Annotated in this window: 63 protein-coding genes (2 of these 63 cut by a window edge); 21 read left to right on the top strand and 42 right to left on the bottom strand. The window is 36.4% G+C overall.

What is annotated here, in order from left to right:
- Positions 1-611, top strand: the 3' portion of a protein-coding gene (locus MHB53_RS07840) for a DUF2642 domain-containing protein (RefSeq protein ID WP_445661409.1). 58 nt of this gene lie to the left of the window's left edge; only the last 611 of its 669 coding nucleotides appear in the window; the start codon falls outside the window, past its left edge; its stop codon occupies positions 609-611.
- A 168-nt stretch (positions 612-779) separates the two neighbouring features.
- Here the strand turns inward: MHB53_RS07840 and MHB53_RS07845 are convergent, their stop codons facing one another.
- From MHB53_RS07845 to MHB53_RS07880, 8 genes are all read right to left on the bottom strand, one after another.
- The gene (locus MHB53_RS07845; protein ID WP_340916911.1) at positions 780-971 is read right to left on the bottom strand and encodes a hypothetical protein; all 192 of its coding nucleotides are present in this window, start codon (positions 969-971) and stop codon (positions 780-782) included.
- A 285-nt stretch (positions 972-1,256) separates the two neighbouring features.
- Positions 1,257-1,406, bottom strand: coding sequence for a hypothetical protein (locus MHB53_RS07850; protein WP_340916913.1), 150 nt, complete (start codon positions 1,404-1,406; stop codon positions 1,257-1,259).
- A 145-nt stretch (positions 1,407-1,551) separates the two neighbouring features.
- On the bottom strand, positions 1,552-3,045 hold the full coding sequence (locus MHB53_RS07855; protein WP_340916917.1) for a tagaturonate epimerase family protein: 1,494 nt from the start codon (positions 3,043-3,045) through the stop codon (positions 1,552-1,554).
- Positions 3,046-3,342: 297 nt separating this feature from the next.
- Positions 3,343-4,716, bottom strand: coding sequence for a hypothetical protein (locus MHB53_RS07860; RefSeq protein WP_340916919.1), 1,374 nt, complete (start codon positions 4,714-4,716; stop codon positions 3,343-3,345).
- A 210-nt stretch (positions 4,717-4,926) separates the two neighbouring features.
- Complete coding sequence (gene kduD, locus MHB53_RS07865) at positions 4,927-5,709, bottom strand: 2-dehydro-3-deoxy-D-gluconate 5-dehydrogenase KduD (protein ID WP_340916924.1); 783 nt, start codon at positions 5,707-5,709, stop codon at positions 4,927-4,929.
- Positions 5,710-5,746: 37 nt separating this feature from the next.
- Entirely contained in the window at positions 5,747-6,577 is an 831-nt protein-coding gene (kduI, locus tag MHB53_RS07870) for a 5-dehydro-4-deoxy-D-glucuronate isomerase (protein WP_340916925.1), read from the bottom strand.
- Positions 6,578-6,615: 38 nt separating this feature from the next.
- Positions 6,616-7,629 (bottom strand): sugar kinase, encoded by a 1,014-nt coding sequence (locus MHB53_RS07875; RefSeq protein ID WP_340916927.1) that lies wholly within the window; start codon positions 7,627-7,629, stop codon positions 6,616-6,618.
- Positions 7,630-7,631: 2 nt separating this feature from the next.
- Entirely contained in the window at positions 7,632-8,279 is a 648-nt protein-coding gene (locus MHB53_RS07880) for a bifunctional 4-hydroxy-2-oxoglutarate aldolase/2-dehydro-3-deoxy-phosphogluconate aldolase (protein WP_340916929.1), read from the bottom strand.
- 174 nt (positions 8,280-8,453) lie between these two features.
- Here MHB53_RS07880 and MHB53_RS07885 point away from each other — a divergent pair, with 174 nt between their 5' ends.
- Positions 8,454-9,212 (top strand): IclR family transcriptional regulator, encoded by a 759-nt coding sequence (locus MHB53_RS07885; RefSeq protein ID WP_340916931.1) that lies wholly within the window; start codon positions 8,454-8,456, stop codon positions 9,210-9,212.
- Positions 9,213-9,324: 112 nt separating this feature from the next.
- On the opposite strand, the gene uxaC is transcribed toward MHB53_RS07885, so the two are convergent.
- The 7 genes from uxaC to MHB53_RS07920 form a co-directional block, all read right to left on the bottom strand.
- Positions 9,325-10,722 carry a glucuronate isomerase gene (gene uxaC, locus MHB53_RS07890; protein ID WP_340916934.1) on the bottom strand — a complete coding sequence of 466 codons (1,398 nt, stop codon included), beginning with the start codon at positions 10,720-10,722 and terminating at the stop codon, positions 9,325-9,327.
- Between the two features lie 308 nt (positions 10,723-11,030).
- Positions 11,031-11,171 carry a YjcZ family sporulation protein gene (locus tag MHB53_RS07895; protein WP_340916937.1) on the bottom strand — a complete coding sequence of 47 codons (141 nt, stop codon included), beginning with the start codon at positions 11,169-11,171 and terminating at the stop codon, positions 11,031-11,033.
- Between the two features lie 91 nt (positions 11,172-11,262).
- Positions 11,263-11,619, bottom strand: coding sequence for a stage V sporulation protein AE (spoVAE, locus tag MHB53_RS07900; protein WP_340916938.1), 357 nt, complete (start codon positions 11,617-11,619; stop codon positions 11,263-11,265).
- Positions 11,620-11,630: 11 nt separating this feature from the next.
- Entirely contained in the window at positions 11,631-12,650 is a 1,020-nt protein-coding gene (gene spoVAD / locus MHB53_RS07905; protein WP_340916940.1) for a stage V sporulation protein AD, read from the bottom strand.
- The gene (gene spoVAC, locus MHB53_RS07910) at positions 12,650-13,126 is read right to left on the bottom strand and encodes a stage V sporulation protein AC (RefSeq protein WP_340916943.1); all 477 of its coding nucleotides are present in this window, start codon (positions 13,124-13,126) and stop codon (positions 12,650-12,652) included. Before spoVAC ends, spoVAD begins: the two co-directional genes overlap by 1 nt.
- Position 13,127: 1 nt before the next feature.
- Positions 13,128-13,607 carry a sporulation protein gene (locus tag MHB53_RS07915; RefSeq protein ID WP_340916945.1) on the bottom strand — a complete coding sequence of 160 codons (480 nt, stop codon included), beginning with the start codon at positions 13,605-13,607 and terminating at the stop codon, positions 13,128-13,130.
- Between the two features lie 381 nt (positions 13,608-13,988).
- Positions 13,989-14,345 (bottom strand): DUF1360 domain-containing protein, encoded by a 357-nt coding sequence (locus MHB53_RS07920; RefSeq protein ID WP_340916947.1) that lies wholly within the window; start codon positions 14,343-14,345, stop codon positions 13,989-13,991.
- A 121-nt stretch (positions 14,346-14,466) separates the two neighbouring features.
- Between MHB53_RS07920 and MHB53_RS07925 the strand changes: the two genes are divergently transcribed.
- Complete coding sequence (locus MHB53_RS07925; RefSeq protein WP_340916949.1) at positions 14,467-15,015, top strand: CotY/CotZ family spore coat protein; 549 nt, start codon at positions 14,467-14,469, stop codon at positions 15,013-15,015.
- Between the two features lie 71 nt (positions 15,016-15,086).
- Here the strand turns inward: MHB53_RS07925 and MHB53_RS07930 are convergent, their stop codons facing one another.
- The 4 genes from MHB53_RS07930 to mgtE form a co-directional block, all read right to left on the bottom strand.
- Positions 15,087-15,656 (bottom strand): CotO family spore coat protein, encoded by a 570-nt coding sequence (locus MHB53_RS07930; protein WP_340916951.1) that lies wholly within the window; start codon positions 15,654-15,656, stop codon positions 15,087-15,089.
- Between the two features lie 121 nt (positions 15,657-15,777).
- Positions 15,778-16,560, bottom strand: coding sequence for an enoyl-ACP reductase FabI (fabI, locus tag MHB53_RS07935; protein WP_340916953.1), 783 nt, complete (start codon positions 16,558-16,560; stop codon positions 15,778-15,780).
- Between the two features lie 377 nt (positions 16,561-16,937).
- Complete coding sequence (locus MHB53_RS07940) at positions 16,938-18,791, bottom strand: monovalent cation:proton antiporter family protein (RefSeq protein ID WP_340916955.1); 1,854 nt, start codon at positions 18,789-18,791, stop codon at positions 16,938-16,940.
- Positions 18,792-18,813: 22 nt separating this feature from the next.
- Positions 18,814-20,187: a magnesium transporter gene (gene mgtE, locus MHB53_RS07945; protein ID WP_340916957.1), complete on the bottom strand. Its 1,374-nt coding sequence runs from the start codon at positions 20,185-20,187 to the stop codon at positions 18,814-18,816.
- Positions 20,188-20,430: 243 nt separating this feature from the next.
- Between mgtE and prpE the strand changes: the two genes are divergently transcribed.
- Entirely contained in the window at positions 20,431-21,162 is a 732-nt protein-coding gene (prpE, locus tag MHB53_RS07950; protein ID WP_340916961.1) for a bis(5'-nucleosyl)-tetraphosphatase PrpE, read from the top strand.
- A gap of 83 nt (positions 21,163-21,245) precedes the next feature.
- On the opposite strand, the gene MHB53_RS07955 is transcribed toward prpE, so the two are convergent.
- Genes MHB53_RS07955 through MHB53_RS07965 form a run of 3 tightly spaced genes read right to left on the bottom strand, consistent with a single transcriptional unit; the run spans position 21,246 to position 23,627 of the window.
- On the bottom strand, positions 21,246-22,136 hold the full coding sequence (locus MHB53_RS07955; protein ID WP_340916963.1) for an RluA family pseudouridine synthase: 891 nt from the start codon (positions 22,134-22,136) through the stop codon (positions 21,246-21,248).
- Positions 22,137-22,937, bottom strand: coding sequence for an NAD kinase (locus tag MHB53_RS07960; RefSeq protein ID WP_340916966.1), 801 nt, complete (start codon positions 22,935-22,937; stop codon positions 22,137-22,139).
- Positions 22,938-22,973: 36 nt separating this feature from the next.
- Positions 22,974-23,627 (bottom strand): GTP pyrophosphokinase, encoded by a 654-nt coding sequence (locus MHB53_RS07965; protein WP_340924551.1) that lies wholly within the window; start codon positions 23,625-23,627, stop codon positions 22,974-22,976.
- 173 nt (positions 23,628-23,800) lie between these two features.
- On the opposite strand from MHB53_RS07965, the gene MHB53_RS07970 reads away from it, so the two are divergent.
- The 4 genes from MHB53_RS07970 to MHB53_RS07985 all read left to right on the top strand — a co-directional run bounded on the left by MHB53_RS07970 (position 23,801) and on the right by MHB53_RS07985 (position 26,667).
- Complete coding sequence (locus MHB53_RS07970; RefSeq protein ID WP_340916968.1) at positions 23,801-24,394, top strand: CYTH domain-containing protein; 594 nt, start codon at positions 23,801-23,803, stop codon at positions 24,392-24,394.
- A 36-nt stretch (positions 24,395-24,430) separates the two neighbouring features.
- Positions 24,431-25,114: a lytic transglycosylase domain-containing protein gene (locus MHB53_RS07975; RefSeq protein WP_340916971.1), complete on the top strand. Its 684-nt coding sequence runs from the start codon at positions 24,431-24,433 to the stop codon at positions 25,112-25,114.
- A 285-nt stretch (positions 25,115-25,399) separates the two neighbouring features.
- Positions 25,400-25,801 carry a globin domain-containing protein gene (locus MHB53_RS07980; protein WP_340916974.1) on the top strand — a complete coding sequence of 134 codons (402 nt, stop codon included), beginning with the start codon at positions 25,400-25,402 and terminating at the stop codon, positions 25,799-25,801.
- Complete coding sequence (locus MHB53_RS07985; RefSeq protein ID WP_340916977.1) at positions 25,801-26,667, top strand: ClpXP adapter SpxH family protein; 867 nt, start codon at positions 25,801-25,803, stop codon at positions 26,665-26,667. The genes MHB53_RS07980 and MHB53_RS07985 overlap by 1 nt, the downstream gene beginning before the upstream one ends.
- A 536-nt stretch (positions 26,668-27,203) precedes the next feature.
- Here the strand turns inward: MHB53_RS07985 and pepF are convergent.
- From pepF to MHB53_RS08010, 5 genes are all read right to left on the bottom strand, one after another.
- Positions 27,204-29,024 carry an oligoendopeptidase F gene (gene pepF / locus MHB53_RS07990; RefSeq protein WP_340916979.1) on the bottom strand — a complete coding sequence of 607 codons (1,821 nt, stop codon included), beginning with the start codon at positions 29,022-29,024 and terminating at the stop codon, positions 27,204-27,206.
- A gap of 298 nt (positions 29,025-29,322) precedes the next feature.
- Positions 29,323-30,519, bottom strand: coding sequence for a competence protein CoiA (locus MHB53_RS07995; RefSeq protein ID WP_340916981.1), 1,197 nt, complete (start codon positions 30,517-30,519; stop codon positions 29,323-29,325).
- A gap of 92 nt (positions 30,520-30,611) precedes the next feature.
- Positions 30,612-31,268 (bottom strand): adaptor protein MecA, encoded by a 657-nt coding sequence (gene mecA / locus MHB53_RS08000; RefSeq protein ID WP_340916984.1) that lies wholly within the window; start codon positions 31,266-31,268, stop codon positions 30,612-30,614.
- A 669-nt stretch (positions 31,269-31,937) separates the two neighbouring features.
- Positions 31,938-32,333, bottom strand: a complete 396-nt coding sequence (gene spxA / locus MHB53_RS08005; protein ID WP_066140516.1) for a transcriptional regulator SpxA — start codon at positions 32,331-32,333, stop codon at positions 31,938-31,940.
- Positions 32,334-32,787: 454 nt separating this feature from the next.
- Entirely contained in the window at positions 32,788-33,999 is a 1,212-nt protein-coding gene (locus MHB53_RS08010) for a putative glycoside hydrolase (RefSeq protein WP_340916991.1), read from the bottom strand.
- 382 nt (positions 34,000-34,381) lie between these two features.
- Here MHB53_RS08010 and trpS point away from each other — a divergent pair, with 382 nt between their 5' ends.
- Entirely contained in the window at positions 34,382-35,371 is a 990-nt protein-coding gene (trpS, locus tag MHB53_RS08015) for a tryptophan--tRNA ligase (protein WP_340916995.1), read from the top strand.
- 177 nt (positions 35,372-35,548) lie between these two features.
- On the opposite strand, the gene MHB53_RS08020 is transcribed toward trpS, so the two are convergent.
- From MHB53_RS08020 to MHB53_RS08045, 6 genes are all read right to left on the bottom strand, one after another.
- Entirely contained in the window at positions 35,549-36,298 is a 750-nt protein-coding gene (locus MHB53_RS08020; RefSeq protein WP_340916998.1) for a YjbA family protein, read from the bottom strand.
- 79 nt (positions 36,299-36,377) lie between these two features.
- Positions 36,378-36,587 (bottom strand): hypothetical protein, encoded by a 210-nt coding sequence (locus MHB53_RS08025; protein ID WP_340917000.1) that lies wholly within the window; start codon positions 36,585-36,587, stop codon positions 36,378-36,380.
- Between the two features lie 225 nt (positions 36,588-36,812).
- Positions 36,813-37,589, bottom strand: a complete 777-nt coding sequence (locus MHB53_RS08030) for a DUF2268 domain-containing protein (protein ID WP_340917002.1) — start codon at positions 37,587-37,589, stop codon at positions 36,813-36,815.
- Between the two features lie 198 nt (positions 37,590-37,787).
- Positions 37,788-39,023: a beta-ketoacyl-ACP synthase II gene (gene fabF, locus MHB53_RS08035; protein ID WP_340917004.1), complete on the bottom strand. Its 1,236-nt coding sequence runs from the start codon at positions 39,021-39,023 to the stop codon at positions 37,788-37,790.
- 171 nt (positions 39,024-39,194) lie between these two features.
- Positions 39,195-40,127 carry a beta-ketoacyl-ACP synthase III gene (locus tag MHB53_RS08040; RefSeq protein ID WP_340917006.1) on the bottom strand — a complete coding sequence of 311 codons (933 nt, stop codon included), beginning with the start codon at positions 40,125-40,127 and terminating at the stop codon, positions 39,195-39,197.
- A gap of 116 nt (positions 40,128-40,243) precedes the next feature.
- Positions 40,244-40,870, bottom strand: coding sequence for a hypothetical protein (locus tag MHB53_RS08045; RefSeq protein WP_340917009.1), 627 nt, complete (start codon positions 40,868-40,870; stop codon positions 40,244-40,246).
- 208 nt (positions 40,871-41,078) lie between these two features.
- Here MHB53_RS08045 and MHB53_RS08050 point away from each other — a divergent pair, with 208 nt between their 5' ends.
- Positions 41,079-41,264, top strand: a complete 186-nt coding sequence (locus tag MHB53_RS08050) for a YjzD family protein (protein WP_340917012.1) — start codon at positions 41,079-41,081, stop codon at positions 41,262-41,264.
- Positions 41,265-41,288: 24 nt separating this feature from the next.
- Here the strand turns inward: MHB53_RS08050 and clpB are convergent, their stop codons facing one another.
- The 3 genes from clpB to yjfP form a co-directional block, all read right to left on the bottom strand.
- Positions 41,289-43,895 (bottom strand): ATP-dependent chaperone ClpB, encoded by a 2,607-nt coding sequence (gene clpB / locus MHB53_RS08055; protein ID WP_340917014.1) that lies wholly within the window; start codon positions 43,893-43,895, stop codon positions 41,289-41,291.
- A gap of 197 nt (positions 43,896-44,092) precedes the next feature.
- Positions 44,093-44,401, bottom strand: coding sequence for a metal-sulfur cluster assembly factor (locus MHB53_RS08060; protein WP_340917016.1), 309 nt, complete (start codon positions 44,399-44,401; stop codon positions 44,093-44,095).
- 89 nt (positions 44,402-44,490) lie between these two features.
- Positions 44,491-45,273, bottom strand: a complete 783-nt coding sequence (yjfP, locus tag MHB53_RS08065; protein ID WP_340917018.1) for an esterase — start codon at positions 45,271-45,273, stop codon at positions 44,491-44,493.
- 191 nt (positions 45,274-45,464) lie between these two features.
- Here yjfP and MHB53_RS08070 point away from each other — a divergent pair, with 191 nt between their 5' ends.
- Together MHB53_RS08070 and MHB53_RS08075 are read left to right on the top strand one after the other, a co-directional pair.
- A complete protein-coding gene (locus MHB53_RS08070; protein ID WP_340917021.1) occupies positions 45,465-45,623 on the top strand; it encodes a competence protein in 159 nt (52 codons plus the stop codon).
- The gene (locus MHB53_RS08075) at positions 45,620-45,820 is read left to right on the top strand and encodes a DUF3813 domain-containing protein (RefSeq protein ID WP_340917023.1); all 201 of its coding nucleotides are present in this window, start codon (positions 45,620-45,622) and stop codon (positions 45,818-45,820) included. The genes MHB53_RS08070 and MHB53_RS08075 overlap by 4 nt, the downstream gene beginning before the upstream one ends.
- 139 nt (positions 45,821-45,959) lie before the next feature.
- On the opposite strand, the gene MHB53_RS08080 is transcribed toward MHB53_RS08075, so the two are convergent.
- Entirely contained in the window at positions 45,960-46,820 is an 861-nt protein-coding gene (locus MHB53_RS08080; RefSeq protein ID WP_340917025.1) for a YitT family protein, read from the bottom strand.
- 205 nt (positions 46,821-47,025) lie between these two features.
- On the opposite strand from MHB53_RS08080, the gene MHB53_RS08085 reads away from it, so the two are divergent.
- The 3 genes from MHB53_RS08085 (at position 47,026) to MHB53_RS08095 (ending at position 49,080) form a co-directional block, all read left to right on the top strand.
- The gene (locus MHB53_RS08085) at positions 47,026-47,883 is read left to right on the top strand and encodes a DegV family protein (protein ID WP_340917027.1); all 858 of its coding nucleotides are present in this window, start codon (positions 47,026-47,028) and stop codon (positions 47,881-47,883) included.
- Between the two features lie 55 nt (positions 47,884-47,938).
- Positions 47,939-48,073 (top strand): hypothetical protein, encoded by a 135-nt coding sequence (locus tag MHB53_RS08090; protein ID WP_340917030.1) that lies wholly within the window; start codon positions 47,939-47,941, stop codon positions 48,071-48,073.
- A gap of 143 nt (positions 48,074-48,216) precedes the next feature.
- The gene (locus MHB53_RS08095; RefSeq protein ID WP_340917032.1) at positions 48,217-49,080 is read left to right on the top strand and encodes an SDR family oxidoreductase; all 864 of its coding nucleotides are present in this window, start codon (positions 48,217-48,219) and stop codon (positions 49,078-49,080) included.
- A 93-nt stretch (positions 49,081-49,173) separates the two neighbouring features.
- On the opposite strand, the gene MHB53_RS08100 is transcribed toward MHB53_RS08095, so the two are convergent.
- From MHB53_RS08100 to MHB53_RS08115, 4 genes are all read right to left on the bottom strand, one after another.
- Positions 49,174-50,664, bottom strand: coding sequence for an alpha-amylase family glycosyl hydrolase (locus tag MHB53_RS08100; protein WP_340917034.1), 1,491 nt, complete (start codon positions 50,662-50,664; stop codon positions 49,174-49,176).
- Between the two features lie 111 nt (positions 50,665-50,775).
- Positions 50,776-51,147 (bottom strand): YisL family protein, encoded by a 372-nt coding sequence (locus MHB53_RS08105; protein ID WP_340917036.1) that lies wholly within the window; start codon positions 51,145-51,147, stop codon positions 50,776-50,778.
- Between the two features lie 92 nt (positions 51,148-51,239).
- Entirely contained in the window at positions 51,240-52,127 is an 888-nt protein-coding gene (locus MHB53_RS08110) for a fumarylacetoacetate hydrolase family protein (protein ID WP_340924553.1), read from the bottom strand.
- 25 nt (positions 52,128-52,152) lie between these two features.
- Complete coding sequence (locus MHB53_RS08115; RefSeq protein ID WP_340917039.1) at positions 52,153-53,322, bottom strand: DUF418 domain-containing protein; 1,170 nt, start codon at positions 53,320-53,322, stop codon at positions 52,153-52,155.
- A 149-nt stretch (positions 53,323-53,471) separates the two neighbouring features.
- On the opposite strand from MHB53_RS08115, the gene MHB53_RS08120 reads away from it, so the two are divergent.
- From MHB53_RS08120 to MHB53_RS08145, 6 genes are all read left to right on the top strand, one after another.
- Positions 53,472-53,693 carry a spore germination protein gene (locus tag MHB53_RS08120; RefSeq protein WP_340917042.1) on the top strand — a complete coding sequence of 74 codons (222 nt, stop codon included), beginning with the start codon at positions 53,472-53,474 and terminating at the stop codon, positions 53,691-53,693.
- Positions 53,694-53,727: 34 nt separating this feature from the next.
- Complete coding sequence (locus MHB53_RS08125) at positions 53,728-53,943, top strand: spore germination protein GerPB (RefSeq protein ID WP_340917045.1); 216 nt, start codon at positions 53,728-53,730, stop codon at positions 53,941-53,943.
- A 130-nt stretch (positions 53,944-54,073) separates the two neighbouring features.
- Positions 54,074-54,685: a spore germination protein GerPC gene (gene gerPC / locus MHB53_RS08130; RefSeq protein ID WP_340917047.1), complete on the top strand. Its 612-nt coding sequence runs from the start codon at positions 54,074-54,076 to the stop codon at positions 54,683-54,685.
- Entirely contained in the window at positions 54,675-54,851 is a 177-nt protein-coding gene (locus tag MHB53_RS08135) for a spore gernimation protein GerPD (RefSeq protein ID WP_340924555.1), read from the top strand. The genes gerPC and MHB53_RS08135 overlap by 11 nt, the downstream gene beginning before the upstream one ends.
- Before the next feature lie 4 nt (positions 54,852-54,855).
- Positions 54,856-55,254, top strand: a complete 399-nt coding sequence (locus tag MHB53_RS08140; RefSeq protein ID WP_340917049.1) for a spore germination protein GerPE — start codon at positions 54,856-54,858, stop codon at positions 55,252-55,254.
- 6 nt (positions 55,255-55,260) lie between these two features.
- Complete coding sequence (locus MHB53_RS08145) at positions 55,261-55,479, top strand: spore germination protein (RefSeq protein WP_340917052.1); 219 nt, start codon at positions 55,261-55,263, stop codon at positions 55,477-55,479.
- 56 nt (positions 55,480-55,535) lie between these two features.
- On the opposite strand, the gene addA is transcribed toward MHB53_RS08145, so the two are convergent.
- Positions 55,536-57,671 carry the 3' portion of a helicase-exonuclease AddAB subunit AddA gene (gene addA, locus MHB53_RS08150; protein ID WP_340917055.1) on the bottom strand. The gene runs 1,629 nt beyond the window's last position, so 2,136 of the gene's 3,765 nt are visible here — the last part of the coding sequence; the start codon falls outside the window, past its right edge; it ends in the stop codon at positions 55,536-55,538.

A 57,671-nucleotide genomic window follows, 5' to 3' on the forward strand; every position in this document is an offset into this window, starting at 1 on the left:
AAAGTTACTTTCAAGGAGTGTTAACTGATTTTGGCCAAGACGTTCTTGTGTTGTTTAACGGCCAACAATATATATATATTCCATTGTTGCATGTTCATAGAATCAACCTTAATACTGACATGAAAAACTATGTTGATAATCCTAGTGAATATTCTTTAGCTGAAGAGACAGAATCACTTTCATATCGTAAAATTTTAACAAATGCTAAGGGGATTTTTACTGAAATATATGTAACAAGGAACCTCACTTTTCATGGATATGTTACAAATGTCTTAAGTAATTATCTCGCTTTTTATTCACCAGTGTATAAGTTGATATTTATTCCTTTAGAACATCTAAAATGGCTAACTCCGTACAATCAAAGCACCACTCCTTATACCCTTAGTAACGAGAAATTACCTGTAAATTCGTCGAACGTACCTTTACTACGTTCCTTTGAAGAGCAACTAAAAAAAGCAGAGGGAAAACTTGTCGTATTCGATGCGGGATTAGATCCATCAAAAATTGGATTGTTAAAAATGGTGGAAAATAACTTTGCAGAATTAGCAAATGCAAGTGGGGAAACTGTATATTTAAAACTTAATCACATCAAATCAGTACAATTACCATAATGAGGAGCCTTTCGTTTTGGGCCGAAAGACTCCTAGGCGTAAGTAATTACTATATATAAGATGATACAATTACAGTTTATGTCCATATCATATTGAACCAAACAAGATATGGTGAATTCTAAGTTAATATAAATAGGTTGTTATTTGTAATATTGCCACACTTTGTAGCTAGTTTTTATTCATCTTAAGTGTGCGTTCAATAAGCAGTATAAAAGGATCTTCTAAGTGGAGATCCTTTTTTATTTGCCGAATTTTTTTCCACCAAGACTTTTCTTTATCATCTTGCTCTACAGCAATTTCTAAGCGCCTTTCTTCCAGTAATTGTTGCAGCTGCTGCGGATCAATCGATCTCAACATCATTCATTTTATGTTCAAAAGCTTCGAACATAGCTTCCCGTCCTTTCTCTATGGTTTCTTTCACTGCTGCTTGACAATTTCCTGTAATTCTCGCTTTGATAAACGAATTTTATTGGTATAAACGCTAGGTGTTTTTACTGCGTTTATATTCTCTATATCCGCTGCTATTACTGCTTTTATAGCGTCTACAAAAGATACGGAATGAGCAAGTTACTTTTTTAATTCTCTAAACACCTTAAAATCGCGTTCATAATAAATACGTTGTTCCTATTCATTCCGTTCAAATGATTATCCTGCTGCTTTTGCTAACTCAATCGACCATCTTCTTAGCGTGAACGTGGTGACTTCCAATTCAGAAGCTACATCCATCGCAAAATAACCAAAGTGGTTCGTGTTTTCCATCGCGTTCATCACATCTCTATTTTCATTCAAGGACAATTAAATATATCCTGCTTTACAACCTACGCTTCGCTTAGAGGTGGGGGTCTTAATCCCGAAAGAAAGATAAGTATAAAACAACCTCAGTTCAGTGGAATTCAGAACTAAGGCAGCATAAATATGTTTTATTCCTTTACTTCTATAATTACAATCCTAAAAGCTCTACGTGTTTTCCGATATGTTTCACAAGCGCTGCTCGGTACTCTTCTTCTTGCTCATCGAGTGTACGGAAGAACTCATCCTTAAACAAAGCATTTCCATTTTCGTCTATGGCTGTTAATATAAGACCGTATGTAACATGAAATAGCTGACGCGCTGCATCGTTGTTCATATAGCTTTCTAGTTCACTATCTGGAACACTTTCAAGTGAAGCAATACCAGCTAAATCCGGTGTAACATGATAGTATGCTAGTGCCTCTTCAAAATGCTCTAAAGCAAAAACATGCATGCGTCTGTATAGATTTGGATTGGTTTGAGCGATTACCCGTATTGCTTCAAGCCAGTTTGTACCAGCAGTTTTTACATGTAAAACGCCTTTTGTATACTTTGCAATGATCGGGAAAACTTTAAATTTATCACTTCCCGAATGGATACTTAATTTATATCCAAAATGCTCGGCAATTAATGCATGTTCACTTAGTTCATGTTCAAATTGTTCAATATCACCAATATAGTCAATACCCTTTTGGAACTCCCCACAGAATCTAGGAGCAAGACTCGTTACTTCCACATCTTTCAATGTTAATTCATTTGCAACAAAGAAATGTGCGGTTGGAGACGTGATTGTTTCCGTTTCATCTATGGAAATTTCAAAATCGATTTCTCGTTTTCCCGTACTAATATATTCATTATATACATGGACCATATAATTTAGTGCTTCATTATATTGGAGCACGTTTTCCATTAATAATTTTTCATCAAATGAAAGTGACAGACCATTCACATCAAATGTTTTGTTTAAATATTGTTCATTGTAACGATCTTTTATTGCTTGTGGCAACTTCTCATACTCTACACTTAATTCTTCTGCTGATTTTCTTTCAATTCCCTTTGGTATCTGATCGGAACAGTCCAATGTTAACATGGAAATACCTAATGACAGCGCATGTTGAATGTCTTTTTCTTCTTTTATATGATCACCGTCTGCGCCAAATCCGTCCTTATATCCTTCTTGGAAGACGGCAAAACAAGCAGCGTCTAGCATATCATCCATCGTTCTATTTGTAAGTGTTAATTCACGGATGCTTTGTTGAGCTAGAATGGGTTTTACACTTTTTCCTTTTATCGTCTCTATATGTCCAGGTGAAGCTAAACCTAAGCGATCCCCTAGGCCCATTGTAGCTATTTTAGTACCGAAAGCTCGAGGTACAGTGTAATCGAAGTAACGATTCAATACTAGACGGTTGGCATGTGTTAATGGACAAAGCTTCCCTTTCCCTTCAATATCTGTTCCTTCCAAATCATCAAAAAGTGGACCATTTCCAACAGCCAGTATCCCTTTAGTTGCTTTATCTTTTATCATCATTAAATGTACATTATCATGATATGTATAAGATTTTTTATATACTTTGACATTAGTAATATCAAAATCTATCTTATTTTGTTCAAGTAACTCAATAGCCGCTAGTAAATGTTTCATTATTGCATTCCACCTCAACTTTTTATTTTTCAACTAAGTGAATCCGTCAATTCGTTCTAAATAATAACCCAATAATATTAGGCTTTTTAATTTACAGATTAGAAATATCTAGCGCCATTACTTTGTTTCCCATACAAAATAATTGAATAAAACCTAGTATAATTGTAAGCGCTATATAAATCAAGTGGTTTGTTACCGAATTCGGAATTTTCAAATCGATCTATTATTATTAAAATAAATATCTTCCTGGCATATGCTTTCAAATATAACATTCATGATAAAGACCTTCTCTTCATTTTATACAAGAAAATAAGCAATAATCGATCCAATGCCCCCAAAAATGAGAGAGAAAAGCAAATTATCTAATGTGATTCGATACGGGTTTTGCCCAGTATTTACTGCTGTCAACGTAACAACCAATCCATACGTACCCACCGTTAATGTAGCCACAGAACTGGTTATTAACACAATTGCAAGACTTAGCGGGTTAAGCACATCTAATAACGTTGTAATTAAACCTCCTAATATACCGATTGTTGCAATTGGATGAATACCAAACATACTCATAAAAATGAAGATGATTTGTATCACGAAAAAAATAATTAACGGATATTCGGAAACATATAAAATTGGTTTCTGAATAAATTCTAAAAACGTTGCATTACTTAAGCTATTGGAAAAAAACGACAGCGATATAAATAATACAATAAAATTCTGCATAGTGTTTGTTTTCAATTTCCATGTATTCCAGCCGATAGTCAAAAAACTACGCAATCTCTTCATTATTAGTGACCAAACGAAGGTAAATGGAAAAATAAGTAGTGTAACAGTTAATATGAAATCGATCGCAAACAAATTACCACATAAAATAACCAACGTAAGAAATAACACCAGTGCGATGGATAATTGAGTAATTTTACTCGCCAATCCTTTAATATTTACATGCTCCGAGCTATGTACATCAGGATTATTATATGCATATTTCTTAAAGTGGAAATGGCCCCACAATGTATCAAGTATAAAAGTTATAGCCGCTACCAACAGTAACCAAGGTAAAATTGCCACATAGGTAACTCCAGTTGCAAAAATGGATACTGCTAACAATATTTCTAATGGACTCCATAATAAGGCTAAAGAAAAGCCTCTAAGTGTTGATATACTAATAAATGAATCCCTTAGTTTTTTATTAACATGTGACAGATTTTCTTTTAATACTTCCTGGGAAATAGATGCAGCTGATAAATTTAAAAAAGTCGCCAATGTAAGGGTTGTTACCGAGCTCCGTGTATATAGCTTACCAAGATCGGATACATTCACCTTCATTAAAACATTCAGACTACGATCGAACCGTCCACTTCTAACGACACTACTCATCCAAGGGAGCATCGCTAATAGAGTAAGTAATGACATATTGGATGTTAATAAACTAGGTAGGTATATAATAGATCGTCCACTTATGAAGAATAGGTAGCTTCCTATCAAAATAAATGCACTGCCTAGTATTGTAAATAGCCTTGATGCCTGAATAAAAGATACGGCCAACATCAAAATTGCTAGTAGTCCCAATAGATAATTTAAACGCGCGCTGCCTATAAAGACATTAACAATATGGAGCATAAAAACAAAGGTATAAAAGATATATAAAAAGCGAAACACTGGATGGTGTTTCATTCATTCCTCCCTCTAATTTATTTTCCTCATAAAGAATTATTTTATTTTGTACAGTAGTTACCGTATCCAAACATTCCAGCTGCTGCAGGTTTGCGATGATTTCAATAAGATTTATTTTTGAGCTTCAACTGGGATATGTTCGTAAATTCAGAAACGAGCCATACCATATCACTTATTATTATGATATGGCTTATCCATGATGTTAGACTTTTATCTTGCTAGCCATCCGCCATCAATTGCAAGAACATGACCATTCATATAATCAGATGCCTTACTGGATAGAAAGACGATAGCTCCCATTAAATCCGCAGGAGTAGCCCAATGGCCCGCTGGAATGCGTGATAGAATGTCTGCATTCCGCTTTTCATCCGCGCGGATTGGTGCTGTATTCTTAGTCTCCACATAACCGGGGGCGATCGCATTAATTTGAATTCCGTATTCCGCTAATTCATTCGCAAAAGCTTTTGTAAGTCCTGCTACTGCATGTTTACTTGCTGTGTATGGAGGAATGAATTTACCTCCTTGGAATGAAAGCATAGAAGCAATATTAATAATTTTCCCACTTTTTTGTTCTGCCATCACCTTTGCAACTTCTTGGCTTAGAAAATAAACAGCATTTAGATTGATATCCATGACTGCATCCCAGTCCTCTTCTTGGTATTCAAGCAACGGAGCCCGTCGAATCGTACCAGCATTATTAACTAAAATATCTATTTTCCCATATTTCTTTCGACAACTTGAAACGATTTCCTTAATCGTTTCTCTGTTTTCTAAGTCTGCCTGAAAGAATTCTACTTGACGGCCTTCTTTTTCAATTAATTCTTTTGTTTCACCCCAATTATCACCATGTGTAACAACAAATAGATCCGCACCAGCTTTTGCAAGTGCGACGGAATAGGCTTGACCTAATCCCGTGTTACCACCTGTAACAATAGCAACCTTTCCATCTAATGAGAAATAATCTAGTGAAAAATCATTTAATTCTGATGTCATATATACCTCCTATAATTCTAAACATTTTTTAAAACTACTATCTTAATTCTTCCATTTTCACATGATCCATATCATCATAAGTGATGTTTTCTCCACACATTCCCCAAATAAATGTGTAGTTACTTGTAGCTGTACCGGTATGAATAGACCAGCTTGGCGAAATAACCGCTTGCTCGTTTTTAAGCACTAGATGTCTTGTTTCATCTGGCTCCCCCATAAAGTGGAATGCACGTGTGTCTTCCTCCATATCAAAGTATAAATATACTTCACTACGGCGCTCATGCGTATGGGCGGGCATTGTATTCCAAACGCTTCCAGGGTTCAATATAGTTAATCCCATTTGAAGTTGACAACTCTCACAAACATTTGGATGAATATATTGATGGATCTTTCTTTCATTTAGCGTCCCTTGCTCTCCCATTTCAAGTGGCTTAATTTCCTTAATATCAATTTTAACCGTTGGATATGTGTGATGTGCTGGAGATGAATTAATATAAAATTTAGCTGGATTATTTGGATCTTTTGAACGGAATAACACTTCCTTCGTCCCTCTTCCAACATATAGTCCATCGTGACGCTGCATATCATACTCTTGTCCATCAAGTATGACAGATCCCGTTTCACCTATATTAATAACACCTAATTCACGCCGTTCAAGGAAATATGTAACACCTAATTCTTTATCCAACTTAATTGTTAACTCTTTATCTGATGGAGTCACACCACCAAAAATCAATCTGTCTACATGTGTATATGTTAAATGAACTTCCCCTGCTTCAAAAAGCTTTTCAACAAGAAAATGTTGTCTTAATTCATCCGTATTATACCTTTTGATTTCTTCTGGGTGATTTGCATAACGTGTTTCCATAATTCATCCTCCTCTTTACATTTTAGGTTTTTTTAATCTTATCGAATTATTTTGCCAGATTCATTTTGTACAAATGCCATAACTTCATCCTTTGTAAAAACATTGCAATCGCCATGTACTGTATGTTTCAAGGCGGAACCAGCTGTTGCAAAAGAAACGGTCTGCTGAGAATCCATTTCTTCGATTATTCCGTATAGAATACCTGCTGCAAAAGCATCTCCAGCTCCAACACGATCAACTATTTGATCGATATGATGGACTTTTGACTGGTATAGTACTCCTTCAGTAAAATAATTACCTTGCAGTGTATTGTTGGAAGCCGATATCACATCGCGGAAAGTTGAACTTATATGCTTAATATTTGGATACATCTCTTGGATTTTTTTATAATAATATGTTAATTTCTGTTCTTTATCCAATACATCATCGGCTTTTTCAATATCAAATAAATAAACGGCATCTAATTCTCCACATGAGCAAATATCTACATACGGAAGAAATAGCTTAATTGCTTCGGCTGCCTCTTGTAGACTCCATAGTTTAGAACGATAATTGAAGTCAAAACTTGTGATAACTCCCTTTTCCTTCGCTTTTTTCAATGATACTAATGTAAGCTCATTTAAATTTGGAGATAATGCGGGAGTAATTCCGGTTATATGAAAGAGTGTTGCGTGGTGAAAAATCTCATCGAAATCTATTTCTTCCCATGTAAGTTTTGAAAAACTCGAATATTTCCGGTCATATAAAACTTGGGCACTTCGTTCACCTACACCCGCTTCCAAATAATATGTACCTAATCTTTCACCACCTTTAAACAAATAATCAGTGTGAACACCATTTGATTTTAAGTGTTTTTCCGCTCCCTTCCCCAAAGGATTATCAGGTACTTTACTTACAAAATAGACATCGCAACCAAAACTCGCTAATGAAGCGCTAACATTTGCTTCCGCACCACCATAATGCATGGTAAGCTGATTTGTTTGAAAGAGTCTTTCACCAACATTAGTAGAGAGACGAAGTGGAATTTCTCCAAGGGTGACAATCTTTTTCATCATCATGCCTCTCTCGCTTCTTTCACTTTTTCTATATATCTAGTTGCATATTCTGTTATTGATTTAAAATCACCTGTTTTTGCCGGGGCGATTAAATTGCCACCGACACCCACTGCAACACAGCCATTTTTAATCCATTTATCTACATTATCCAGGCTCACTCCACCCGTAGGCATGATATTGACATGCGGAAGTGGCGCTTTAATCGCTTTCACAAAATCTGTGCCATATGCATTTCCAGGGAAAAGCTTGATAATATCAACCCCCATTTCCATTGCCTGTTTCATTTCAGTTATAGTCATACACCCTGGCATATAAGGAACTTGGTACAAATTGCATAGCTTTGCTGTTGGTGCATCAAAATATGGACTTACAACAAATTCAGCCCCTGCCAAAATAGCCAATCTTGCTGTAATTGCATCAAGGACGGTTCCAGCGCCAATCACGACCTCGCTATCATTGCGATAAATAGATACTAACTCCTTTAATACCTCTTCAGCGTCTTTCACCGTAAATGTTACCTCGATCCCAGCTATACCGCCTTTTACACATGCCTCTGAAATATTTAATGCTTCATCTTTTGAATCTGCCCTAACAACGGCAACTACACCGCAATTTGTAATTTTAGACAATACCTTTAACCTTTTCATGTTACCCCCTTATTAAATAATTTCCTATTTGGAAATCAACTTTATTAATTGGAAACTTATAACGTTATTATATATAATAGTGTAAGAGATTACAATAGTATTCGCTTTTATTCTGTACAGTGCTTTTAATTATTGCAGTTTTAGTTATAATATAAAGAATTGAGGAGAGGTATAATGGAAAATAAAAAACCACTATATGGAGCTGTTCTTTTAAAAGCAGACCAGATTTTAGAATACTTGTCATCTAGTGAAACATCGAAAAAATTAAATGAAATAGCAAAGGGAGCTGATCTGACGAATTCCACAGCATTAAAAATTTTGGACACATTGGTTGTAATCGGTTATGTTCAAAAAGATGCAGAAACAAAAAGGTTTAGTTTAGGTCCTTCTATTATTAAATACGCAAATAAAAGTATCAATCAACTTGATATTAAACAGATTGCTAAACCTTATTTACAGAAACTGCAAAGAATCACAACAGAAACGGTTCACCTTGGAATTCTTGATCATGTAAATATCGTTTATATTACAAAGATGGAAAGTAGTAATCCTGTGTCTTTATACTCCAAGGTTGGAAAAAGTATTCCTTTATACTGTTCCGCAATGGGGAAGTCCATTTTAGCTGATCAATCTGACGAAGAAGTCCAAATGTATTTGGCCAATAATTCATTAATAAAAAAAACGGCTAATACAATTACTACAAAAGAAACATTCATTCAAGAAATCGCTCAAATACGAGAACTTGGATATGCGCTCGATAATAGTGAGCACGAAGATGAGGTATTTTGCGTGGGGGCAAGTATTACATTGCATGGAGAAAACTTTGGAGCTTTCAGTGTGAGTGTTCCGAAATATAGAATTACCGATGTTTTCCGTAATGAAATTATTCAGTTGGTACAACAATGCAAAGCTGATATAATATCTGATCTTTAATAATATCCACTATTCATAAATCGGAAAATCCCCTGAAAATAATCAGAGGATTTTTCCTTATAATAATTTATAGGTCTTATTCGCATTACTAAACCGACATTAGAAATATCTATTAAAGTGCAAAATAACGCTTAGCATTTTCATAACAAATGCCTTTAACATACTTCTCAAGCAATGCCATATCCTTTGGTACTTTTCCTTCTTCTACCCAAGTTCCTAACACATTACATAAAATCCTTCTGAAGTACTCATGTCTTGAAAAAGAGAGGAAGCTTCTTGAATCAGTTAACATCCCAATAAAATTACTAATTAATCCAATATTAGCCAAAATTTTCATTTGGTCTTCCATACCATCAATTGTATCATTATACCACCAAGCCGTTCCAAACTGCACTTTTCCAGGAATTTCAGAGCTTTGATAATTCCCAGCCATTGATGCTAGTACATGATAATCTTTAGAGTTCAGACTATACAAAACAGTTTTAGGTAATTTATCTTTATCAGCTAATGTATTTAGGAATCCCGAAATTTTATTAGCAATGAGTAAATCTCCAATTGAATCAAACCCAGTGTCAGGACCAAGCTGATTAAACATGCGCGTATTATTATTTCGTAATGCACCTAGATGTAGCTGCATTACCCAACCTTTTTCAGCATACCATTCACCTAATGCAACTAAAGTGTATGTTTTAAATTGTTCTATTTCTTTTTTTGATAATTCTTCCCCATTCATACGTTTCTGAAAAGAAATTGCGACTTCTTCCTTTGTTGCTTCTTCATAAAACATAACATCTATGCCATGATCAGAACTTTTACAACCATGCGCCGTAAAAAAATCAACCCTACTAGCTAAGGCATCTAAGAAATCATTATAATTATTAATTGCTGAGTTTGTTGCTTGTCCCAACTTCTCAACCCAAGATAAAAACTCGTCCCTGTCAATATTTAATCCTTTATCTGGGCGGAATGATGGAGATACAGTAGTCGTAAAGCCTTCTTTCGCTAATTCAATATGACTAACTAAATCATCTGTCGGATCATCTGTTGTTCCCAAAAATTTAACTTTTTCTTTTTCCAGTATAGATCTTATAGAGAGCCCTGGTGTATTCAATTTTTGATTCGCTTCTTCCCATATTGCAGAAGCAGATTTTTCATCTAAAAGCTCATCAATATCGAAATATCTTAATAGTTCCAAATGTGTCCAATGATATAATGGATTTCCAAATGTATTTGGCACTGTATTCGCCCATGCGAAGAACTTTTCCTTATCCTTTTTATCCCCTGTAATATAATCTTCACTAATGCCATTTGCCCGCATTGCTCTCCATTTATAATGGTCACCAGCTAACCAAATTTCCGTTAAGTTTGTATAGTTTTTATCCTGTAAAATTTCTTTCTGATTTAAATGATTATGATAATCTATAATTGGTAAATGTTTGGCTGTATGATGATACAGTTCTTTCGCTGTTTCATTAAAGAGTAAAAAGTCCTCCGTAATAAAAGTTTTCATATTATATCAACCTTCCCTGTTTTATTGTATTTATCGTGATATATTATTCATTAATTCCTAAAGAGAACAAGCAAACCTCCTAAATAATTATTTTGTTTACCAAACAAACTACTTAATCTTCATAGATTTAGAATATATGTAAACGCTTATTTTTTCAAGCAATTTAGTAATTTAGAAGATTTATTTTGAAATGAGAGAACTTTTATACTTTTTATAGGTTGTTCATAAAATAGGAACTGTGAATAGAAACCCAAACAAAAAAAATAGAAAGAGCAAAAAATCACTCTTTCCATTATTTGTGCATTTCATTAACAAAAACTAGTACCAACAATAATTAATAGTATAAATAAAACGACTATTAATACAAAGGTACTTCCGCCGCCATATCCTGCATCGCCTCCATAGCCACAACCGCCACAACCGCCATAACCACCGCCATATCCAAACATTTATCCTCACCTCACTTGTATCATGATATTCATAAATTATGTAAAGTGAAGTGAATCTGTCTGGGCGCATGACTTCTTTATGAAATAAAACTTATCCTTTTGGCTTAAATAATAAAGCCCCGATAAAACCAAAGACAATGGCTGAGGAAATTCCTGAAGAAGTAATTTCAAACATTCCTGTCATTACTCCAACTAATCCGTGTTTATCCGCTTCATTCATGGCTCCTTCTACCAATGAATTACCAAAGCTTATTATCGGAATTGTAGCACCAGCTCCTGCAAAATCAATTAATGGATCATATAAACCAAATCCTGCTAAAATCGCTCCTGCTGTTACTAATATACATAACGTATGTGCAGGTGTTAATTTTGCTACATCAAACATTAACTGTCCAATTACACAAATAAATCCGCCAATTATAAACGCCCAAAAAAACATAGCTAGCATCGCCTTCACTCCTATTCCTTATACTCAATGGCAACTGCATGTGCAATACATGGGATCGTTTCTTTTTGTTGAAAAGATAATGGAGATAATAAAGCGCCAGTTGCCACTATTAAGATTCGCTTATACACCCCTGCTTTCATTTGATTAAGCAAATGGCCGTACAAAACGGTAGCTGAACATCCTGGGCCACTGGCCCCTGCGAAGACTTCCTGCTCTGGCTTATAAATAAGTAGACCACAGTCTTGAAATTTATTTTCATCTACAAGCAATCCTTTTTGTTGAAATAATTCTAATGCTGTATTCCGACCAATTTCAGCAAGATCACCGGTGATAATTAAATCGTAATAATCCGGATCTAATTTTAAGTCCATAAAATGTCTTTGGATTGTATCCACTGCAGCTGGAGCCATTGCCCCTCCCATATTAAAAGGATCACTTAATCCCATATCTACTACCTTTCCAATGGTTGCAGAAATTATTTTTGGCTGTGGTCCACTTAAATCATGTCCATTACCAATTAACCCCACGCCAGCGCCAGTTAATGTCCACTGTGCAGTTGGTGGCTTCTGTCCTCCATACTCTGTAGGATACCGAAATTGTTTTTCTGCTGAAGCATTGTGGCTGGCAGCCCCTGTCAAAATATGGTTTGCTCCCCCTTGATTAATGATCAAAGCAGAAAGCGCAAGACCTTGGGTAGATGTGGCACAGGCACTAAATAAACCGATATAGGGAATTTGATTTGTTCTGGCAGCAAATGTCGTCGGTGTAATTTGATTAATCAAATCTCCTGCTAAAAAAAATTGGATTGCATCTTCCGTTAAGGCCTTTTTCCTTAAAGCAATCTGTACAGCGTCTTCTAGTAAAACCCTCTGTGCTTTCTCATATGAATCTTGACCCATCCACAAATCATCGTGAAATTTATCAAAGTCCGTTTCAAGACGACAATCTTTTTCAAATGGACCACCTACAACTCCGCTAGATAAAATAACTGGTTCATTTTGAAAAGACCAGGTTTGACATCCCTGCAACATTAGAATCCCCCCCATTGAAGGATAATAGTTTTTATTAACGCTACAACAAAAGCGGAGAATACACCGAATAAAATCACAGACCCTGCCAGCTTAAACATATTACCACCTACACCGATTACAAATCCTTCTGTTCGATGTTCAATAGCGGCAGAAATGACTGAATTACCAAATCCTGTAATAGGCACAGCGCTTCCGGCACCAGCATATTGACCCAATCTGTCATACATACCAAATCCAGTTAAAAGCATCGCAATAAATACCATCGTAGCAACTGTTGGATTTCCTGCAGTCCGTTCTGTAAAATCAAAATAATAGATGTAAAAATAACTAATTGCCTGACCAATAAGGCAAATTGTACCGCCTACAAAAAACGCTCGAATACAGTTTTTTAATACTGGCCTTTTTAGTTCATGTTTTTTTTGTGTATCATCATACTGAATTTGCTCCGGTGTTTTTTCTTTATTTTTCTTGGGCATGTTAACTCATTTCCTTTTTTAATTTTATTATTTTTTTAAAGCGTTTCTCCGCCTCTTTATTGGATAAATTGTTATGATCTAAATCATCTTTTAATTTAATTGCTTCCAGAAAAATTTTGTAATCACTTGATACAATAAAGTGTTCCTTAGGATATTCCTCTTTCAATTTCTTCGATATTGCTTTCTCAATTTTTCTCATCCTAAAACGTTGCAGATGTTTTACTTTATAAGCAACAATCACTTCTTTCTTTCCTTCAATCACAGCTGTATCATAAATATCTGGAATTTTATTCACATCTTTTCTGACTTGATAGCCAATTGATTTATGTCCAGGTCTGCTACTTAATTCAATTGGTGCTGGATTTGTTGCCTTTAAAAGTGATAGCCTACTTTGTTCTTTATTATTATCCTGATGATTACACCCCGTGGTAAGGACTAGTAACATTATTGTTATCGTTGCCATGACTATTTTATTATTCATAACTACCTCCTCAAACATACTAACCTAATACTTACTTTTTACTAATACGGGGAAATTATGAATAAAAATTAAAAACACTCTTACCTAAAAGGCAAAAGTGTCCTTACTGCTCCTTATTATTTTCCTTTTTCGATATTATGCCAGTTCATTCAGTTTTCCTAATAGAGAAAGGACTAACCCCTAGGGGTTAGCCCTGCACATTTATTTACCTTTCTTTAATCGTTTTCCACATCCACATCCTTTTTTCTTTCTTTTAGGTTTTCCTGGTGAGTTTGTATTTAGTGGAGGTCGATTCATTATTTTCACTTCCTATTTTTGATTATTACGTTCCTGTATTAGTTTATGTTATTTATCCAAATAATGTCTTTCTCTCTTGTAACGTTAGTTAATATTTTTAGGTTGTATCATCGTCTCAATCAGTGCAGCTAGACCTGCAATTGCCATGATAATTAACACTGGTTCACCAACAACGGGCAGTTGGAGATAAAGGAACCACATTCCAATTGCAACCCACACCCCTGTGCACCAATAACAGCTAAGAAGCTCTCCGATATACCCGCGTATTCCATGTTCTCTAGGAACAATATATAATTCCTTTTCCCCCTGCTCATTTATTTCTTCATGATCTTTCATAAATGGTGCTCGAATAAAAGACGTGATCCTATCAAAAACAATAAGCCTTGTTAGACGAAACACTGCCAAACCAAATAAAATAAATTCGAACCATTCTATTTTCATTATTTCTCACCCCCAACTCGCCTATTTTCCCAAAATCAGGCATCTGTCCGTAACTCATTTGCCCTCCCATTAATATGTTAATAGTGTAAATGTATGATAAAAAGATAAGGAGGAGTAATTTATGGGTTATGAAGATATAGAAGTACTCGAGCACCACAAAGAATCCAGTAGCAGCAGTAGCAGCAGTAGCAATAATAATAGTTGCGGTTGTCATCTAAGCTGCGTTTGTAATGTAGTCCGTGCTATTAAAGATATCCAAGATGAAGCTGTCGAAGAAGAATGCCTAACATGCACATCAAACTGTTTCACTGAACCACTTGGTGAACTTGCCAGTCCTTCTCGTGAACGCGCAGATACACGAGTATTCACTCTTACTAATAAAGATGGGGAACTGTTTAAAGCATTATTCAAAGGTCACCACGGAAAATGTGTATCAGTATATTTCCGAGTTGAAGATGTCTTTGATACTTGCTGTGCAACCTTACGCGTGCTTATTCCATTAAACAAGGATAAAGAAGTTGTCAAATTATATGAACATGGCAAACTTGACTATGACGCACTTTGTTCCGTTAAACGTTGGGCAGCAAGCAACAGCTGTATCACAGTAGATTTACATTGCTTCTGTGCCATCCAATGTATCGCTGATATTGATTTAGAAATTTGCGAGTAATCTGACACGACTTACCATTAGGGAAATAGGGTTACCTATTTCCCAGTTTTTGAAACTATCCTGCATATGAATCATCTAATAATTCGAATGGCTTTTACATTATGGACTTTTAAATCGATAACATTTTCTGAAAAAGTTTTAATACTCGCTTGTTCACCGTTATACTTGGTAACAATGCCTTGATAACTTTGGTCCGTGGTAATAAATTCGCAAGGATAAGGTGGTTGTTTTTCCGGAAAACTAGATAGATACTGAAATTTCTCTTCAATGGTCATTTCCCTAAAGGATTTTACCTTTCTTAATCCACCAACACTTTTTTGTTGTACTGGGGAATTCTTCATAAAAGTAGGAATATCCGCTATTGGGATATCTTTAGCTTTTTTTAGTTGTTCCTCACGATCAGAATGATGTTCGTCATCTTTTTCTTTTTCTAATGGTTGATTGTAATCATGTTCTTGATGCGTCTTTTTTACATGCACATGTTTTGCCATTTTATCCTCTTTTTTTCTTACTGCTTTTTCTTCGATATTTTGTTCAACGGTATGATAACTATCCTGCATTTTCAAGTCTGGTTTTACAAAATTTGGTTGGTCGATATATAATAAAGGTTCCCCTTTTTTATTTTCCTTATTACCCTCCATGAAGGTACACCTCCGTCAATTTGACTTCCTTATTATACATATGCATCATCTCATCTCACATTGACAGAAAATAAAAAAACAGCCGTCATTTAAAAATGACGGCTGTTTTCTTATTTCAAGATTAATTTCCGATAATATGGTAACCAGAATCAACATGAATGTTTTCTCCTGTTATTCCTCGAGCTAAATCACTGAAAAGAAATAGTGCTGTATCTCCAACTTCTTCAGGTGTTGTCGTTCTGCGCAATGGTGATTTTTCTTCAATTTCTTTCAATACACTGTTGAAATCACTAATCCCTTTAGCAGATAAAGTTCTGATTGGTCCAGCTGAAATGGAATTTACACGTATACCTTCTTTACCAAGATCACTAGCCAAATACATAACACTTGCATCTAATGATGCCTTTGCTACACCCATTACATTGTAATTTGTAATAACGCGCTCTCCACCAAGGTATGTCAATGTAACAATACTACCACCTTCAGGCATACTGTCTAATTTTTGAACAGTTTTAGCTACCGCTGTTAAAGAATATGCACTAATATTATGAGCTAATAAAAAGCCTTCACGTGTAACATTTAAATAATCACCATCAAGTTCTTCTTTATTAGCAAATGCAATACAATGTGCAATCCCATGAACAGGTCCCGCTTGCTCTTTAATCGATGTAAAGCACTTTTCGATATCTTCATCAACAGTCACATCACATGGCAGCACAAGTGATGTGTCTCCTTCGAGACTATCAGCGAGGTCACGTACGTTCTTTTCCAGACGTTCTCCAGCGTATGTAAAGACTAACTTGGCTCCAGCACTATGCAAAGATCGTGCAATTCCCCAGGCAATGCTTCGTTTATTCGCGACACCCATTACGACAAATGTCTTTCCTTCTAATGAAAGATTCATGGTTTATCCCCCTAATTAATAACTGTTATTAGTACCTAGTCTTAATCATACACGAAATCTTTCTTTTTTGTAAAGTATTAATGAAAAGTCGAAGCGCCTGCTTAGCGACGTACAAACTGCGCTACAGAATAAGGGTCCGTCGACGTTGCCACTGAACCATGCGAGGTTCGAGGAACCTTATTCATACGATATAAAGGAAACACGGTAAACCAAGAAATGCGAAAGGCGCTCGTTCAGTTGGTCCTTAACTTCTTGACGTCTTGGCTTATTACCTTGAGCCTCTAAAGCCTGTTGCTAGACATGTAAGGAGAACCGATGTTAACCTTCGGTAGAATCCTAAAGTTTTTGACAGTCGATGGGCGCAAGAACTAGACAGATTATATATGAAATTGCATTTCCCTCATTAGCTCATCCACATACTCTTTCGTTCCGGTTACAATTAGATGATCATCCAATTGCAGCTCTGTATCTCCATGCGGGACGATAGAATCACTTCCCCTAAAAATACGTACAAAGATCACATCGCCCGTAAATGGGAATTCCCTTAAGGTCATATGATTATATACTGGGTTTAACATTTCTATTTCATACAAAGCTGTTTCCTGATTCGTCATAATATCAGCAATACTCGGAGATTCAATTAAAGCAGTCATCAATGCCGTAGTCGATAAGATTGTTGAAAAGACTTCGATTCCCTGTTCCTTTAACGCTTCTCCAAGATCAAGGCTTTCTGTTCTTGCAATAACCCTATCCACACCTCGTTCTTTTCCAGCAATCGCAAGCATTGTATTTAGCTCCTCATCGCCCGTAGATAGGAAAAGAATATCTGAATCAAATACTCCTGCTTTTTCCAATTCACTTTCTTGATAGTCCGCGAGTTCGACAATATCAAATGCTGAATCAACAATTTGGGAGTCCGCCTTTTCTAACTTTTTATGAAATACAATTGGATTAAATAAAACTGGATTTAACTCTTTATATACCAGCAATGTCATTTGATTTGCTCCAATAAAAGCAACGTCTTGTTTTCGTTCCTGTACATGCTCTTGCGGAAACCACTTTTTAAATAAAATCGGTGTGACGATGCACGAGATAACCGCTACGAGAATAAAGGTACCACTCATTTCTGGCGTAATAACCTCAATACGCTCGGCAATTTTAGCTGCAGCGATAACTAGTGATAATGTCGATGTAAGCAAAAATGCTGACGCCATCACTGTTTTCATATCATACCAACGCTTTAAAAGCAGAATTGGAAAAACCTTAGATATTAACAACGCAATCAATAATAAGGGGATTAATAAGAGCATTTTTTTATCACTTAAAAGCGACCATAAATCCAGATCGACACCAACCATGACAAAGAAAATTGGAATTAAAAACCCATATCCAAATGAATCAAGCTGTTGAATCATTTCCTGTTTTGGCTTTAATAATGACACGAGTGTTCCCGCCAAAAACGCCCCTAGAATATTTTCAGCTCCAACTGATTCTGATAAAACGACTAAGACGATAATCAAAGTAAAAATTGCCCTTGTACCAATTTGCACAGTTCCCGCCGATAATATTTCGAAGAAAGTGCCACCTTTAAATCTTCGCGCCATAAAGTATAATACGATACCCGATCCGAATAATATTAGGAGCAACCATATATTCCCCTCACCATCTCCGGAAACAGATACGAAGACTGCAAGCAATATCATTGTTACTAAATCAGCTATAACAGCGATCAGTAAAATAATTTGGCCAATCCCAGTTTTCATTAGATTCGCCTCTTTTAGTGTAGGTACGACAACACCAAGAGAGATTGTGGAAATGATTAATGTCATAAGAAAGACATTATCAATTAGCCCTATCTTTACAAATCCAAATGAAAGGATGAGAGATAAAACAAAAATACCGGCAAATATTACTGTCGATACTAATAATCGATGGGGTTCATTTTTCCCATTCGCCATCACCAGTTTTTTCTTATTTCCTTTGAACGCGGAAAAATCAATTTCTAATCCGCTTAGAAACATAAGGAAAATAAAACCAAGTGTCGACAGTGTGTTAAGCCACATGCCATCTTCAATAATATTTAAGCCACTTTTCCCAATAATTAACCCCATAATAATTTCAGCGATTACAACCGGCATAAACGCGAGTCTCAAGCGATGTAGCAAAAGTGGAGTGATAAATGCGATGATTAAAACAATAACTAGGGAGACTAATGATGTATCGTATTCCATGGAGGACTCCACCTCTCTTCCTTCAATGTACTAAATAACTCATAAACATTGTTGCTAAACCAAAATAAATTAAAATAGATGTAATATCATTCATCGTTGTGATAAATGGACCTGATGCAACAGCTGGGTCAATTTTTAATTTTTCCATTAACAACGGAACGAGAGAACCTGCCAATGTTGCTACAAATAATGATGCTAATATGGAAATTCCTACGAGGAAACCAAGAAATAACTCCCCTTTCCACACGTAAACCACCACGGATACAAGTACACCGCAAATAGATCCTGTAATTAAACCAGTGCCTGCTTCTCTCATAATTAACTTCGTCTTACTCATTTCTTGCAATTCGCCTGTTGCTAGACCACGAACTGCAACAGCAAGTGACTGTGTTCCAGAATTACCAGCCATCCCCGCAATCAGAGGAATAAACACAGCTAATATCGAAACCTTACTTAGCGTATCTTCAAATCGACCGATGAGACTAGCCGTAAACATTCCTAAAAAGAGTAGGATAATTAACCACGGAAGACGCTTTTTTGCGGCGGTAAAAGGACTTTTGTCCATTGTATCCATATCAGATACACCAGCAAGCTTCGAGTAGTCATCTGAAGCCTCTTCATCGATAACATCGATAATATCATCGAATGTGATAATACCTAGTAAATGATTTTGAAAATCTACAACGGGGAGCGCCAAGAGGTCATAATCTCGCATTTGCCTTGCTGCATCTTCCTGGTCTGCGCCAACTGATATAGAAATAATTCTATTATACATAATTTCGGAAATCATCGTATCATCACTGTTAATAATCAAGTCTCGCAAGGATAGAACACCTACAAGGCGACTTTCATCATCGACCACATATACATAATAAATAGTCTCCGCTTTTTGCGCCTCATATTTCAAAATATACATGGCAGATCGAACCGTTTGATTTTGTGAAATCGAAACAAAATCAGTAGTCATAATACTTCCAGCTGTAGATTCTTCGTAATGCAGTAATCCCTTAATTTCATGAGCTGCGTCTTTTTCCATTATCGTCAAGTAACTAGCAGCTTGGTCTTTTCCCAAAGTATTTAGAACATCAACTGCGTTATCTGTATACATATTTGCTAATGTATCAGCCGCATACTTCGGCTCCATTGTGGCCAAAATATCCTCATAGTCAGCATCATCTATTTCCAGTACTTCAAAGAAGATGGCCAGTTCAGTCGGAGATAAATAATGATATATCTTCATTTGATCTTCAACTTCTAACTTAGAGAAGAATTGCGCTTGATCATATGGATGTAGCTTTAAAAATTCTTTTCGAAAAGCTTGTAATTTATTTTCAGCCATAAATTCTAGCAGCATTTCATCATTTAGTTTTTCTTTTTCACTGAGGTTGTTATCCATCACTATCCCTCCTTACCTTTCGTATTTATTCATCCTATCAAAACTTTATTCATTTGTCGCATAATTGAGGAAATAATTAAAAAGTGCCATTTCTTGCAACTTTTTAGTACGAAACATCCATAATAATACATAACAGATGATGTTCAAATGGTAAACAAATGATAAACGGCGAATTTCTTCGTTGCGATTAGTCGGCTTCTGACCTTTTTGAGACATATATATAATAAAACAGGTGGGTAATAAATGAAATTAGATATTATCGGCGACGTACACGGTTGCTTTGATGAGTTTAAACTACTTACACAAAAACTCGGCTATACGTGGGAAAGTGGAATCCCTCTTGCTCAAAGAAAAATTTGTTTTGTAGGTGATATCACTGATCGCGGACCAAATTCGCTCGATATGATCGAGGTTGTTTGGAAGCTTTGGAAAAAAAGTCATGGGTATTATGTTCCCGGAAATCATTGCAATAAACTTTATCGATATCTTATCGGAAGAAAAGTCCAAATTACTCATGGCCTAGAAACAACGGTTGCAGAGTTTGAATCTTTAACTTTAATCAAACAAAATTATTTCAAAAAAATTTTTATAGAATTATATGAGGGCACACCATTATACCAAATCCTTGATGATGGGAAGCTGGTTGTCGCACACGCCGGCATTCGTGCCGATTATATTGGAAAATATCATAAAGGCGTTAAAACCTTTGTCCTATATGGAGATATTTCAGGTGAGTTTTTACCTAATGGGATGCCAGTTCGCAAAGATTGGGCAGCAAGCTACAAGGGTAAACCTCTTATTGTCTATGGGCATACACCCGTTCTGGAACCACGAAATGTTGGCAATACAATTAATATTGATACTGGGGCCGTATTTGGAGGCAAGCTGTCAGCTCTTAAATATCCAGAAATGGAGACCATTTCGGTCCCCTCAAATATGCCCTATGTCCCAGAAAAATTCAAAGCCTTTGATTAGTTAACGAGCTCAAAACTAAAACATTAGGAAATCAGGTGAGTCTTAAACCCTAAGGAATAATAGCCAGCCCTAATAGCCGCAAATTATTTAACAATTAGTTTTTGCATATCTAATGGTAGATCTGCGGTAAGAATCATTTCTTTCTTTGTCAATGGATGAATAAATTGTAACTTACTACAATGAAGCGCTTGTCTGGAGATTATTTCACTATCTCCACCATATAGGTTATCTCCAAGCATTGGATATCCAATATAATTCATATGTACCCTAATTTGATGTGTGCGTCCAGTTTCCAACTGTAATTTGAGATGTGCAAAGTCATTGTATTGATGGACAAGTCGATAGGAAGTAACTGCCCTCTTCCCATCGGCCCTTACTTCACGTTCAATAATGCTATCTAGCTTCCTACCAATCGGAGCATCGATTATCCCAGATTTCTTTTTCAGCTGCCCTGTAACAAATGATTCATATGTTCTGATAATGGCATGCTCTCGTTGCATTAGACTAAATAAATGATGTGCATGGCGATGTTTGGCTATTAACACTAATCCTGATGTGTTGCGATCCAGTCTAGTAACTATATGAACAGCAGCTGCAATATCCTTTTGTTGATAATAATAAATGATTGCATTAGCCAAGCTTCCCATCGGATGTTGTTGCGATGGAATAGAGTTCATAGCAGCTTGCTTATTGACTATCATGATATCGCGGTCTTCATAAATAATAGACAGATCGATCCGTTCCCCCTGAAGATGAACACTTGGTTCTTCTGGGGGGAAAACTACTTCCAGCTTGTCCAGCATCTGAAGCTTATAACGAACATTTTTCTCCAGCCCGTTCACTTTGATTGTTCCTCCAGCAAATTTAATATCAGTTAACGCTCTTCGGGAAATGCCCGCTTCGGCCAAATATGATTTAATATCCTTTGTCATACTACGATCATCTATCGTCCATGTAAGTGAATATTTCCCCATTTATTTGCCATCAGAGATGAACGAGTCACTTACCCGTTTCCAAAATGGAAAAGGTCTAAATCTCGCAAATCTTACTTTCTCTTTCGCCACTCGAAATTGGATCGATTTCACATCAGAATGCATGACTGTTAAATGATCGATTGTTACATGAAAATCGTACGTTTTTACTGGTTTTAATACTAAAGTGTGATGATCAGGTAATATTAATGGTGAACCTACTGTTCTAAACACTCGATTATTAATAGATGCCATTTCAGCAAGCTGTATAGCGTGGAGAGCTGGATGAATAATTGCACCGCCTAAAGCTTTATTATAAGCAGTACTCCCTGAAGGTGTCGAAACACATAAGCCGTCACCTCGAAATCGTTCAAAATGTTCGTCGCGAATTTCCACATCCATAACGAGTGTACCGACTAGACTCTTCACCGTCGACTCATTTAAACCAAGATATCTTGTTTCTTTACCACCATGTCGATAACGAATAACAACATCCAAGAGCGGATATTCGATGACTTGATATGGTGTTTTCGCTATGGCAATAATTAGTTTTTCAATTTCATTTGGTAGCCAATCTGCATAAAATCCGAGATGACCTGTATGTACGCCAACGAAAGCAGTTTTATCCAATCTTGAGCTATATCGATGAAAAGCATATAACAATGTCCCATCCCCACCAACTGAAATCACAATATCGGGTTGCTCTTCATCATATTCTAGTTCAAAGTCTTGCAAATATGTTCTCATCTTTTGCTTGAGAGCATTGGAAGTTGAATCACCTTTTGATGTAATTGCAAATTTCAACTTTCTCATCCTTTCCGACCATTGATATGGTTGAACTTAATCTTGATTATCTTTTCTATCTCTTTTATTATCTGATTTCTTATTTTTAGAAAAATATGCTTGAGCTTCCTGGATTTCTTCTCTAATCTGTGACATTTCCTCATCTAGTTGAAATGCGGCTTCAGCTGCCCCAAGTAGTCTTGCCTTAATTTCTTCCGGAAATTGACCTTGATATTTATAATTGAGAGAATGCTCTACCGTTGCCCAAAAGTTCATCGCCAATGTGCGTATTTGTATTTCCGCTAGAACTTTTTTCTCGCCATGTATTGTTTGCACCGGATATTCAATGACGACATGGTATGAGCGATAGCCACTCGGCTTTCTGTGAAATATATAATTTCTTTCTTCAACAATTCGAAAGTCATTTCTTTTACGAAGCAATTGAACGACTGCATCAATATCATCGACAAACTGACACATCATCCTTAAACCTGCGATATCCTGGATCTCTGCTGCAATATTTTCTAATGGAATTTTTTTCACGTGTGCTTTCTCCAATATGCTTGCTATTGGTTTTACACGACCTGTAACAAACTCAATCGGTGAATGGATATGTTCTTTTTCAAATTGGCCTCTCATGCCTTTTAACTTAATTTTCAGTTCTTCAATTGCTTGTTTATATGGAGATAAAAATTGGTCCCAGTTATTCATCATGTAGTCACCTCTTATTTATTTATGGAAGGTGTATTTCTTAATCCTCCTTATTTTAGCATAAAGCAACAGTACATACAGTTTAGTAACCCAAACAAGAGAAAATACTATTGAACTTTTGATTGATAAAGGTAATACTAAAAGAGTACTTAATAGGAGTTAGGATGGTTTGAATGACAAAACATATAGAAATCGAGTTTAAAAATATTGTTTCACAAACAAACTTTTACAAAATAATGGAAACCTTTCAAATAAAAAAAGAGCATTTTTTCACACAAACGAATCATTATTTCGATACGTTTGATTTTTCAATACAAAATGCTTCTGCAGCGCTGCGTGTAAGGGAGCTTCCCGTCGGATTTGAGTTCACTTTAAAAAAGCCAGCAAATATCGGTCTTTTAGAGGTCAATCAGAACATATCGAAAGAGGATGTCCTTTTATTAAAAACGAATGCGCAAATACCTGATGGGGAAGTAAAAGATGAATTAATTAGGATGAATATAACAATGGACAATATCCATTATTTTGGTTCACTTACAACTAATCGTGCTGAAATAAATTATAAAGACGGATTATTGGTTTTTGACCATAGTTTCTATCTAAATAAAGAAGACTTTGAATTGGAGTACGAAGTCACTGATTGGGCAAAAGGAAAAGTAACTTTCGAACAATTGATGAGAGAATTAAACATTCCTTTTAGATCTGCCGATAATAAAATTGCAAGGTTTTATTCCGCAAAAAAACAGGAAGGTGATGAGAAGCTTTAATCGGTTATCATTATCTTTTATTAAAGGATGATCCAGATGAATACATTAGGACAGATAAAAACATTGTTTGAAATACAAGCCCTAAAAGGTTTTTCCACTCAATCTGTAAACCATAACCAAAATAATAACACTTCTTTTTTCGAAGAATTGCTTCAAAAGACTTTGATTGATACGGATGCAACCGAATTGGCACCCTCCTTCAATGCCAATTCATTAGGGGCCATTTTCAGTATGTCCAACTTACCAACAGCCCAATTCTCTCGACATTTAGATTCGGGGTCATTAGCCGTTCATTCGAAAGTCCCGATGAACCAAGAGATTAGTAGTCCAATTAAAACCTCAGAATCTAGTATAGAGAATATCATTAATAAAGCAGCTGATAAATACAATCTTCCTGCCAAGTTAATTAAATCAATCATTAAGCATGAATCCAATTTCAACCCATCTGTTGTAAGCCATGCCGGTGCATCAGGGTTAATGCAGCTAATGCCTGGAACGGCGAGAGGCCTAGGTGTGATAGATATATTTGACCCCGAGCAAAATGTAATGGGAGGAAGTAAATACATCCGTAACATGTTGGACAAGTATAACGGTAATATAGAACTGGCTTTAGCCGCATACAACGCTGGGCCTGGGAATGTAAGCAAATACGATGGCATTCCTCCGTTTAAAGAAACACAAGCATATGTAAAAAAAGTTACCAACAGTTTTTATAGTTAAAATACTCTGTAAAAAAAACAGAGTATTTTTTATTTAATACATAAAGTGAAACTTCAATCAGTGGGGGGGTTCTATCATCCCCCACTGATTGTTAGTTGAACCAATCGGGCTTTTACGGGCAGTTTATCCCCCACTTACTCTTCATTTCTTAAACTTGAATCCTTAAAGTGGGGGTTTACTGCTCGTTAATCTGCGATAAACTGGTTAAGAAATGCGAATTATTTGAGTTATATCGAATGGCTTGCTACAATGAGGTTACTATTTCATGATAAAGGAGCGATTCATATGGTAGAGAAACGTGCGACGCCGTATGACGCAATTGGGGCAGAAAAACTTTCCGCTCTCGTGGAAGCATTTTATTCCAGAGTTGGAAAACATCCTGACTTAAGACCTATTTTCCCTGATGATTTATCAGATGTTGCTAGAAAGCAAAAGCAATTTTTAACACAGTATTTAGGTGGCCCCCAACTTTATACGGAGGAACACGGTCATCCGATGATGCGTGCACGTCATTTGCCGCACGAAGTTACACCACATCGTGCCAAAGCATGGCTTATATGTATGAGTCAAGCGATGGATGAAGTTGGTCTGGACGGCATGCTTAGAGAACAGTTCTTTACGAAACTTACATTAACCGCTAAGCATATGGTGAATACACCTAACGAAACACAGGGTGATGCGACGTGATGGAACAATATAATTGTAATTTGCAGAATCAGCTTCAAGTAAATAACCGACCGTTAGAAATTTATCTATTCTTTGATCCTTTTTGTACAGAATGCTGGTCACTTACACCATTAATTAAAAAGTTACAGCTTGAATATGGGGATTATTTTACACTTAAATATGTATTATGTGGCCAGCTCGCTGCATTAAATAATAAAAGGCGTTTTGATTTCGCAAATTATCCGCGATTGAAAAAAACGTCAGAAAAAAGTACAATTCCACTCCAAGTCTCATCTGGGTTCGATCAAGATACGTTAACGCCTCATTTAGCAGCAATTAGTATCAAAGCAGCAGAACTACAGGGAAAACGAGCAGGAACGAGATTTATAACCAGACTGCAAGAACTTTTTTTCGTAGAAAATGCTGATATTACTGATATTAACATCATCCTACAATGTGCTCAATATGTGGAACTTGATATGGATGAGTTTATAAGTGATATATATTCAGCTAGTGCGGCGAAAGCTTTTCAATGTGATTTAAAGATTTCCTCTGAAATGGAAATAACCGAAATGCCTTCCTTAGTGTTTTTTAATGAAAATATCGAGGATGAAGGTTTAAAAGTTACTGGTCTATATTCATACAGAATATATGTGCAAATTTTATCAGAATTGCTAGAAGGTTATCCAAGTCCATCAGAAATTCCTTCTTTAGAGATATTTTTAACAAAAAATCCAATTATTGCTGTTAATGATCTTGCACTTATATACGATAAGCCTGTAAAGCAGATGGAGCAACAAATGAAAAAACTACAGCTACAACAAAAGGTTAAGAAAATCCGCGCCAAAAACGGTATATTTTGGAAATACATTGCACATTCAATATAGCTTTATCAACAACGTATGTCTATAAGCACATACGTTGTTTTATTTTTTATTACAGACTTTCATATATCCACTTTTTTATACATAATGATTAGAAAAGCGTAAGCAACCATGCCCTCGCTTATGTACAAAAGCAAAGGAACGAGTCTAGGTTTGCCATGTCCCAGCTAATCAACTATGAGTTCTGATTTTATAGATAAGCTCCTAGATCGCACAGATGATTCAAAGATCATGATAAACTAGACAAATAAAATAAGCGAATGGAGCGATATATGTGAGGAAGTTGATTATGATATTCTTCCCTATTGCCATTTTTTTAGGCTTTTACTTAAATCTATTAGGTTTAATGAATCTATTCCCTATCTACCTCTCCTCGCCTATTCTTTTTTTTATTTTCCTTGGACTTTTAACATTTATTAACAGAAGAAATAAATTCAAAGGTTTTCGGTAAAGGTGCAAAAACTGCAAATTACCAATGTTTAACTTTTCTCGTAAAAAAATGCACTCTCCTGTTAAAGGAGATTGCATTTTTTGAAAATCTACTCGGATAGCAAGCTTTCCATTTCATTTAATTTTTCTTCAAACACTTTACAAGCTGCTTCTATCGGTTCCGCAGTTGTCATATCTACACCTGCTTTTTTCAATACTTCAATAGGATAATCAGAACTTCCGGCTTTAAGGAACTCCAAATAACGTTCCACTGCCGGTTCACCCTCTTCAAGTATTTGTTTAGAAAGTGCTGCAGCTGCACTGAAGCCAGTAGCATATTGATATACATAATAATTATAGTAAAAATGAGGGATTCTCGACCACTCTCGACCAATTTCTTCATCGATCTGAATATCTTCCTCACCAAAGTATTTCTTATTCAATGCATAATATTCTTTCGTCAGCATATCTGCTGTCAGTGCCTCACCATTCTGTGCTTTTTGATGTATTAAATGTTCAAACTCAGCAAACATTGTTTGTCTAAATACGGTACCTCTAAAGCCTTCTAAATAATTATTAATTAAATATAATCGCTTTTGTTTATCCTCTGTTTCTTTCAATAGATAATCACTCAAAAGCGCTTCATTACATGTTGAAGCTACTTCTGCTACGAAAATAGAATAGTTCCCATATGGATATGGTTGGGCCTTCCTAGTGTAATAACTATGAACACTATGGCCAAATTCATGTGCCAGCGTAAAAAGATTATTCACGTTATCCTGCCAGTTCATTAAAATATACGGATTTGTTCCGTACGTTCCTGAAGAATACGCACCGCTCCGCTTTCCTTTGTTTTCTACAACATCCACCCAACGATTATCGAAGCCTTCTTTAATTGTCTGGATATATTCTTCTCCTAACGGTGCCAAACCTTTGACCATTATTTCTTTTGCTTCATCGTAAGAAATTTCCATTTTTACATCTGGAACTAACGGTGTAAACAAATCATACATGTGAAGCTGATCCAGTTGTAATACTTCTTTACGTAATTTTATATAACGTTGCAATAAATGCAAGTTTTTATTAACCGTTTCTACAAGCGTATCATAAACTGTTTCGGGAATATTATTCGATGCCAAAGCAGCTTCTCTTGCAGACGAGTAGTTTCTAGTTTTTGCATAAAAGTTATCTTTTTTTACAGCTCCACTAAGTGTACTGGAAAGCGTGTTGCTAAATTTCCCATATGTTTCATATACCTTTTTAAAAGCTTCTTCACGCACACCGCGATCAGTACTTTCTAAAAAACGAATATAATTCCCATGTGAAATCTGAACTTCTTCACCATTCTCATCTTTAATTATAGGAAATTCCATGTCTGCGTTGTTCAACATACCAAAGGTTGTACTAGAAGCACTTAAAACCTCTGATGCTTCAGCAAGCATCGCTTCTTGTTCCGCTGAAAGAACATGGCCACGCTGAAGATTAATCTCCTCTAATGCTTGACGATAAAGCTGTAATTCTTTATTTTCAGCTAAAAATATAGCTATTTCACTTTCCTCCATAGCTAATATTTCAGGAACTACATAAGAAAATGCACTCGCAACTTGCGTATATAAACTTTCAGCTCGCGCATTTAGCCCTTGGTAATGAGCATTCCCAGTATCTTGATCATAGCGCATATGTGCATATGTATAAAGCTTACCCATTCGTTCCGATACCTTCGATTGATATTCCAATACGTCCAGTAATGCTTTAGCGCTTTCGTGTATTTTCCCTCTAAATTTAGCTGCTTCTGTTAAACTTGCTTTTAGCCCTTCATATTCTTTTTCCCATAATTCATCTGTAGGAAAAATATCTTCCAGCTTCCATGTTAAATCTTCGGATATCGTTGATCGTGCCGGAAGTGTTTTTACAGTAGTTTCATTTGTCATACTCATCCTCCACTCATTTTTTCATTTAATTCTTTGGTTCATGAAATTTTATTCGTATATATAACTTATTCTCCTCTTCTTTTACAAATCCTGCTTTTCGAAATAAGAAAAGTAAAAGGGCTAGGTCGATAAACACTACATGTTCTGTATCAAAGTCATCATAGACTATTTTGTATCAGGAGACCATCGAAAGACCTTGGAAACTCCAATAAATTATCTTCACACTAAACCAATCATTAAATTTTGATATTCTGTATTTTCATGCCGTAATCCTCATCCATATTTATTATCTTTAAAGCTATGTTTTACTACTAGCCAGTCTGCGATACATTTCTTTTTCTAATTCAACTGCTTCCTCATTTGTTTTTGGTCTATACAATTGTTTTCGCAGTTTGAATATGTCTTCTCCAATTTGATAAAAGTATTCTAATTCCGTTAAATACAGAAAAAATTGAGCAATAGCAGCTTCCCAATTACAATTATTAGTTATATCTAGAGGAAACTTTCTAATTAACACATCTCCTCGATTGATTCTATTACGCATCTTTTGATAAACGTATTTCAATGAAATAATCTGTCCAGCTTTTAATTTCTTTATACAATCTTGATAGATGAAAAATTGCCATTCGCATGGGTGTGAAAGAAAATGCTCCATAAATTCAATTGGAATCCCACAAATAGCAGGTAGTAGAAAAGGATTCTCTTGCGCTGTGTATACTTCTTTTAAAAAAGGATCACTTATTAGACTACCAAATCTAACCTTATTTGCGATCCATTGATTTTTTTCTTTTAACCAATGTAAGTGACTTAACGGTTTAGGTTTGAGTTTTATCGGGAAAGGCAATGTGAGTTTATTTAATGGGAGGGAGTATAATGTTGCAAATACTTTTCTTGTTGTAAGAGGAATGATGCCAACGAGCATGTACACCATTTTTTTTTGTGGGTTATAGCTAAATAACGAAAGACCTATACCTTTTCTGGTAGATGCCAAAGTAAAGTGAAAGTCTGATAATTCATATACTGATCCATTTTTTTTATGATATGGCAGCCCCCCTAAAATCCAGACCGGTGTGATGCCTTTCGATATATATCCGTTTGTACGAGAACTCAATACTTTTCGAGAAATCGTTGAACATTGAAATTCAATCGCATATCTTTGTGTATTATACTTTACAAGTATGTCTGGTCGTTGTTGGAGTTCCTTTAGATAATATTCGAGATGTGTTTCTAATCCTTTAAGTAAAAAAAAGTGATGGAGCTGTTTTTTTCCTTTTAAGTGTTGATCACTTTCAGGCTCTGAGAAGGATGAAATGCACTTGGAGTTTTTTTTGTGGGAAAAATGAATCATACGAATCTCACCAGCTTTAATAATTAGCTGTTCCTTACATTGGGGGCAATAGAAGGTTTTATTTTGACACTGTGAAATCATCTGTTTTTCTTCTGGATTGTCAGAAAGAGAAATTAGATCACCATTTTCATTTAAAGCAGTCAACAAAATGTCATCTCCATTTCATATTAATTCAGTAGAGGATGTTCAAGAAGTCACCAAATAAAAAAAACCGATTCAAATAAAAAATCGGTTTTAAATTAAAAGTATTTTTCGATCTCAGCGAAAATATCTTCACCTATTATCTCTTTTCCGTATTCCTCCAACCGATGAACGGTGTAGTTGCTTTCAAATCCGTACTCCATTAGGAGGCTCAAAGCATCTTCCATTTTATCCTCATCATATAAATCTTCGGAAAATTTAACATAAATATAGTAATTATTTTCGTAAGAATACAATTTCGTTTCAACATTTTTAATATCTTGCATTTTTGCAAGCTCTAAAATGTCCTCAAAGTCATTAAAGGATAGAACGAATTCAAATTGAGTAACTGTTGTATCATAATGATTCTTGATTTGGAAATTTTGATCAAGAAATTCTTCCATTTTTTCATCCATTGGTAAATCCTTTAATTTCTCATCAGAAATGGGAAGCTCTAATTTACTTCCATCTTTAGATACTTGAGCTTTTGTCACAAGGATTTCTAACCCTTTATCTAATGCTTGAATTTGGATCCATAAAGGTCCTTCAGTAACAAAATCATCTTCTTGATGTACTTCATCTATCATTTCCCAAAATAACTCTTCGCCGCGCTCCCGATTGTACCAAATCTCTTCACGGTCGAAACCTCTTTCTTCAATATCTATATAGGAAATATAAAATTTTACTGTATTTTCATTTATTCTTTCAATTTCCATAAAGCAACTCTCCCTTCTATATTAGGGTGGTGAAGGGATCATCATCCCATACAAGGCAAGGCCAGATATGATGCGAATATTTCCTTGTACTATTATATTATGATAAGCTTCGGTAAAATGGAAACAAAACATGCTACCATTTTAAAAATCCTTTATCGCCTACCATTTTTCGAAGATGTTCAAAAGGTCACCAAATGATAAACGACGAATTTCTTCGTTGGCATAGGTACTTCTCCTAAAGTAAGGAACCTTTGTTATGGATCCTCTGTTAAGATCGCTCACGTCCTGTGAGCAACACAGAGGTCAGCACATCCTGTTCAAGTTCGTCCTGTGAGCAACGCAGAGGTCAGCACATCCTGTGCAAGTTCGTCCTGTTGCAACATAGAGGTTAGCACGTCCTGTTCAAGTTCGTCCTGTTAGCAACGTAGACGTCAGTACATCCTGTGGAAGTACGTTTCTCACGTATTAAAAAGCATACGCTTTGATCCTCAAATCCTTCTCGACTCGAACTTATAGTTGCTAATTTGGCTCCTTTTTTGAACATGCAATTTTACGATGTTTCGATCATTTTATCCAATTTTAGTACAAAAATCAAGGTAGTATTCTTATTATTAATTATTTACATAAAATGCCTCCATACATTTAACGAAAGTATGAAGGCATTTTTATTTAATTCACCATTTTTTGAGCTTCACGCAGTTGATACGTTCTTACTTTTCTTGGTAAGAATCGTCTAATTTCATCTTCATTATAACCTACCTGCAGTCGCTTTTCGTCCATAATAATCGGTCTTCGAAGCAATCCAGGATTTTTTTGAATAAGATCAAACAATTGTTGAAGCGGTAATGATTCTAAATCAATATTTAGTTTTTGAAAAATTTTCGAACGAGTAGAGATAATTTCATCCGTACCATCCTCTGTCATTCGTAAAATTTCTTTTATTTCTTCTAAACTCAATGGTTCCGAGAAAATATTTCTTTCTTTGTATGGAATATTTTGTTCCTCAAGCCAAGTTCTAGCTTTCCGGCATGATGTGCAACTAGGTGAAGTGTACAATGTTACCATAATGCTATTCACACTCCTTATATTTAATTTAATTTTTATTTGAATAATGCATAAGAAAGTTCATATTAAAAGCAAGTCTCTTGGGTTAAAAAGTCTAAGAAGTAAGTTTAAAGTTACTTTAATGAAACAATCTATAATATGTATTATACACTAAATACTGCGTAATGAATAGGCTTTTTTGAGATTTTCAATAACTGTTACTATCTAATTGATGGCTACTGTTACAGTTAGGCTACTCTTTTATTTACCACTTTCTAGCATATATAAACCTCCATTTTAATTTTTTTTCCTTTTCTATTTTATCCTTTATTATTTTTTTCATTCAAATTAAAAAATAAAACTGATTTTGACGTACAATAACAAACTGATATATATAAACTCATGACCGTCGGAGCTGATAGGAAATTTTAAAAAGGGAAAACTTCCTATCAGAAGTTTTCCCTTTAATGTTTGGTTAATTTTTGCCGGTTTTATAGTTTACATTTGGTGAATATTTATTAGCTGCATTCCAAAGTAGATATTCTGTGATCCCTTCCTCATTCAAAGCGCGGATCTGCGCTTCCACTTCTGTTGTTCCGTAAACTAAATAATTTCCACTTCCCAAATAAGAAGCTGTAAAATCTTGTAGCCATGGCCGCGAAAGTGGTTTATTTTCTAGTTTATCAAGTAATTTATTTTCCACTTTGGCATATTCTTTAACAAGTTTATAAGGCTCTAAATCTGGTTTTGCTATTCCAAAATAGGATGTCCAATGGCTAGGATAAATCATAGATGAAATAACATCCACATTTTCAGATATTTTAGAGAAGTTTTGTCCAATTCCAGGTGCCTCAGGTATTGTTGCAGCATATCCAAATATGTCAACAGAAACTTTTACACCATATGGTTTTAGTTTTTCACGTGCATACGCAACAAAATCGGTTACAGCATGTACCCGCTTCTGCACATTATCTTCATCCATATCTTTATACTCGCCCATATCATAAACTAATTGATCATCACGAGTTTCGAAACCCTCAGGAAACCGAACATAGTCAAATTGTATCTCTTGAAAACCAAGCTTGGCAGCTTCGATTGCGATGCCAACATTATGATCCCATACTTCTTTTAAAAATGGGTTTACAAAGGATTCTCCTCTGCCATTCACCCACACTTTTTTGCCATCTAAAAATGATAATTCCGGTTTTTCTTTCGGCAGTTCGGAATCCTTAAACACTACTATTCTACCAATTGGATAAATTTGTTTTTCTTCCATTACCTCTAATATTGCACGAGGATCTTTTATGTAATTTTTACCGATATTTGCATAAGGGGAATCCTTTGGAAGCTCATATGTAACATTTCCCCAGTCATCTTTAATATCAATAACCATTGCATTTAAGTCTGTTTTGTCTATTAATTTAACTAAATCATTAAAACGACTTCCACCTGCGGAATGACCAGTAACATAAATACCGCGAACAGCATCAGGATAGTCAAATTTCAAACCAGAGTCATATGCAAAACGAGGTGATTGAATCGGTTTTTCATTTACTTTTACTGCAATTTTCCTCATTTCGGGAAAATTCTCTTTATCTAATGCCTTTTCAGCAGATGTTCCAGACGGCAACTGCCAGATTATTGCAGCGGTAATTCCAAAAACTGCAAGTACTTTTTTCCAGTTCAAAGATCATCTCTCCTTTTTACGCTTTTTGTCTTATCTTGTCTAATGTCTTTTTCTATTCTAACAAGGAACAAGGAAGAATGAAATTATTTTATAGATATTATCAGTAACATTATATAAGACTTTTTAATAATGATGATGGCTTGCTTGTCATTATGGCAGCGGTTATAATAATTATTAAGGTTTATTCGGTTTGATGCACCATAATGAAAAATGTAAGCCGGCTTTAATAGTTCGTGTTCAAAAAGTTGACAAATTCGCCGTTTATCATTTGGGGCTATTTGAACATCCTCTAATTGGCACTTATATTGGTGATAAGAATGAACCATTCCTCCCACCACTCTGGGATGGATGGTTTTTTATATTTTAAGGGGGCTTTACTTTAATGAAAACAATTTTTTCTGGGATCCAACCCAGCGGTGTTATTACATTAGGGAATTATGTAGGAGCAATTAAACAATTTGTAGAATTACAAAATGATTATGATTGTTATTTTTGTGTTGTCGATCAACATGCTATTACAGTGCCTCAGGATCGACTTGAACTGAGGAAAAATATTCGAACTTTAGCTGCACTATATATCGCTGCAGGACTTGATCATGAAAAATCTACCTTGTTCATTCAATCAGAGGTGCCAGCACACGCACAAGCCGGTTGGATGCTACAATGCATTGCATATATTGGGGAATTAGAAAGAATGACACAATTTAAAGATAAGTCTACAGGAAAAGATGCTGTTTCCGCTGGCTTATTGACATATCCTCCATTAATGGCAGCTGATATCCTATTGTATGGCTCAGATTTGGTTCCAGTTGGCGAAGATCAGAAACAACATCTAGAGTTAACACGAGATCTAGCTGAAAGGTTCAATAATAAATATAACGATATATTCACTATCCCAGAGGTAAGAATACCCAAAATAGGCGCAAGGATCATGTCATTACAAGAACCGACAAAAAAAATGAGCAAATCGGATGCAAATCAACGTGCTTTCATTACGTTGCTTGATGAGCCGAAGCAAATTGAAAAGAAAATTAAAAGCGCTGTTACAGACTCCGAAGGTATCGTAAAATTTGATCGCGTAAATAAGCCTGGTGTTTCCAATTTACTATCTATTTATTCTATTCTAGGTAATAAAACAGTTGAGGAACTTGAAGTTTATTATGATGGTAAAGGATATGGGGATTTTAAAGCCGACTTGGCTGAAGTGGTCGTAAATGCTTTAACGCCTATCCAAGAACGCTGCAAAAACTTACTTGAATCAAAAGAACTTGATGATATTCTTGATCAAGGAGCAGAAAAGGCAGCATTTAAAGCTAATAAAATGCTTAAAAAGATGGAAAATGCAATGGGGCTTGGACGCAAAAGACGGTAATATGCAAAAATAAATAAGAGCCGAACCCCCATGGTTCGGCTTTTAAAAAGTGTATTTCTATGCCTATCACTAGTTCGCTTCCCTAGTTCGCCAAAGTTTGATCTTGCATCACGGGGGGCGCTTGCACTTTTATGTGTGGACTTAAGGCCTGTTTTTATCGAGCATTTTTGCTTTTCCTTAGTTTACTTTTGGGTCGCATTCGATATCCCATAGTTTTTCAAAGAATGGCTGTCCTTTTACAAGACGTTCGCATAATGTGTTATGTTTTTTAGTCCAGCCATTTTTCGTTTCTTCATATAGGCGATTCCACACCACTTCAAATTCCAACGTCTGTATTTCCGTATATTTATTCGGGTTCCATTCTGTATACCAATACCGAACGGCAGGAGCGTTTTTTGAAATATATAGCTGATCTAGCGCCATAAATAAAAGATTTTTTAGTTGGCGCTCTTTCCTTGTCAAGCCGTACATTAGCTCTGGCTCCGGGGAAAGGATATGGTGATCTTTTTTGGCATCGTCTTCTTTAAATTTATACACATTCGGCTTATTCTTTTCTGTCATTTCGTAAACAATTTGTTCCTGACGGGGAATTAATCTGCTTTTCCTAATTGGAATCGAATACCCAATTGTATCAACTGCCAAAATACCACTTCCATCTGTAATCACAAAACAATATTCCAACTGTACACGTTCATGATTTTTTCTTAAATACGCTTTATTGTAAATATCCGTTAGTAAATCACGTGGTATTTCAGACAAATTATTTTCGATGTAATGGAAAAGGATTGGCTCAACTAATAAAAGCGGAACTTGATCAAGAAGCTCTATTGCATCTTCGCCCCTACGCCATTCATGAAATTGACAAACATTATAACCATTTTCTTCGCCTTCAAACCAATTCACCCATACATCATGAAGATATAGCATCTCGAATCCCTCACTTCATAACTATTTGTCAATCAGTATAGGCATTGTGTAGTTAAATTATTCCTTACATTTCCAACATCTACTCTTTCATGTCCGAACAATATATAGCAACTGTCATCAAAATCACTCCGATAGGCATAAGGTAACACTCTGGTCGAAGCATAATATAGCTAAAATAATCATAAAAATCGAATCCCGTTGTTAATAAATTTAAATAAGCAATAATGCTAACTCCTCCAGAGACTGTAAGACCAAATCCAACTAAAAATACGATAGCACTAAACAGCATTGCATTGCACATCCTGTTTATTTATTTATTTATCTCGATCTTTCTTTAGACCTCACCTCTAAGCGAATCGTAGGAGAGTATCCCCACCTGATTCCACGATGTTTCAGCTTGATGAAACGAGTTCACTTTCCCTGTTTGCTTGTCCACATATAAATATATATATGATTATGCTCTCATATCATACCAAAAACACCTTCTTTTACTGAAGGTGTTTTACGATCCATCTTACTCCAAAAATCTGTTGTTATTTAGTAAATCAGTTGACGAAATGTGAAGTGATTTGGTGACCGTTAGCTTGTTATTATCAACAAATCCTTTCATTAACCTGTCACCTAATGCATACCCTAACATTTGCGGAATGCCCCTTCTTCCATAAAGAAGATCATCATGAAAGGGATCTTTTTTCTTCATTTCTAGATTTGGTCGATAATAACGTTCCCAATAATATTGCAATATTCGATCGGAATATTTTTTTTCCCAGCCCATAGTGTATTTATCACCACAATAAAGTAAAACTGTTTGTTCTGCTAACCCTTCAAATACGAGAGAGTCAAGTAGTGTATAGTCTTCATGATTTTGTTTCATACGAATCATTCTCGCTGCATGGTGATATTCATGGATAAAAAGTGACTCCCAATACTTTTCATCGTCAATTGGAGATACAAACAAAAAAATTTTTTTATCCATTGCAACACCCGCACGTCCTAATTGCTTGAAATATGAACTGTCTTCGTTTAACGGAAATATATAAATATCTACTTTGGGTCCTTTCCATTTCGTTCGATATAACTGATAATAAGAGTCCATTTTGCTCCAAACATTTTGCTCCTGTAATTTTTCATATGTTAACTGAGCTTTATCCACTGATTGGTACATACCAAAACCTTTTAAGTAATTGTAAAAGTCTTCGCTATCCTCTACAGCTGGCATAGCGCTATGACACATTTTAGAAGGATTTGCAATATCCTTCTCTAGCCATTCATTGGTAGCGATTACTGCCATTATTTCACCCCCTGCCATATATTATTATCTAGTAGGAAGAAGGTGCGGAAGTTTTTATTTTTTAAGAATCAAAAGTTATGATAAATAGGAATAGAAAAAACACGATCTAATTTTAATTAGACCGTGTTCGTTAATCTTTCTTTAGGGTTTTGATCCTCACTTGATTCCCCGATGTTTCAGCTTGCTGAAACGAGTTCACTACTCATATTTTTTGAAAGCAATAGTAGCATTATGACCACCGAAACCAAGCGAGTTACTAAGCACCGCATTGACTTCCATTTTCCTCGCTTCATTTACTACATAATCTAAATCACAATCTGGATCAGGTGTTTCATAATTCATTGTTGGTGGTATGATCCCTTCTTTAATAGATAGGACTGAAAAGATTGCTTCCACACCGCCAGCAGCTCCTAGAAGATGACCAGTCATAGATTTAGTCGAACTTACTGCAAGTTTATACGCATGACTACCGAATACTTCTTTAATTGCCATTGTTTCATATTTATCATTATAAGGTGTGCTTGTACCATGAGCATTAATATAATCGATATCTTCAGGTGTAAGTCCACCATCTTCGATCGCAATTTTCATTGCACGTGCTCCACCTTCTCCGCCTGGTGCAGGTGCAGTAATATGATGGGCATCTCCCGTTGAGCCATAGCCAACTATTTCTGCATAAATCTTCGCGCCACGCTGAACTGCATGTTCTAGCTCTTCTAATACGACAATACCAGCGCCTTCTCCGATAACGAAGCCATCACGATTTAAATCAAAAGGTCTGCTTGCCGTGTTAGGGTCAGGGTTAGTCGATAAAGCCGTATTAGCACAGAAGCCAGCTACTGCCATTTTTGTAATTGGTGCCTCAGCTCCACCAGCAATCATCGCTTCCGCATCACCACGCTGAATTACTTTGAATGCATCACCAATCGAGTTTGTACCTGTTGCACACGCTGTAACAGTACAAGAGTTAACTCCTTTGGCACCTAGATAAATTGAAACTTGGCCTGCAGCCATATCAGGTATCATCATTGGAACAAAGAATGGACTTACACGGCGATACCCACGTTTTTGAAAAGTTTCAAATTGATTTTCGAATGTCTCCATTCCACCGATTCCAGATCCAACCCAAACCCCAACTCTATTTGCATTGCTATCATCAATCTTCAGCTTTGCATCTTCTACTGCCATTAGTGCTGCCGCAATGGCATAATGCGTAAACCTATCCATTTTTCTCGCTTCTTTTTTTTCGACATATTTTTCGATATCGAAATCTTTTATCTCAGCAGCAACTTTTGCGGAATATTGATCCGGATCCAATCTCGTCATTGGACCAATACCTGATTTTCCAGCTAATACATTTTCCCATGTTGTTTCCGCGTCATTGCCAAGTGGCGACACAGCACCTATCCCTGTTACTACTACTCTTTTTTTCATCTATTATCCATCTCCTTTATTTCACTCAAGAAGATTTAGGCCCACACAACATGAATCACATTGGAATTGCTACAGGACATGGCGATCCTTACGCCCATGTTCCTTCATCTATTCTTAACCAGTGTGTCTTCACCTAAGTTTAGAGCCCTTGTTCCTTCTATTTTTTACTTTTTATCGTCCCCATTTTAGAGCTACTGCACCCCAAGTAAGGCCGCCACCGAATCCAACCATAACTATTATGTCATCATCTTTAATTTTCCCAGATTCCAATTCATCATATAAAGCCATTGGTATGGAAGCTGACGATGTATTCCCATATTTATGGATCGTTTTCGCCATTTTCTCGTCTGGTAAGTCAAGTCGCTGTCTTGATGCTTCCATTATTCTAATATTCGCTTGGTGAGGTATTAAAAAGTCCACATCATCCTTAGTAAGGCCTGCTTTTTCTAATACATTAACAGAGGATTCACCCATTTGTCTAACAGCAAACTTAAATACTTCACGACCATTCATCTTAATATAGTCATCTTGGTAAAGATGCTTACCACCGGTACCATCTGCACCAAGTTCAAAAGAAAGTATGCCGCGCCCCTCAGATACAGCTCCTAACACAGCCGCTCCAGCGCCATCCCCAAACAATACAGCTGTATTTCGATCGTTCCAATCAGTTATTGTTGATAATTTCTCAACACCAACAACTAATATATGCTTATTTGCGCCGCTTTCGATAAATTGTGATGCCGTAGCAAGTCCATACATAAACCCTGCGCATGCCGCACTAAGGTCCATAGCTGAAGCTTTTACACATCCTAATCGTTCTTGTAGCGTACAAGAAACGGTTGGAAATGACTGATCCGGAGTAACCGTTGCAACGAGAATCATATCTATATCCTCAGGAGTAATACCTGCATTGTCAATTGCAGCTTTTGCTGCCTCATATGCCATGTCTGATGTTTTCATATCATCTGCAGCAATTCTTCTCTCTTCTATACCAGTACGCGTTTTTATCCACTCATCAGAAGTATCTACCATTTTTTCTAAATCTTTATTTGTTAACACCTTTTCCGGTGCAAATTTTCCGACGCCAATTATTCCAGCTTTCATTGAGCTGAACCCCGCTTCCTTATTCGAATTACTTCTCATTATTATCATATATTAGGACTTGGTACTAATTATAACATCGAAATAATTTAATGTCACGAATATTTCTTGGTTAGATTCTAACCGTTTTTATGATCATTATCCTGAAAAATCTTCATTTGCTCAAGGTGATTCATTACAACATCTGAGAAATCAGTTAAAAGATTAAAATCTATTTTTTGCATTTCCTTTTCCTCATTTTTATGCAGAAGATATGCTGCTTGTGGGTTAGAATTGATCATGTTAGGTAAGAAGTATTCCATTAATTTTTTATTACTACTCTGTCTCATGTTATCGAGTATTGAATCCAATTTTTGATGAAATATAGACTGATCTATACCAGATGCTAAATCATGTAAAAAAAGGAATTGCGCCTGACTACTGTTATCCGCTTTGTAATATAATTCGAGCATTTGCAACATTTGTTTATGTGCCGTATCATATTGGAAATTGCTATAATCTATTACTGGAACCATGTAATATTGAATTTTTTCAAGAAAAACAGGCTGTTTATTAGATAACTTATGATTTAGAATTATCAACTCGACATGTGCATTTCTTCCTATCTGCATCCAGCGTTCTTCACATACATCAGTTTGCCAATTTTCGTGATCAATTGCATAAACATAACATCCTACATCAAGTAATTTCACACATAACTCAAATCCATACTGTTGTCTTGCTCCAAATACAACAGCCGACTTCATTGCTACATCCCACCTTTATCTTTTTTATCTATTATTATCCTATGTGTAAAATTGGTACAATGAACTCTAAGTTTCCTATGTATTTCAGAACCAAGGTTTGCAAATATCCCTTTAAAATTTCTGTGAATTGTGATATGGTTAAAAAGTGTGGTTTTAAGTTACGTTCGATATACATATATATACTTTTTTGAAGCGAGGTGTATGTTAAATGAAGTTTTTCTGGACATTTATATGGGGATTCATCCTCATCCATATGTTAGCCTATGTTGCCAATTCAATGCTTGGACTTCCTTATGAATTTAAAACAGCTAGTATATTAGCAGTAGGTGCAGTCATTTTATTTTATTGTGTAGTTGCCGCTGGTAGTATAGAACAAGCTGAAAAGCAAGCATAAACTCGCCGATATCGGCGAGTTTATTTATTTTCTAATATTTATTTTTAATTCATTATTGACGACATCGACAATAACTTTATCATATGGATGTACATTTCCCGCGATAATTTCTTTAGCCAAGGCTGTTTCAATCTTACTCTGCAAGTATCGTTTTAATGGTCTTGCACCATACACGGGATCATATGCTGCATTTGCCACAAATTTCAGCGCAGCTTCCGTCATTTCAAACTGTATATATTGAGTGCTTAGTCTCACCTGTAATTCCTCTGCCATTTTAGAAACGATTCCAGTAATATTAAATAGGCTTAATGGCTTGAATAAAATAATATCGTCCACCCTATTCAAAAACTCGGGTCGAAAAGACTCACGTAGCTGCCCCATTACAAGATCTTTGGTGTGGTCATCAATTATATCTTCCTCTTGTTCGCGCTCTAATAAATAGGAAGAGCCGATGTTAGACGTCATAATGATCACTGTATTTTTAAAATCAATCCGTCTCCCTTGGGAATCAGTAATTCTTCCATCATCAAGAACTTGTAGCAAAATATTAAAAACTTCTGGATGTGCTTTTTCGATTTCATCCAGTAAAATAACTGCATAGGGTTTACGTCTTACCGCTTCTGTTAATTGGCCGCCTTCCTCGTATCCAACATAGCCTGGAGGAGCTCCGATTAATCGAGAAACTGCGTGCTTTTCCATATACTCTGACATATCAATTCGAATCATATGTTCTTCGCTATCAAAAAGTGTATCAGCTAGCGCCTTAGCCAATTCGGTTTTACCTACACCCGTTGGACCAAGGAATATGAAAGAACCAATCGGTCGATTAGGATCTTTAATGCCCGCTCTGGCACGCAGAACTGCATTACTCACAAGCTCAACTGCTTCATCTTGTCCAATTACTCGCTTTTGTAATATGCTTTCAAGCCTTAATAGCTTTTCGCGTTCTCCTTCAACTAATTTCATAACTGGAATTCCTGTCCACCTTGATACAATGTCTGCAATCTCATCTTCCGTTACTTCTTCTTTCACCAAGCGGTTTTCATCGCTGTGTTTTGCAGCCAATTCCTCATCAAGCAATTGAAGTTCTTTTTCGACGGCTGGAATGCGTCCATGTCTTAGCTCTGCTGCTTTATTTAAATCATACTCACTTTCAGCATCTTCTAATTCTCTGCGGAGTGTATCCAAATGTTCACGTTTTTCTTGTATATGCATAATTTCATCTTTTTCTGCTTGCCATTTCGCTTTCATTTCATTCGATCTTTCTTTTATATCTGCTAAATCCTTTTGCAGTATTTCCAGCCGCTCTTTACTCGCATCATCTTCTTCTTTTTGCAATGCTGCTTCTTCTATTTCTAACTGCATAACTCGTCGTGTTACCTCATCAAGTTCACTTGGCATCGAATCTATTTCAACCCGAATATTAGCACACGCTTCATCGATTAAATCGATCGCTTTATCGGGGAGGAACCGATCAGTAATATAACGGTCGGAGAGGGTTGCAGCAGCTACAATTGCTCGATCATGAATATTGACACCATGGTGGATTTCAAATCGTTCCTTTAATCCCCGCAAAATGGAAATCGTATCTTCAACGGTAGGTTCAGGGACGAGCACCTTTTGAAAACGGCGCTCCAACGCTGGGTCTTTTTCAATATTAAGCCTATATTCGTCTAGAGTCGTCGCACCGATACAATGTAATTCACCTCTAGCAAGCATTGGTTTCAACATATTCCCCGCATCCATTGATCCTTCTGCTTTTCCAGCACCAACAATTGTGTGTATTTCATCAATAAATAACAGAATTTTTCCTTCACTGTTTTTAACTTCCTGTAAAACGGCTTTTAATCGTTCTTCAAATTCTCCACGAAATTTTGCACCTGCAATGAGTGCGCCCATATCTAAAGAATAAATGGTTTTATTCTTTAAGCCTTCAGGTACATCTTTTCTGACAATTCGCTGGGCTAACCCTTCCACAATTGCTGTTTTTCCAACGCCTGGCTCCCCTATTAGAACAGGATTATTTTTTGTTTTCCGCGATAATATTCGAACCACATTTCTAATTTCATTATCCCGGCCAATTACAGGATCAAGTTTTCCTGATTTCACTTCAGCTACTAGATCTCTACCATACTTTTTTAATGCTTCGTATGTTGCTTCTGGATTTTGTGACACGACGCGCTGCCCCCCTCTTATCTTTTCGATCTCTATCTTTAAAAGGGGTTTCGTTATCCCTTGTCGAGATAAAAATAAAGTTAACTCATTATTGCTTTGTTCCATCAAGGCTAAAGCAAAGTGCTCAACAGATAGATAGTCATCTTCAAATGATATTCTTTCTTTTTCAGCTCTATCTAATAAATGCTGTAAATCGGCATGTAAATATTGTCCGCCTTTTACACCATCTCCTGTAACTTGCGGTTTCTTATCCATAAATCGATCAAGTTCTAGTTGAAGACCACTTCTCGCGATACCTAAATGTTCGTATAAATTGGTCAATAAGCTGTCATTTTTTTCTGTTAAAGCCTTCCAGAGATGAACGATATCAATTTCAGGATGATCCATCCGATCTGCTACTTGCTGTGCTTCTGCAAAGGCTTCTTGCATGGTTGAAGTCATTTTGCTCAAATCCATGGTTTCATTCTCCTTTCATTATAAAATTAAGAAAAAGCGCAGGCAATTTACTATGTGACCTTTAATCTTTTTGGGTCTGGAATTAGATGATCACAAAGCCTCAAATTTCCAAAGAAAAAAGCGGAAGCATCCGTAAGGAGCATTCCGCTATTACTTTCCCCGTAATCATCATTGCTGAAACGGAATTTTACATATGTTCAAGTGATGCCTAAAGCAATTTTCGCATAACGAGACATGTTATTCTTAGACCACGCTGGACTCCAAACAATATCCACTTCTGTTTCCTTTACTTCTGGGATATCAGAAAGCGCCGCTGTAACTTGATCAACAATAACCCCCGCTAGTGGGCACCCCATTGAAGTCAGTGTCATCGTAACTGTTGCTATACCTTCTTCATTTAGATCGACATCATATACAAGCCCTAGATTTACTATATCAATACCAAGCTCAGGGTCAATTACTTGTTCCAGAGCACCAAGTAAGTTTTCTTTTAAAGCTTCATCCATTATTCAACACTCCTTTCTTAACTACTTCTATCATTATCATACCAAACGTACATAAATTTCACACTGAAAAGACTTCTTTTTGGCTAATTTCATTTTGGTCCTTTCATCAGATGTTGATCAAACCACGAAACTGTTTTCAAAAGGGCTTCTCTACTTACCTTATGAGCTGCGTCCTGATCAACTATAAATTTTATATTCGCTGGATTTTCTTTGTATTGATTCTTAATATTTTCATAAAATTCATATGTAGGCTGGAACGGAACAACTGGATCCTTTTTTCCATGCCAAAATAAAAGCGGTCTACCACCGACCAGATCTGGTTGTTTACTGATATCGTACGTTTGTAAAAGAGCAAACTTTTCTTCAAGTTGTTTATCTGTGAAAGGGATTTTGACTCCAGCTTCTTTAAGGTGTGTAATTTGCGATCGAGAAAATTGTTCATAATTAGGGCTTCCCATTAAGCTAACCGCTGCCTTAATCCACTTATACTGGCCTAAAGCGCCTAATGTGACAATCCCGCCCATCGAAGTTCCAACAACCCCGATCCGCTCTACATCAATAAATCCTTTTATTGCATATTCTTTTTTAATCATATCCAATTCCGCAACCATTTGAATGACAATATCCCAAAAGTGATAAGTCATTTTTTCGACAGATACAGCATTATTTCGTTCTCCATGAAAATTCGCTTCAGGTAGTATCACCCGAAAACCTTTTTCCGCAAGTAAATAGGCAAAATGTAGATTATGTTCTTTAGCGGATGTAAAACCGTGAACGAAAAAGACGAGCGGTAACATTTTATCGTAGTTTCCAGCTTTTACTACATGTAGAAGCGGAATGTCCTTAACACTGTCTTTATGTATTTCAATCATGATGCACTCCCCTTTTCAAAAATCGATAGCCATTTCTATCATAAGTTTAGCATTAGCATACAGCTTTTTCCAAAGAAAGGCATTTATAATTGATTGGCAATTCTTTCTCGTTGTATTCAATTAAAACCTGTAAACAATATATATAGAAAGCGGCAAGTGTTTTTCTAAATCCCAAAAAGGCGGTGTTTGGATTGGGTAAACGAAGCAAATCTAAACGTTTCATCCACCAAGGCAAAAACTCTGTAGAACAGCATGCAGAACGTTTCCCATACCGTTCCACTTTAGCAGATGAAGAAGATAAAAAAATTGAAATTGCTAAAGAGTCGCCGCTTGGAGGTATTGAATTATGAGGGATAGACTCTTTGCGGAAGCAAGGCATTTTGTTGAAGAAGCGCAATTAAAAGCTTCTACGAATAGTGAGCCTCATGATCAAGCTAAAGCATTGGATATAGCAAAAAATGCTGTTTCATCATCTTTTGCCAATTCAACTTTTGCACAACAACGGCAGCTCCGAGAATTTCAAGATACACTTGATCGTCTTTCTTAAGAAATGCGGAGGCACCTTGATCATCTCCACGTCCTGTTGCGCTGGTGGCACTAGTACATCGTGTACGTCGGAGCTAGCATAGAAGAAATGCGGAGGCCCGTATATGCCAATACTACTTTGGCAGCGTGCCTCCGCTTTCCTATCCTTTCCGAAAAAAACCAACGACCCCCGTTGTCTGTACAATATTTGTAAACGCATCAGGATCTACTTCCTTAATGATATGCTCTATTTCGTATAATTCATAGCGAGTGATAACAATGATCATCATCTCTTTTGGTTCATTGGAAAAAGCACCTTTTGCTGGGACAACAGTAATCCCCCGTACCATCCTTGCGTGGATTGCTTCTTTTAACTCGGAGGTTTTTTTCGTAATGATCATTACCGTTAGCTTCTGGTGGCGGGTATGAATGGCATCAATGACGCGAGTGGTAGCATAGAGGGAAACCAATGTATACAATGCTTTATCCCACCCATAAATAGCTCCTGCCATAAAAATAATGACAGCATTAATAATGAAAAAATATATTCCAACGGGTTTATCTTTCATACGTGATAAGACCATTGCAATAATATCCAATCCACCTGTCGATGCTCCCATTTTTAACGTAATCCCTATTCCTACAGCAGAAATAACTCCACCAAAAACGGCATATAACATAATATCGGCCGCTTGCGTTTGAATAGGAATTATTTCAAGAAAAAGTGTAATAAAAACAACTGAAATGAAACTATACAACGTAAATGACCTACCCACTTTTAACCAACCTAAAATAACTACAGGAACATTTAATACTAGCAGTAGGATTCCCATTGAAATACTTGCGGACGTAAAATCACTTAATACATTTGATATGAGCTGCGCTGCGCCAGTAAGCCCGCTCGCATAAACATTAGCGGGAATTAAAAAGTAATTAAGGGCAACTGCATTTAATAAAGCACCGAATATTACAGCAGTTGTGATTTTTGTATGTTCCCATACTGTGAATTGTTTGTTTGACATATTACTCCTCCATTCCGAGGTGAATTTATTTAACTTGCCAGCTGTCTTATATAAATTGGATAACTAAAATGGAAAACAATTAAACGCTCAAGATCCATTGTACTTTTCTGTTAAAGCCGTTACACTTATAGAAAGATACATTTTCTGGCTCGTTGCAGTGACCCCGAAAGAAACCTAAACTATCTTATCACGAAAGGTGACATTTATGAAAATTAAACTATTCGCTGACAGTGCCTCAGATTTACCTTTATCCTTTTTCGAAGAAAATAACGTAGGATTATTTCCTTTACAAGTACATATAGACAATAACGACTATAAGGATTTACAAACAATCAAACCGGAACAAATATATGAAAAAATTAGATCCGGCAAAATGCCTAAAACATCGCAAGTGTCACCGCAATATTTCGAAGAGCAATTTACCAATTTAGCAAAGTCTGATGAAACGGGTATATATATTGCGTTTTCTTCAGAACTTTCCGGAACTTATCAAACAGCAGTAATGATCCGTGATCAAGTAAAGGAGACATATCCAAACTTGGATTTAACGATCATTGATTCAAAAAGTGCTTCCCTAGGGCTTGGATTAGTTGTCCTAGCCGCTGCAGAGCAAATCAAAAATGGCGCGTCGAAAGAAGAGATTATTAATGAAGCTATTTTTCGCTGTAGCCATATGGAACACTTATTCACTGTTGAAGACCTCGATTTCCTAGCAAGAGGAGGTCGCCTATCTAAAGCATCTGCATTTCTCGGTGGTTTATTAAATATTAAACCACTCTTACATGTGGAAGATGGTAAACTTGTTCCAATTGAAAAGATTCGTGGTAAGAAAAAGCTAATAAAAAGAATTCTTGATGTAATAGAAGAACGTGGAGCAGACCTTAATAATCAAATAATCGGCATTAGCCATGGTGATGATGAAGCTACAGCTCTAGAAGTAAAAAAAATGATCGAAGATCGTTTTGGCACGCAAAAGTTTTATATTAATTTAATTGGTGCTGTTATTGCATCACACGCAGGACCTGGCACCCTTGCTCTATTCTTCTTGAATGAAAAAAAATGATTTCTTCTTCATCTGGATATACTAACACTTACCCAGATTGGAAAGGAGTAATCGCATGAGATACAACACATCTGATAATGATAAAAAAGCAAAAGATAATCAAGCAAAAAGAGAAGAAAAAAATATTCTTCATGAAAAAAATCGTAAAACTGGTAAAGATCAATACGCTAAGAAAACGGATCATCTATAATGTTTTTATGAACGTGAAGGGAAATGGCCATTTCCCTTCACGTTCTTTTTCGTTTATTTTTTACCCATCATACGAATAAAAAGGGAAAAACAGGGTAAATCATATATGTACCGTTTCTGAATTTTTTGGAGGAGTGATTTAACATGAGTGGACAAGAGAAACAAACTTTGCCTAAGCAAACTCAAGATCATCAGCCTGGCGTAGAAACAAAAATGAATCCAGAACCTAAGTCAGTAGATCCATCTTATAAAGCTAGTGGAAAATTAGCTGGGAAAGTAGCTATTATAACAGGTGGTGACAGCGGAATCGGGAAATCAGTTGCTATTTATTTTGCCAAAGAAGGCGCCGATGTTGCAATCTGCTATTTAGAAGAAGATGACGATGCAGAGACAACGAAACAGCTTGTAGAACAAGAAGGAAGAAAATGTCTCTTAATCCGCGGAGATGTTGGCCAAGAAAGCCATTGTATAAATATAGTGGGACAAGTCATTGGCACGTTTAATAAAATTGACATCCTTGTCAATAATGCAGGTGAACAACATCCACAAAACAGTTTATTAGATATTACCGAAGACCAGCTTGAAAAAACTTTTCGCACAAATATTTACTCCTTCTTCTTTTTAACAAAAGCAACGCTTCCTCATTTACAACAAGGGAGCTCCATTATTAATACTGCTTCCATCACGGCATATAAAGGCAGCCAAAACTTAATTGATTATTCGTCTACAAAAGGAGCAATTGTTTCCTTTACACGGTCTTTATCCCAATCTCTCGCAAAAGATGGGATTCGCGTAAATGCTGTTGCGCCTGGACCAATCTGGACTCCGCTTATTCCTTCCACCTTTACTGCTGAGGAAGTGAGTAAGTTTGGTGCAAGTAGCCCATTGGGACGACCGGGTCAACCGGCGGAACTTGCATCAGCATATGTGTATCTAGCCAACGAAGATTCAAGCTATGTAACTGGCCAAACAATCCATGTGAATGGTGGTGAAGTAGTAAATGGATGAGAATGCCTGGACAAGGCATGGAGGCAAAAAAACTATATCTGTATAAAAAATAAGGATGAGCTCCTAATATAATGAAGGAGCCATCCTTATTTTTTATTTTATCGGGCGGTTTTTACCGCGTTTCCATACAATATACATAAATAGTACAAATAAACCGAAAACAGCTATTAACGCAAAAATAAACAAGATGTTAATACCACTTTTTTCTGTCATTTTATAAATCTCTGCGGATTCTCTTTCCACGACAATTTTGTATTTACCGTTGTCACTTCGAACCAAATCCGTACCTAGCAACCCTCTTAATTCTTTATTATCTTCCAATTGATCAGCTGAAATTAACGCGCTACTATCTTTGGTAGTATTATTGATAGCAAGCACCACTGTATCTTCCTTATATTGGCGTTTAATAATTGCCATCCCATTATTTTCATATAATAACTCCCAAGTACCTTTCGTTAATGCCGGTTGGTTCCTTCTAACTTCCCCTACGGTAGTAATATGATCAATTAACTCGGGATCGGTCCTAAAATTCATCGTTTGTCGATTTTCCGGTGCTTGTCCCCCATCTACTGCAATTTCGGAAGCATAATATACAACTGGAATTTCTGGTTGTGCAAATAAATAGGTTAAAGCAAGTTTCCAGCGTATACCTGGAAATTCATTTTCATTCACCATATCTCTTGTATAACGCTCCATATTGGCATGATCAAAAAAAGCAGTCATTAATGCTGGTTTCTCATATGTGGCTTCATTTTGCTCCCACACATCAATTACAGGTTGTAGTGAACGATCAGGTTTCGAAAAAGCTTCTCTTAGTGGTCGATTAAGTGGTACATCACCCATACTATCAATTCCCGCATTTAAATATTCACTAATCGCTGTTTGATCTTGAGAAGCATCTGAAGTTGTACCCATTAAGAAAATACTAGGATTTTCTGCTTTTACGCTTGCTGAAAACTCTTGCCAAAATTCAATAGGTCCTTCATTTACATCAGTCATCACAAACCCGTCTAAGCCAGTTTCTATCACCCACCAATTAGCAACATCTATAAAATATTGTTGCACTTCAGGCATACTAAGATCTGGTGTCGGGAATCCTTCGGTATTTGTTTGGATCCATGCTTGTTCATCTGTCACCCACGGATGACTTTTCCCAAGTTGGTTTACAGGAAACTCGACCAAGATTTTCATACCACGGTCGGATATATCTTGCACTAGTTCTTTGAATTTCTCTATCGTTCCGAAGTGTTCTTCCGGTTTAAAATAATCGATAATCCATTCGCCATGATAGCCGTTTTCCTCATTATCAAATATCGAAGATAACTGGATCGTATTGAATCCCATCTCTTGTATGTAATCGAGTTTATCGATTATTCCTTGAAAATCACCGCCATGATAGCGAAGTGGTTCCTTTAGATTAATGTCATAATCATTTTTATTGTCACCATTATTGAACCGATCTACCATTAATGAATAAACGATTGCTTCATCCCATGGCTTTGCAACTTTTTTCTCGGCGTTTACTGAAAAAGCGGAAAAAAGTAAAGTTAACATGAGGGTTAGGCTTAATATTTTCTTATACACTTACATTTACCTCCCAACTTCTTTTGCTCTCCAGTTAATACATCTATTTAAAGCTGAATTTTCACAAGAAAAACCGCACAGTGGCGGTTTCCCCTTATGAATTATCAAATTCTACTTGATCCACCACCATCCGAGCGGCAGTTTGACCCCAAGGAAGAATGTTGCTGCCAATGCCACGATGAATATCACCCAGAATACTCCAGCTCTTTTCCCTTTTACCGTTTTTACAAGAATCATTTCAATCATCGAAATAACAACAAGACCACCTAGAAATTTCATACCGTATAACATTGCATCTATACTACTATGTCTCGCAAATAATATAGCACCTGTTGCAATAATCAATAGGTAAAATAGTCTTAAAACCATATGGACTATTTTCGTTGCCTTTTTATTACCGCTCTTATGTAAAAAGAGTGCTACAACAAATAAAATTAATGCGATTGCCCAAGTAGCTATATGAGCATGTGTATTATCTAACATCTCTTCACTCCTCCAAAGTCGACATGCTTATATCGTCTTTTAGTATGAATCTATCTTACCATAATTTGTTTTTCCACAAGTACGTAATACCTTTATTTCACAATATTGTTCAATTTACCGATTCCTTCAATTGTAATTTCAATTTCGTCACCGCTTGACAAATATCGAGGTGGTTTAAAACCCTTTCCAACGCCTGCAGGTGTTCCAGTTGCAATAATATCACCGGGCTCAAGTGTCATCCCAGCAGATAAAACAGAAATAATTTCATCGATCGGAAAAATAAAATGCTTTGTATTAGAATCCTGTCTGATTTCTCCGTTAACCGAGGTCATTATTTTTATTTGATTCGGATTCGGTAGTTCGTCTTTCTGAACGATCCAAGGCCCAATGGGGCAGGATGTATCCAAACTTTTTCCAATAAAAAATTGTTTGTGGCGAGTCTGTAAATCTCTTGCAGTAATATCATTTAGTATCGTATAGCCAAAAATATAATCAAAAGCTTTAGCCCTCTCGATTTCCCTTCCTTTTTTTCCAATGATTATAGCTAATTCGCCTTCGTAATCTAGTTCAGAAGTAATTTGACCATGGGCACTAATTTGATTTTCATGTCCTGTAACAGCTGTTGGCGCCTTCGTAAATACCATAAGATGCTCAGGTATATCTGCTTCGCTTCCCATTTCAATTGCATGATCTCGATAATTTTTACCTACACACATAATATTTTTCCTTGGTGTTGGAAGCGGAGAAAGCCAACTGATTTTTTCAAAAGGTATTAAATATTTTGCAGCGTCACTCAATTTCCCCCACTCAAGTAAATCTTTCATAAGCTGGATACATTCAGAGCCACCTTCTATTATTCCTTGAATCGAAGTCGGGCAATTTATCTGTTTATCTTTAGCCATTTGTACCATATCCCACACATTTGACTCTGTTTCATCCACAATTCCATATCGTTCTTCTTGATTAAGTATAAAGCTCATCCATTTCAATATTTTTCACCCCAATTTATTTATTGACTTTTCCGTAAGTTAGGTAACGCCATACATTTTCAACTGGACCATATCGGAACTTCGATAACCACATTTCAGCAATTATTACTTGGATAATATAAATCGCCACTGCAAGCCATGTGGCAGTCGACATCGAAACTTGTCCATATAAACCAAATCCATAGCTGTAAAAAATCAGTGTTCCAATAAGTGATTGCATTAAATATACCGTAATGGACATTCTTCCTGTGGAAGCAATTGGTTTTAACAGTTTTGCTGAGATCTTATTATTCATTATTAAAATGATACACGCGATATAGGCGATTCCTAATATTGGTCCACCAATCATGTCTTGAATATATTGAATACTAATTGTTGGTGTTGTATAAAATGGTAACATTTTTATTGCTATTCCTAATGGTAAAGCGCTTAATAGAATAATCAACCATCTTAATTTTTGTTTGTTTGCATTTTGAAGCCAATGAAGCTTTGCTGCACCTGCGCCAATCATCATTAAAGGTAATATGATAAAGCTAAATAATATGATTGCGCCAATCCCTGAGTTAATCGACCAGTCTGCATAACGCTGGACAGTAATTTCCCAAAAGGTGCCTGTAGCATATGTATCTGCCGAAGTTTGCAAACTATGAATATCAGTATAATCAGCAAGTGTTCCATCATCAAATAATGATGCTACTAATAATAATGCACCCATCAATAATTGTGGTAAAAGGTATAATGTAAAACCTATTCCTAACAAAATAGGGCCGGAAAATCTAAGAAAAAGTAATAGTAATAAACCCATGATTGCATATGTAATTAAAATATCACCGTACCAGATGAGAAACGCATGAACGATCCCGAATAATAACAAAACAATTAATCTTCTAATACTTATTTTCCAAAATGATATGCCTTTTATTTTGGACCTTTCTTGCATGATAACTAGCCCATAACCAAACATCATCGCAAAGATTGGATAAAAACTTCCTTGAACGAAAATATCGATCCACGTATAAACCGTTAAATCATCGTATTTGAACCACTCATAAGGATTGTAATAACTAAATGGGGAATGAAAGCTGATCATATTGACGAGTAATATCCCTAATAATGAAAATCCCCTTAGTACATCTAGTGAATGAATTCTCTCCCTGGAACCAATTGGCTCCATTGCTGTGCGCATATTCCACTTCCTCCCTAATGCAGCTACTGATTGCCGCAACCTTTATTTCTCTTTTCTTCCATTGTAACTTCTAGGCGTTTTTATCACAAATTCTTATTCTTCTCATAAAATACGGTAGATCTATTTACAATGAAAGGATGTGAACGGCCATGCCGGGTTTCGTCGGAGCCGTTCAAATAATCAGCATCGGTTCTGCTGCTGTTTTTCATATTGGTGATGTCTTTCAAATTAATCCAATATCTAATGCAAAAACGTTTGCAGGTGCGGGTTCATTCAATACGGGCGATGAAGTAAAAATAACGAACGAATACTCATCCACAAACACGTATGATAGTGACGGCGTCGATCAAGCAACGCTTTTCAATCTTTAACATTTTGAAGATGTCACACAAGGGGGATTAAACCTTGGTCATCAATGTACAACAAACCATTCATATACAGATGATAAAAATTGGCGGGATCACCAATTCCTCTGTATTTCAAATCGGCACATCTGGAATAATTACACCTGCTTCTTATTTATATAATACTGGACAATTTACAGGTCCAGCTCCAGAGACAATGAAGGTAGGTGAAAAAGTGACAGAAGAATTAGAACAGGCAAGCTTTGTGCCACTATAAAGTGAACTCATTCAGCAAGCTGAAATTAAGTGGGTATTCCCTCCAACCTGATTGGCAACTCCCACCCCGAGCGGGAGTCTAAAACCTAAAAAAAGATCAATATAAAATAATACCTGGGGGCGGTGATGAATTGGAGCCACAATATTATTTTCAACAATTATATGATTGCATAAATAAGCAGCAAGAAGAAATAATGAGATTACAAGCAGGATTGGCCCGATTAACAAAAGATGTGAAAAAGCTTAATAAAACTCCTAGTATTACTGTTGAAAAACTTGAATATAAATTTGATCAGTTAAAAGTTGAAACACTGGAAGGAACACTTAATATCGGTCTAAACCCAGCAGATTTAAAACAAATTGAAGATTTAGCTGTTCCACCTTCGTCACCCCCTGCACCAATAAAATCCGACGCAGAGTTCAATGAATTACTTGCTAATAGACTGAACCAATATATTGAAGGTGACCTAAAACAGATTATTTATGAAGTAGAAGAACAGACAGGAGCCAAACTCAGCCCTCAACATCTTTCTATGATTCAAGAGGATTTACGTAAACAGCTTCCGGCTCGAACAGAACATTATATTCAATTTTTCACCAAACAGTCTGGTAAAAAATTGCCTGAAGAAAATTTGCTAGATAAATTATATCAAACGATGACAATGGATATGAATCAGGCTGTTCGAACATTCATATCGCAAAGTAATAGTAATAAGAAAGGAATAGATAATGATGGAACTTAATGTTGTTAATCGTGAGCTATCAGTAGATGAAATTCATATTACAGGTGTAACAACCTCCTCTTTATTTTTAATTGGGGATGCCAACTCTATTGTGCTTGCATCGACTTTTGATACCCCACCAGAATCATTAATCATCGGACCTTTTGTTCCGTTAACTAAAAGTTAAGGCGATGTGTAAACGTAATTCTTTTATAAAAAATGTTGATATCAAAAGTATTGAGCTTGGTTCAGTAATGCAAGTAGGAGATTCTGTGCAGCTATCACCTATGAGTAATGTCATTGCAGTCAATAGAGAGGTTGAAGTTTTTTATGGTAATGAGGGGAATTTTCAGTTGATTCCGCTTTTTTCTGAACCAATTCCTATCCCAGTTGCTCCTTACACGCTTCCTACCATAAACAAATACAATGAGCTTCCAGATATTAGGATTGGCACAATTGCAATTAAAGGAATATCGGCATCAGCCATCCTTCATGTTGGCAATATAGAAAACGCCGTACTGGAATCAAGAATTTGGCACCAGCGACAGCTCACAAAGTCTAATGATCAAAACATTACCCGAAAGGAATGATATGTTATGCCTGCTATTGTTGGGCCTGTTCAATTTTTTAATGTTGGGGGTGGTGTAGTCCAGTTTGGTGATACAGCCGTTATTTCCCCAAAAAGCAACTCAAAGGGCACCACTGGATCTGGCTCTAATAGCACTGGAGGTTTCGTACTAGCAATCGGTGGAATTAGTGCCAACACGACGATCGATTCAAACTTGGTCGATCAACCAACGATTGGAAATAGTTAACAAATACAATAGAAGGTTCCTTTTAAAATAGTAAAAGGAACCTTCTGTTTATTAGATTATATTTCTAAAAAATCGCCGCTGTCAAAAAAGTACAAACATTTATGAACAACAGGCTTTTTCCAAATTTCTTCAATCGCCCGCTCATAAAAATTCAGCTGAACGCGATATCGATTAGCAAGTACTTTTTTTGCTTGTGGAAAACCGTCAGGATATTTTCCATGTATCACATCAGTTTTGTAATCAAGTAAGATCATTCCGTTTTCTTCTTCCATTACACAGTCGATAATTCCTTGAACAAGTACCTTCTCATCCAAGCCATCCCAATCCGCATAGATCTCATGTGCTGGGATCCCTATTGTAAAAGGGACTTCACGCGCTACTATCTTTGCCGCTAGCATTCTTTGACCAAGCTCACTTTGGAAGAACGCCAAAATTTGTTCGCTTGATACAACCTCTGCTTGTTCCGCCGTAATAATTTCTTTCATCGTTAATTCTTCTAATAATTGTTCTATCTCTAGTATTGTTGGTTCTTCTTTAAGTGGTATATGCTGCATAACTGTGTGCATCGCAGTACCACGTTCTGCGGGTGATAATGCTCTTTTCTCACGCATAAATTTCGGTCTATCATAAAGTGGTTTTGCAGAATGGCTAATGAGTTGAACTCCACTCGTATCATCTCGCATTTCTGCCATTCTTTTTAATTCAGAAACAGATTGCTTTGACATTCTACTTGTAGCGAGCGGATGTTTATACACCCAGCTGAGCCGTGAATAAACCTCTTCTTTATAACCGGAATCAGGTGAGATAGGCTCACCTGATTTTACTGCTGCTAACCAATCATTGTCTTCATATTCCGTTTTCTCAATCTCAATCTCTAAATCAGACCGTGGAATAATCTGTATATCCCAATGCGAAGGATGTTCGACGATGTTCGATAATACTGATGTAGACATCTCCCCATCAATAAATTTCCCACTACGATGTCGCGCGAGCGCCATACCAAGCCAATCTAAATAGGAACCGGCTTTAGCTCGGTCATAATCGGTTAATAGCCAATCTGTCTGCTTAGTGGCCTTTTCCCATTTACTTTGTTCCTTTACGACGTTTTTTACACTACCTATTAAAATAAGCTTTTCTTTTGCTCTTGTCATAGCTACATATAGTACACGCATTTCTTCTGCAAGCAATTCCATTTTTTGCTTTCGCTTAAAAGCGAGCTGTGGGAGTGACGGATAAGAGATGCGTTTTTCAGCATTCACATACTTACTAGCAAATCCGTAATCTTTATCAAATAGATAGCTACTGTTTATGTCCATCATATTGAATTTCCTTGCAATTCCTGCAACGAATACAACAGGAAACTCCAATCCCTTACTAGAATGGATTGTCATAATCCTTACTACATCTTCCTGTTCTCCAAGCGCACGCGCAGAACCCAAGTCATTGCCACGTTCTCTCATCCTCTCAATAAATCTAAGAAAGCGAAACAAGCCGCGAAACGACGTTTCTTCATATTGACGGGCCCTATCATAAAGTGCCCTTAAGTTTGCCTGTCTCTGCTTCCCTCCCGGAAGTCCTCCAACAAATTCATAAAAACCAGTATTGCGGTAAAGCTGCCAAATTAGTTCCGATAATGCACCGCTACGCGCCATACTTCTCCAATCGCGTAGACTAGTGAATAAGGAACTTACCCGCTCACGTGCATGCTCGTAGTTTCTCTCTACGGACGATCCAATGAAACACTTGACCGCTTCATAAAAACCACCTTTACGGGATTGTAGGCGAATATAAGCAAGATCCTCCTCCGTTAATCCGACAATAGGTGATCTCAAAACTGCTGCAAGTGGAATATCTTGATCTGGATTATCTATCATTTTTAACAATGACATCATTATGGCAACTTCTGTTGCATCAAAATAGCCGGTTGTTAAATTGGCATAGACAGGGATGCCGGCATTCTTTAATTCTTCCATAATATCCGGCGTCCAAGTCATCGAACGAACTAAAATTACAATATCCTGATAGCGAACTGGACGTTCGGTTCCTGTTTTCATATCGAGAATTGGCTTTTGGTGATCAATCATTTCTCTGATCCTTTTTGCCAAAAAACGCGCCTCCAATTTCGATTGTTCAAGTTCCGTACGGTCAAATACACCAGCTACATCTTCTTCCATTCCTACTGGTGTATCGCT

The organism is Bacillus sp. FSL K6-3431, assembly GCF_038002605.1.
Lineage (GTDB): Bacteria > Bacillota > Bacilli > Bacillales > Bacillaceae_C > Lederbergia.

Coding starts and splice junctions, on each gene's coding strand:
- MHB53_RS07845 (WP_340916911.1), bottom strand. CDS start 971: ATGATGTTGAGATCGATTGATCCGCAGCAGCTGCAACAATTACTGGAA.
- MHB53_RS07855 (WP_340916917.1), bottom strand. CDS start 3,045: ATGAAACATTTACTAGCGGCTATTGAGTTACTTGAACAAAATAAGATA.
- MHB53_RS07860 (WP_340916919.1), bottom strand. CDS start 4,716: ATGAAACACCATCCAGTGTTTCGCTTTTTATATATCTTTTATACCTTT.
- kduD (WP_340916924.1), bottom strand. CDS start 5,709: ATGACATCAGAATTAAATGATTTTTCACTAGATTATTTCTCATTAGAT.
- kduI (WP_340916925.1), bottom strand. CDS start 6,577: ATGGAAACACGTTATGCAAATCACCCAGAAGAAATCAAAAGGTATAAT.
- MHB53_RS07875 (WP_340916927.1), bottom strand. CDS start 7,629: ATGAAAAAGATTGTCACCCTTGGAGAAATTCCACTTCGTCTCTCTACT.
- MHB53_RS07880 (WP_340916929.1), bottom strand. CDS start 8,279: ATGAAAAGGTTAAAGGTATTGTCTAAAATTACAAATTGCGGTGTAGTT.
- MHB53_RS07885 (WP_340916931.1), top strand. CDS start 8,454: ATGGAAAATAAAAAACCACTATATGGAGCTGTTCTTTTAAAAGCAGAC.
- uxaC (WP_340916934.1), bottom strand. CDS start 10,722: ATGAAAACTTTTATTACGGAGGACTTTTTACTCTTTAATGAAACAGCG.
- MHB53_RS07895 (WP_340916937.1), bottom strand. CDS start 11,171: ATGTTTGGATATGGCGGTGGTTATGGCGGTTGTGGCGGTTGTGGCTAT.
- spoVAE (WP_340916938.1), bottom strand. CDS start 11,619: ATGCTAGCTATGTTTTTTTGGGCGTTTATAATTGGCGGATTTATTTGT.
- spoVAD (WP_340916940.1), bottom strand. CDS start 12,650: ATGTTGCAGGGATGTCAAACCTGGTCTTTTCAAAATGAACCAGTTATT.
- spoVAC (WP_340916943.1), bottom strand. CDS start 13,126: ATGCCCAAGAAAAATAAAGAAAAAACACCGGAGCAAATTCAGTATGAT.
- MHB53_RS07915 (WP_340916945.1), bottom strand. CDS start 13,607: ATGAATAATAAAATAGTCATGGCAACGATAACAATAATGTTACTAGTC.
- MHB53_RS07920 (WP_340916947.1), bottom strand. CDS start 14,345: ATGAAAATAGAATGGTTCGAATTTATTTTATTTGGTTTGGCAGTGTTT.
- MHB53_RS07925 (WP_340916949.1), top strand. CDS start 14,467: ATGGGTTATGAAGATATAGAAGTACTCGAGCACCACAAAGAATCCAGT.
- MHB53_RS07930 (WP_340916951.1), bottom strand. CDS start 15,656: ATGGAGGGTAATAAGGAAAATAAAAAAGGGGAACCTTTATTATATATC.
- fabI (WP_340916953.1), bottom strand. CDS start 16,560: ATGAATCTTTCATTAGAAGGAAAGACATTTGTCGTAATGGGTGTCGCG.
- MHB53_RS07940 (WP_340916955.1), bottom strand. CDS start 18,791: ATGGAATACGATACATCATTAGTCTCCCTAGTTATTGTTTTAATCATC.
- mgtE (WP_340916957.1), bottom strand. CDS start 20,187: ATGGATAACAACCTCAGTGAAAAAGAAAAACTAAATGATGAAATGCTG.
- prpE (WP_340916961.1), top strand. CDS start 20,431: ATGAAATTAGATATTATCGGCGACGTACACGGTTGCTTTGATGAGTTT.
- MHB53_RS07955 (WP_340916963.1), bottom strand. CDS start 22,136: ATGGGGAAATATTCACTTACATGGACGATAGATGATCGTAGTATGACA.
- MHB53_RS07965 (WP_340924551.1), bottom strand. CDS start 23,627: ATGAATAACTGGGACCAATTTTTATCTCCATATAAACAAGCAATTGAA.
- MHB53_RS07970 (WP_340916968.1), top strand. CDS start 23,801: ATGACAAAACATATAGAAATCGAGTTTAAAAATATTGTTTCACAAACA.
- MHB53_RS07975 (WP_340916971.1), top strand. CDS start 24,431: ATGAATACATTAGGACAGATAAAAACATTGTTTGAAATACAAGCCCTA.
- MHB53_RS07980 (WP_340916974.1), top strand. CDS start 25,400: ATGGTAGAGAAACGTGCGACGCCGTATGACGCAATTGGGGCAGAAAAA.
- MHB53_RS07985 (WP_340916977.1), top strand. CDS start 25,801: ATGGAACAATATAATTGTAATTTGCAGAATCAGCTTCAAGTAAATAAC.
- pepF (WP_340916979.1), bottom strand. CDS start 29,024: ATGACAAATGAAACTACTGTAAAAACACTTCCGGCACGATCAACGATA.
- mecA (WP_340916984.1), bottom strand. CDS start 31,268: ATGGAAATTGAAAGAATAAATGAAAATACAGTAAAATTTTATATTTCC.
- spxA (WP_066140516.1), bottom strand. CDS start 32,333: ATGGTAACATTGTACACTTCACCTAGTTGCACATCATGCCGGAAAGCT.
- trpS (WP_340916995.1), top strand. CDS start 34,382: ATGAAAACAATTTTTTCTGGGATCCAACCCAGCGGTGTTATTACATTA.
- MHB53_RS08020 (WP_340916998.1), bottom strand. CDS start 36,298: ATGCTATATCTTCATGATGTATGGGTGAATTGGTTTGAAGGCGAAGAA.
- MHB53_RS08025 (WP_340917000.1), bottom strand. CDS start 36,587: ATGCTGTTTAGTGCTATCGTATTTTTAGTTGGATTTGGTCTTACAGTC.
- MHB53_RS08030 (WP_340917002.1), bottom strand. CDS start 37,589: ATGGCAGTAATCGCTACCAATGAATGGCTAGAGAAGGATATTGCAAAT.
- fabF (WP_340917004.1), bottom strand. CDS start 39,023: ATGAAAAAAAGAGTAGTAGTAACAGGGATAGGTGCTGTGTCGCCACTT.
- MHB53_RS08040 (WP_340917006.1), bottom strand. CDS start 40,127: ATGAAAGCTGGAATAATTGGCGTCGGAAAATTTGCACCGGAAAAGGTG.
- MHB53_RS08045 (WP_340917009.1), bottom strand. CDS start 40,870: ATGAAGTCGGCTGTTGTATTTGGAGCAAGACAACAGTATGGATTTGAG.
- MHB53_RS08050 (WP_340917012.1), top strand. CDS start 41,079: ATGAAGTTTTTCTGGACATTTATATGGGGATTCATCCTCATCCATATG.
- clpB (WP_340917014.1), bottom strand. CDS start 43,895: ATGGATTTGAGCAAAATGACTTCAACCATGCAAGAAGCCTTTGCAGAA.
- MHB53_RS08060 (WP_340917016.1), bottom strand. CDS start 44,401: ATGGATGAAGCTTTAAAAGAAAACTTACTTGGTGCTCTGGAACAAGTA.
- yjfP (WP_340917018.1), bottom strand. CDS start 45,273: ATGATTGAAATACATAAAGACAGTGTTAAGGACATTCCGCTTCTACAT.
- MHB53_RS08075 (WP_340917023.1), top strand. CDS start 45,620: ATGAGGGATAGACTCTTTGCGGAAGCAAGGCATTTTGTTGAAGAAGCG.
- MHB53_RS08080 (WP_340917025.1), bottom strand. CDS start 46,820: ATGTCAAACAAACAATTCACAGTATGGGAACATACAAAAATCACAACT.
- MHB53_RS08085 (WP_340917027.1), top strand. CDS start 47,026: ATGAAAATTAAACTATTCGCTGACAGTGCCTCAGATTTACCTTTATCC.
- MHB53_RS08090 (WP_340917030.1), top strand. CDS start 47,939: ATGAGATACAACACATCTGATAATGATAAAAAAGCAAAAGATAATCAA.
- MHB53_RS08095 (WP_340917032.1), top strand. CDS start 48,217: ATGAGTGGACAAGAGAAACAAACTTTGCCTAAGCAAACTCAAGATCAT.
- MHB53_RS08105 (WP_340917036.1), bottom strand. CDS start 51,147: ATGTTAGATAATACACATGCTCATATAGCTACTTGGGCAATCGCATTA.
- MHB53_RS08110 (WP_340924553.1), bottom strand. CDS start 52,127: ATGAGCTTTATACTTAATCAAGAAGAACGATATGGAATTGTGGATGAA.
- MHB53_RS08115 (WP_340917039.1), bottom strand. CDS start 53,322: ATGCGCACAGCAATGGAGCCAATTGGTTCCAGGGAGAGAATTCATTCA.
- MHB53_RS08120 (WP_340917042.1), top strand. CDS start 53,472: ATGCCGGGTTTCGTCGGAGCCGTTCAAATAATCAGCATCGGTTCTGCT.
- MHB53_RS08135 (WP_340924555.1), top strand. CDS start 54,675: ATGGAACTTAATGTTGTTAATCGTGAGCTATCAGTAGATGAAATTCAT.
- MHB53_RS08140 (WP_340917049.1), top strand. CDS start 54,856: ATGTGTAAACGTAATTCTTTTATAAAAAATGTTGATATCAAAAGTATT.
- MHB53_RS08145 (WP_340917052.1), top strand. CDS start 55,261: ATGCCTGCTATTGTTGGGCCTGTTCAATTTTTTAATGTTGGGGGTGGT.